At 59.9% G+C, this 40,415-nt stretch carries 36 protein-coding genes (1 of these 36 running past the window's edge); 20 read left to right on the top strand and 16 right to left on the bottom strand.

The window, feature by feature from the left end:
- Positions 1–132 precede the first annotated feature (132 nt).
- The 4 genes from AC07W4_RS07125 to AC07W4_RS07110 form a co-directional block, all read right to left on the bottom strand.
- On the bottom strand, positions 133–2,979 hold the full coding sequence (locus AC07W4_RS07125) for a valine--tRNA ligase (RefSeq protein WP_495031957.1): 2,847 nt from the start codon (positions 2,977–2,979) through the stop codon (positions 133–135).
- A 229-nt stretch (positions 2,980–3,208) separates the two neighbouring features.
- Complete coding sequence (locus AC07W4_RS07120; protein ID WP_495031956.1) at positions 3,209–4,525, bottom strand: MFS transporter; 1,317 nt, start codon at positions 4,523–4,525, stop codon at positions 3,209–3,211.
- Between the two features lie 241 nt (positions 4,526–4,766).
- A complete protein-coding gene (locus tag AC07W4_RS07115) occupies positions 4,767–6,008 on the bottom strand; it encodes a transporter associated domain-containing protein (RefSeq protein WP_495031955.1) in 1,242 nt (413 codons plus the stop codon).
- 12 nt (positions 6,009–6,020) lie between these two features.
- Entirely contained in the window at positions 6,021–6,833 is an 813-nt protein-coding gene (locus AC07W4_RS07110; protein ID WP_495031954.1) for a cytochrome C assembly family protein, read from the bottom strand.
- Between the two features lie 210 nt (positions 6,834–7,043).
- Between AC07W4_RS07110 and ffh the strand changes: the two genes are divergently transcribed.
- From ffh to AC07W4_RS07055, 11 genes are all read left to right on the top strand, one after another.
- Complete coding sequence (ffh, locus tag AC07W4_RS07105) at positions 7,044–8,420, top strand: signal recognition particle protein (RefSeq protein WP_008053498.1); 1,377 nt, start codon at positions 7,044–7,046, stop codon at positions 8,418–8,420.
- Positions 8,421–8,670: 250 nt separating this feature from the next.
- Positions 8,671–8,922, top strand: coding sequence for a 30S ribosomal protein S16 (gene rpsP, locus AC07W4_RS07100; protein WP_007972721.1), 252 nt, complete (start codon positions 8,671–8,673; stop codon positions 8,920–8,922).
- A 5-nt stretch (positions 8,923–8,927) separates the two neighbouring features.
- Positions 8,928–9,464 (top strand): ribosome maturation factor RimM, encoded by a 537-nt coding sequence (gene rimM, locus AC07W4_RS07095; RefSeq protein ID WP_008053499.1) that lies wholly within the window; start codon positions 8,928–8,930, stop codon positions 9,462–9,464.
- 2 nt (positions 9,465–9,466) lie between these two features.
- Positions 9,467–10,219, top strand: a complete 753-nt coding sequence (gene trmD, locus AC07W4_RS07090; RefSeq protein ID WP_007897583.1) for a tRNA (guanosine(37)-N1)-methyltransferase TrmD — start codon at positions 9,467–9,469, stop codon at positions 10,217–10,219.
- A gap of 45 nt (positions 10,220–10,264) precedes the next feature.
- Positions 10,265–10,615, top strand: coding sequence for a 50S ribosomal protein L19 (gene rplS, locus AC07W4_RS07085; protein WP_003175895.1), 351 nt, complete (start codon positions 10,265–10,267; stop codon positions 10,613–10,615).
- Between the two features lie 98 nt (positions 10,616–10,713).
- Positions 10,714–11,610: a site-specific tyrosine recombinase XerD gene (gene xerD, locus AC07W4_RS07080; protein ID WP_495031953.1), complete on the top strand. Its 897-nt coding sequence runs from the start codon at positions 10,714–10,716 to the stop codon at positions 11,608–11,610.
- A gap of 265 nt (positions 11,611–11,875) precedes the next feature.
- Positions 11,876–12,607: a bifunctional protein-disulfide isomerase/oxidoreductase DsbC gene (gene dsbC / locus AC07W4_RS07075; protein ID WP_008053501.1), complete on the top strand. Its 732-nt coding sequence runs from the start codon at positions 11,876–11,878 to the stop codon at positions 12,605–12,607.
- A gap of 132 nt (positions 12,608–12,739) precedes the next feature.
- Positions 12,740–14,044, top strand: a complete 1,305-nt coding sequence (locus tag AC07W4_RS07070; RefSeq protein WP_008053502.1) for a homoserine dehydrogenase — start codon at positions 12,740–12,742, stop codon at positions 14,042–14,044.
- 111 nt (positions 14,045–14,155) lie between these two features.
- The gene (thrC, locus tag AC07W4_RS07065) at positions 14,156–15,565 is read left to right on the top strand and encodes a threonine synthase (RefSeq protein ID WP_056726157.1); all 1,410 of its coding nucleotides are present in this window, start codon (positions 14,156–14,158) and stop codon (positions 15,563–15,565) included.
- A 119-nt stretch (positions 15,566–15,684) separates the two neighbouring features.
- A complete protein-coding gene (locus AC07W4_RS07060) occupies positions 15,685–17,040 on the top strand; it encodes a transporter substrate-binding domain-containing protein (RefSeq protein WP_495031952.1) in 1,356 nt (451 codons plus the stop codon).
- A gap of 161 nt (positions 17,041–17,201) precedes the next feature.
- Positions 17,202–17,489 (top strand): DUF3509 domain-containing protein, encoded by a 288-nt coding sequence (locus tag AC07W4_RS07055; protein ID WP_495031951.1) that lies wholly within the window; start codon positions 17,202–17,204, stop codon positions 17,487–17,489.
- Between the two features lie 169 nt (positions 17,490–17,658).
- Here the strand turns inward: AC07W4_RS07055 and AC07W4_RS07050 are convergent, their stop codons facing one another.
- Together AC07W4_RS07050 and AC07W4_RS07045 are read right to left on the bottom strand one after the other, a co-directional pair.
- Complete coding sequence (locus AC07W4_RS07050; protein ID WP_495031950.1) at positions 17,659–18,627, bottom strand: TIGR02285 family protein; 969 nt, start codon at positions 18,625–18,627, stop codon at positions 17,659–17,661.
- On the bottom strand, positions 18,581–19,780 hold the full coding sequence (locus AC07W4_RS07045; protein ID WP_495031949.1) for a CaiB/BaiF CoA transferase family protein: 1,200 nt from the start codon (positions 19,778–19,780) through the stop codon (positions 18,581–18,583). The genes AC07W4_RS07050 and AC07W4_RS07045 overlap by 47 nt, the downstream gene beginning before the upstream one ends.
- Before the next feature lie 148 nt (positions 19,781–19,928).
- Between AC07W4_RS07045 and AC07W4_RS07040 the strand changes: the two genes are divergently transcribed.
- From AC07W4_RS07040 to AC07W4_RS07030, 3 genes are all read left to right on the top strand, one after another.
- The gene (locus tag AC07W4_RS07040) at positions 19,929–20,471 is read left to right on the top strand and encodes a YaeQ family protein (protein ID WP_007971297.1); all 543 of its coding nucleotides are present in this window, start codon (positions 19,929–19,931) and stop codon (positions 20,469–20,471) included.
- A gap of 66 nt (positions 20,472–20,537) precedes the next feature.
- Positions 20,538–22,247, top strand: coding sequence for a single-stranded-DNA-specific exonuclease RecJ (recJ, locus tag AC07W4_RS07035; protein ID WP_495031948.1), 1,710 nt, complete (start codon positions 20,538–20,540; stop codon positions 22,245–22,247).
- Between the two features lie 275 nt (positions 22,248–22,522).
- On the top strand, positions 22,523–23,629 hold the full coding sequence (locus AC07W4_RS07030) for an NADH:flavin oxidoreductase/NADH oxidase (protein ID WP_008053510.1): 1,107 nt from the start codon (positions 22,523–22,525) through the stop codon (positions 23,627–23,629).
- 67 nt (positions 23,630–23,696) lie between these two features.
- Here the strand turns inward: AC07W4_RS07030 and glpD are convergent, their stop codons facing one another.
- The 4 genes from glpD to AC07W4_RS07010 form a co-directional block, all read right to left on the bottom strand.
- Positions 23,697–25,235, bottom strand: coding sequence for a glycerol-3-phosphate dehydrogenase (gene glpD / locus AC07W4_RS07025; protein ID WP_495031947.1), 1,539 nt, complete (start codon positions 25,233–25,235; stop codon positions 23,697–23,699).
- A 293-nt stretch (positions 25,236–25,528) separates the two neighbouring features.
- Positions 25,529–26,284, bottom strand: a complete 756-nt coding sequence (locus AC07W4_RS07020) for a DeoR/GlpR family transcriptional regulator (RefSeq protein WP_007971301.1) — start codon at positions 26,282–26,284, stop codon at positions 25,529–25,531.
- A gap of 95 nt (positions 26,285–26,379) precedes the next feature.
- Positions 26,380–27,885 (bottom strand): glycerol kinase GlpK, encoded by a 1,506-nt coding sequence (glpK, locus tag AC07W4_RS07015; RefSeq protein WP_008053512.1) that lies wholly within the window; start codon positions 27,883–27,885, stop codon positions 26,380–26,382.
- A 75-nt stretch (positions 27,886–27,960) separates the two neighbouring features.
- Positions 27,961–28,812, bottom strand: a complete 852-nt coding sequence (locus AC07W4_RS07010) for an MIP/aquaporin family protein (RefSeq protein WP_495031946.1) — start codon at positions 28,810–28,812, stop codon at positions 27,961–27,963.
- 348 nt (positions 28,813–29,160) lie between these two features.
- Here AC07W4_RS07010 and ybaK point away from each other — a divergent pair, with 348 nt between their 5' ends.
- Both ybaK and AC07W4_RS07000 read left to right on the top strand, forming a co-directional pair.
- Positions 29,161–29,631 carry a Cys-tRNA(Pro) deacylase gene (gene ybaK / locus AC07W4_RS07005; protein WP_007971306.1) on the top strand — a complete coding sequence of 157 codons (471 nt, stop codon included), beginning with the start codon at positions 29,161–29,163 and terminating at the stop codon, positions 29,629–29,631.
- Between the two features lie 101 nt (positions 29,632–29,732).
- The gene (locus tag AC07W4_RS07000) at positions 29,733–30,515 is read left to right on the top strand and encodes a PhzF family phenazine biosynthesis protein (protein ID WP_495031945.1); all 783 of its coding nucleotides are present in this window, start codon (positions 29,733–29,735) and stop codon (positions 30,513–30,515) included.
- A 117-nt stretch (positions 30,516–30,632) separates the two neighbouring features.
- Here AC07W4_RS07000 and AC07W4_RS06995 read toward each other — a convergent pair whose 3' ends face one another.
- A complete protein-coding gene (locus tag AC07W4_RS06995) occupies positions 30,633–31,742 on the bottom strand; it encodes an ABC transporter ATP-binding protein (RefSeq protein WP_007971311.1) in 1,110 nt (369 codons plus the stop codon).
- Positions 31,739–32,659, bottom strand: coding sequence for an ornithine carbamoyltransferase (gene argF, locus AC07W4_RS06990; protein WP_495031944.1), 921 nt, complete (start codon positions 32,657–32,659; stop codon positions 31,739–31,741). The genes AC07W4_RS06995 and argF overlap by 4 nt, the downstream gene beginning before the upstream one ends.
- 578 nt (positions 32,660–33,237) lie before the next feature.
- On the opposite strand from argF, the gene AC07W4_RS06985 reads away from it, so the two are divergent.
- Both AC07W4_RS06985 and grxD read left to right on the top strand, forming a co-directional pair.
- The gene (locus AC07W4_RS06985; RefSeq protein WP_495031943.1) at positions 33,238–35,346 is read left to right on the top strand and encodes a molybdopterin oxidoreductase family protein; all 2,109 of its coding nucleotides are present in this window, start codon (positions 33,238–33,240) and stop codon (positions 35,344–35,346) included.
- Positions 35,347–35,443: 97 nt separating this feature from the next.
- Positions 35,444–35,785 (top strand): Grx4 family monothiol glutaredoxin, encoded by a 342-nt coding sequence (gene grxD / locus AC07W4_RS06980; protein ID WP_007971318.1) that lies wholly within the window; start codon positions 35,444–35,446, stop codon positions 35,783–35,785.
- Positions 35,786–35,980: 195 nt separating this feature from the next.
- Here grxD and bfr read toward each other — a convergent pair whose 3' ends face one another.
- Together bfr and AC07W4_RS06970 are read right to left on the bottom strand one after the other, a co-directional pair.
- Positions 35,981–36,457, bottom strand: coding sequence for a bacterioferritin (gene bfr / locus AC07W4_RS06975; protein ID WP_008053519.1), 477 nt, complete (start codon positions 36,455–36,457; stop codon positions 35,981–35,983).
- A 198-nt stretch (positions 36,458–36,655) separates the two neighbouring features.
- On the bottom strand, positions 36,656–36,874 hold the full coding sequence (locus AC07W4_RS06970) for a bacterioferritin-associated ferredoxin (RefSeq protein WP_008053520.1): 219 nt from the start codon (positions 36,872–36,874) through the stop codon (positions 36,656–36,658).
- 310 nt (positions 36,875–37,184) lie between these two features.
- On the opposite strand from AC07W4_RS06970, the gene AC07W4_RS06965 reads away from it, so the two are divergent.
- Complete coding sequence (locus tag AC07W4_RS06965) at positions 37,185–37,787, top strand: peroxiredoxin (RefSeq protein ID WP_008053522.1); 603 nt, start codon at positions 37,185–37,187, stop codon at positions 37,785–37,787.
- Positions 37,788–37,998: 211 nt separating this feature from the next.
- Here AC07W4_RS06965 and rnt read toward each other — a convergent pair whose 3' ends face one another.
- On the bottom strand, positions 37,999–38,676 hold the full coding sequence (gene rnt, locus AC07W4_RS06960) for a ribonuclease T (protein ID WP_007997489.1): 678 nt from the start codon (positions 38,674–38,676) through the stop codon (positions 37,999–38,001).
- Complete coding sequence (gene pyrC / locus AC07W4_RS06955; RefSeq protein ID WP_495031942.1) at positions 38,673–39,719, bottom strand: dihydroorotase; 1,047 nt, start codon at positions 39,717–39,719, stop codon at positions 38,673–38,675. Before pyrC ends, rnt begins: the two co-directional genes overlap by 4 nt.
- A gap of 159 nt (positions 39,720–39,878) precedes the next feature.
- Here pyrC and AC07W4_RS06950 point away from each other — a divergent pair, with 159 nt between their 5' ends.
- A protein-coding gene (locus AC07W4_RS06950; RefSeq protein WP_495031941.1) for a flagellar protein MotY crosses the window boundary here: on the top strand, positions 39,879–40,415 show its 5' portion. The gene runs 369 nt beyond the window's last position; 537 of the gene's 906 nt are visible here — the first part of the coding sequence; its start codon is at positions 39,879–39,881; its stop codon lies beyond the right edge, outside the window.

Raw genomic sequence — 40,415 nt, 5'->3', positions numbered from 1 at the left:
TACGCCTTTTTGCTGATTCCATTACGTCCTCCTGAAAAACAGATCAGAAGGTGTAAACCTTATTCAGGACGGGACACAGGCATAAAAAAAGGGAGGCCATTGCCGGCCTCCCTCTTTTATTGCGAATGGCCGTTACAGGCTGGCAATTCGCGCATGCTGCTCGGCCAGCTTGCCCAGGGCCTGTTCGGCCTCGGCCAGTTTGGCGCGTTCTTTCTCGATGACTTCGGCTGGGGCCTTGTCAACGAAACCGGCGTTGGACAGCTTGCCGCCGACACGTTGCACTTCACCTTGCAGACGCTGGATTTCCTTGTCCAGGCGCGCCAGTTCCGCACCCTTGTCGATCAACCCGGCCATTGGCACCAGCACTTCCATCTCGCCGACCAGCGCGGTGGCGGACAGCGGTGCTTCTTCGCCAGCAGCCAGCACGGTGATCGATTCGAGGCGCGCCAGCTTCTTCAGCAGGGCTTCGTTCTCGGTCAGACGACGCTGATCCTCGGCGCTGACGTTCTTCAGGAACAGCGGCAGCGGTTTGCCCGGGCCGATGTTCATTTCGCCACGGATGTTACGGGTGCCGAGCATCAGGCCCTTGAGCCATTCGATGTCGTCTTCGGCCGCCTGATCGATGCGTGTTTCGTTGGCCACCGGCCAAGGTTGCAGCATGATCGTCTTGCCTTCGATGCCCGCCAGCGGCGCGATGCGCTGCCAGATTTCTTCGGTGATGAACGGCATGAACGGGTGCGCCAGGCGCAGGGCCACTTCCAGTACGCGCACCAGGGTGCGACGGGTGCCGCGCTGGCGTTCGACCGGTGCGTTTTCGTCCCACAGCACAGGCTTGGACAGTTCCAGGTACCAGTCGCAATACTGGTTCCAGATGAACTCGTACAGGGCTTGCGCGGCCAGGTCGAAACGGAACTGGTCGAGTTGGCGGGTCACTTCGGCTTCGGTGCGTTGCAGCTGCGAAATGATCCAGCGATCGGCCAGGGACAGTTCATAGGCTTCGCCGTTCTGGCCGCAGTCTTCGCCCTTGTCCAGCACGTAGCGCGCCGCGTTCCAGATCTTGTTGCAGAAGTTGCGATAGCCTTCGACGCGGCCCATGTCGAACTTGATGTCGCGACCGGTGGACGCCAGCGAGCAGAAGGTGAAGCGCAGGGCGTCGGTGCCGTAGCTGGCGATGCCTTCGGCGAACTCGTCGCGGGTCTGCTTCTCGATCTTCTTCGCCAGTTTCGGCTGCATCATGCCGGAGGTGCGTTTCTGCACCAGGGCTTCGAGCTCGATGCCGTCGATGATGTCCAGCGGGTCCAGGACGTTGCCCTTGGACTTGGACATCTTCTGGCCCTGGCCGTCACGCACCAGGCCGTGAACGTACACGGTCTTGAACGGAACCTGTGGCGTGCCGTCTTCGTTTTTCACCAAGTGCATGGTGAGCATGATCATCCGGGCAACCCAGAAGAAAATGATGTCGAAGCCAGTCACCAGGACGTCGGTGGAGTGGAATTTCTTCAGGAACTCGGTTTTTTCCGGCCAGCCGAGGGTGGAGAACGTCCACAGGCCCGAGCTGAACCAAGTGTCGAGAACGTCGTTGTCCTGTTGCAGCGCGACGTCCTGGCCAATGTTGTGCTTGGCACGCACTTCGGCTTCGTCGCGACCGACGTAGACCTTGCCCGACTCGTCGTACCAGGCCGGAATCCGGTGGCCCCACCACAGTTGACGGCTGATGCACCAGTCCTGGATGTCGCGCATCCACGAGAAGTACATGTTTTCGTACTGTTTCGGCACGAACTGGATGCGGCCGTCTTCAACGGCGGCAATCGCAGGCTCGGCCAATGGCTTGGTGGACACGTACCACTGGTCGGTCAGCCAAGGCTCAATGACGGTGCCGGAGCGGTCGCCTTTCGGCACTTTCAGGGCGTGATCGTCAACGCTGACCAGCAGGCCGGCAGCGTCGAACGCGGCCACGATCCGCTTGCGCGCTTCGAAGCGGTCGAGACCGGCGTATTCGGCCGGGATCTTGCCGTCGATGGTTTCGTTCAGCGTGCCGTCGAGGTTGAACACCTGGCAAGCCGGCAGGACTGCTGCGTTCTTGTCGAAGATGTTCAGCAGCGGCAGGTTGTGGCGCTTGCCGACTTCGTAGTCGTTGAAGTCGTGGGCCGGGGTGATTTTCACGCAGCCGGTGCCGAATTCAGGGTCGCAGTAATCGTCGGCGACGATCGGGATGCGGCGGCCAACCAGTGGCAGCTCGACAAATTTGCCGATCAGGGCTTTGTAGCGTTCATCGTTCGGGTTAACGGCCACGGCGGAGTCGCCGAGCATGGTTTCCGGGCGAGTGGTCGCGACGATCAGGAAATCGTTGCCTTCAGCGGTCTTGGCGCCGTCGGCCAGCGGGTACTTCAGGTTCCACAGGAAACCTTTCTCGTCGTGGTTCTCCACTTCGAGGTCGGAAATCGCCGTGTGCAGCTTGGTGTCCCAGTTGACCAGGCGCTTGCCGCGGTAGATCAGGCCGTCTTCGTGCAGGCGTACGAAAGCTTCTTTAACGGCTTCCGAGAGACCGTCGTCCATGGTGAAGCGCTCGCGGCTCCAATCTACGGACGAACCGAGGCGACGGATCTGACGGCTGATGTTGCCACCGGACTCGTCCTTCCACTCCCAGACTTTCTCAAGGAATTTCTCGCGGCCCAGGTCATGGCGGCTCTGGCCCTTGGCTTCGAGCTGACGCTCGACCAGCATCTGCGTGGCGATACCGGCGTGGTCGGTGCCCGGCTGCCACAGGGTGTTGCGACCTTGCATGCGGCGGAAACGGATCAGGGCGTCCATGATCGCGTTGTTGAAGCCGTGACCCATGTGCAGGCTGCCGGTGACGTTCGGCGGCGGGATCATGATGGTGTAGGACTCGCCCGCGCCTTGCGGGGCGAAGTAATTCTCTGACTCCCAGGTGTTGTACCAGGAAGTTTCAATGGCGTGCGGCTGGTAGGTCTTATCCATGCGCGGCGGGACCCTATTGGCATTTATTCAGGAAAAGCCGGGAAGTATAGCGGGGATGAGCCGATGCGCGTAGAGCGAGGTGACAATGGGTGGGGGAAAATTGTGGTTGGTGTTTTGTCTGTGAGGGACCCTTCGCGGGCAAGCCCGCTCCCACAGGTTATATGTCGTACAGCCATCTTGTGATCGACACCAACCCTGTGGGAGCGGGCTTGCCCGCGAAAGCAATCTGTCAGGCGACCTGATTCAGGTCGTTATGCCGCGTTTCCTTCAGGCACAGCACCGCAATCAAACTCAGCACCGCCGCCCCGGATACATAACCGCCGACATAGCTCAGACCACCCATGGCCACCAGCTTCTGGGCGAAGAACGGCGCTGCGGAAGCGCCGACGATACCGCCCAGGTTGTAGGCCGCCGAGGCGCCGGTGTAGCGCACGTGGGTGGGGAACAGCTCCGGCAACAGCGCACCCATCGGCGCAAACGTCACGCCCATCAGGAACAGTTCGATGCACAGGAACAACGCCACGCCCCAGGTCGAGCCTTGGGTCAGCAGCGGCTCCATGAGGAAGCCGGACAGGATCGCCAGCACGCCGCCGATGATCAGCACCGGTTTGCGCCCGTAACGGTCGCTGGCCCAGGCCGACAGTGGGGTGGCGGCAGCCATGAACAGCACCGCGAAGCACAGCAGGCCGAGGAAGGTTTCGCGGCTGTAGCCGAGCGTTGCCACGCCGTAGCTCAGGGAAAATACGGTGGAGATGTAAAACAGCGCGTAGCACACGACCATCGCGCCGGCGCCCAGCAATACGGGCACCCAGTATTGGCCGAACAGCTCGAACAGCGGGATCTTTACCCGTTCCTGGCGCGCCATTGCGTTGGCGAACACCGGGGTTTCATGCAGCTTGAGGCGCACATACAGGCCGACCATCACCAATGCGGCGCTGAGCAGGAACGGAATACGCCAGCCCCATGAGCGGAACTGTTCATCGTCCAGCACCATGGCCAGGGTCAGGAACAGGCCGTTGGCCGCCAGAAAGCCGATGGATGGACCCAGTTGCGGGAACATGCCGAACCACGCGCGCTTGCCTTTCGGCGCGTTCTCCGTGGCCAGCAATGCCGCGCCACCCCATTCACCGCCCAGCCCAAGGCCTTGGCCGAAGCGCAGGACGCAAAGCAGGATCGGTGCCCAGGCGCCAATGCTGTCGTAACCCGGCAGCACGCCGATCAACGTGGTGCACACGCCCATCAGCAGCAGCGAGGCGACCAGGGTCGACTTGCGGCCGATACGGTCGCCGAAGTGACCGAAAAGGGCCGAACCCAAGGGGCGTGCAAGGAAGGCAATGCCGAACGTGAGAAACGCCGAAAGCATCTGGGCAGTGCCGGATGTCTGCGGAAAGAACACCGGACCGATCACCAGCGCGGCGGCGGTGGCATAGACGTAGAAGTCGTAGAACTCGATGGCGGTACCAATGAAGCTCGCGGTAGCCACGCGGGTGGCGGAGTTCGTCGGTTGCGCAGGTGTGGAGTTGCTGTAAGTCGTGCTGGTCGTCATGCGGTTATCCCTGACAGTCATGTGCTCCAGTGGAGCGAATTATTATGGTAGAGAACCCAGGGATGTGGGCTTAACGCAGAGTGCGGGTGGCACAGGGTGTGGCGGGGCTTGGGTAAGCGATTCGATTATAGGAAGGTGGCTAACGATTCAACAAGCGCAAAAGATCGCAGCCTGCGGCAGCTCCTACAGGGGGAACGCATTCCAATGTAGGAGCTGCCGCAGGCTGCGATCTTTCAACAATCTAACGGGCGGGTAAAGCAGCGGGAGCCGGGCTGGTAGGCCAAATCAACACCCGCGTGACACGGTTATCCTCGGTGGCGAGAATTTCCAGTCGATAGCGGCCTATTTTCAGGCATACAGGGCAGTCCGGGATGGTTTCCAGCGCCTCTGTCACCAGGCCGTTCAGGGTTTTCGGGCCATCGCTGGGCAGATGCCAGCCGAGGCTCTTGTTCAGCTCGCGAATGGACGCGGCGCCGTCGATCACCAGGCGTCCGTCGGCTTGCGGATGAATGTGCGGATTGTCCAGGCTCTGCTGGCTTTCGAACTCGCCGACGATTTCTTCGAGAATGTCTTCCAGGGTGACGATGCCCAGCACTTCGCCGTATTCGTCGACCACCATGCCCAGGCGCCGCTGCTGCTTGTGGAAGTTGAGCAGTTGCAGCTGCAATGGGGTGCTTTCCGGCACGAAGTACGGCTCGTGGCTGGCCGCCAGCAACGCTTCCCTGGTCAGGCTTGCATCGGGCAGCAGGTGAAGGACGTGCCGGGTGTTGAGGACGGCTTCGACCTGGTTGATATCACTGTGGAACACCGGCAGGCGCGTGCGCCTGTTGTGGCGCAATTGTTCGATGATTTCCTCGATGGGGTCATCGAGATTGATACCGTCCACGTCGCTGCGCGGTACCAGGATGTCATTGACGGTGATGTTGTCCAGTGCGTGGATGCCCGGCAGCGGGTGAGGGCGGTTTACGGTTTCGGAGGGCTCATGCCGCTCCGTCAGCGTTTCGTCCTCACTCTGTTGCACCACTTTGGCTTTGCGGGCGAGTGGCCGCGTCAGCAACTGACTGATGCTATTGAGCAGCCATGCCGCGGGATAGATGATTTTCAGCGGCATCCGCAGCAGGTTGTTGCCCTGGGCCAGAATCGCATCCGGATAGCGTGCGGCGAGGGTGCGTGGCAAGTAGTCGGAAAACACCAGCAACATGGCGCCCGCCCCGAGGCAGGCGACCCACGGGCCGTTTTCGGCCCAGGTGAAAATGGCAAGCAAGGTGCTGATGACCACCACCAGTGCACGGCACAGGGTGTTGCAAAAAATCAGGCTGGCCAGGGGGAAGCTGAGTTTCGCCACCGGTTTGTCGCTGGAACGCGTTGCGGTGCGCTGGGCCAGTAAATGCTGGTGCGCCGCTTCGATGGCGGTAAACAGCCCCGACCATAAAACCAGCAGGGTCAGTACCGCGAGCATCGGCCCTATGGGCAAGTCGTCCATTAATGCCGCCCGTCAGATATGCAGGATGTATTCACGAACCAGCTTGCTGCCGAAATACGCCAGCATCAGCAGGCAAAAACCGGCCAGGGTCCAGCGAATGGCTTTGTGCCCGCGCCAGCCGAGGCGATTGCGTCCCCACAGCAGTACGCTGAAAACGACCCAGGCCAGGCAGGCCAGCAGGGTTTTGTGCACCAGATGCTGGGCGAACAGGTTCTCGACGAACAGCCAGCCGGAAATCAGCGACAGCGACAACAGCGTCCAGCCGGCCCAGAGGAACCCGAACAGCAGGCTTTCCATGGTTTGCAACGGCGGGAAGTTCTTGATCAGCCCGGATGGGTGCTTGTGCTTGAGCTGGTGGTCTTGAATCAGCAGCAGCAAGGACTGGAACACCGCGATGGTGAACATGCCGTAGGCCAGAATCGAAAGCAGGATGTGGGCGAGGATGCCCGGCTCCTCATCGATGACCTGTACCGTGCCGGCGGGGGCGAAATGCGCCAGCATCACGGTCAGGGCCCCAAGCGGGAACAGCAGGACCAGCAGGTTCTCCACCGGAATCCGCGAGCAGGCCAGCAGGGTCAGTGCGATGACCGCCACGGCAATCAGGCTGGCGGCACTGAAGAAGTCCAGGGCCAGGCCGGTCGGAGTCAGCAGGTGGGTGAGCAGGCTGACGCTGTGGGCCAATACGGCGAGCACGCCGAGTATGACCAGCAGGCGTTTGTTGACCTTGGCGCCGGACGCCAGGCGAGTGCCCTGGTAAATGGTCGCAGCGGCATACAAGCAGGCGGCGGCGAGGGTAGTTAGCAAGCTGGGTGACAAGGGGAGCATAAATCCTGTTAGGCAAGCCCGAAAGTCGCTGAGTTTGGCATAGAACCCCCGCCGCACGAAAGACCGCGCAACCCGACAGCGAGGTGTCCGCCGGCCACAGTCTTCGCTATAATCCGCGACCTGCCCACGCCGCAGGCTCGCCGAGCACACGTTTAGTCCGGTCCGGGCCGCCATTATCCCGGTCTACACAGGGCCTGAAAGGATCGCGCAATGTTTGAAAACTTAACCGACCGTCTCTCGCAGACGCTGCGCCATGTCACCGGCAAGGCCAAGCTGACTGAAGACAACATCAAAGACACCCTGCGTGAAGTGCGCATGGCATTGCTCGAAGCCGACGTCGCCCTGCCGGTGGTCAAGGACTTCGTCAATTCGGTCAAGGAGCGCGCCGTAGGCACCGAGGTGTCGCGCAGCCTGACGCCGGGCCAGGCCTTCGTGAAGATCGTCCAGGCCGAACTCGAAAGCCTGATGGGCGCGGCCAACGAAGATTTGAACCTGAGCGCCGTGCCGCCAGCGGTCATCCTCATGGCCGGTTTGCAGGGCGCGGGTAAAACCACCACCGCCGGCAAGCTCGCGCGCTTCCTTAAAGAGCGCAAGAAGAAGACCGTCATGGTCGTGTCCGCCGACGTTTATCGTCCAGCGGCGATCAAACAGCTGGAAATGCTCGCCGGTGAGGTCGGAGTTACCTTCTTCCCGTCCGACCTGAGCCAGAAGCCGGTCGAGATCGCGCAAGCGGCTATTAAGGAAGCGAAACTCAAATTCATCGACGTGGTCATTGTCGATACCGCCGGTCGCCTGCACATCGATGAAGAGATGATGGGCGAGATCAAGGCCCTGCACGCTGCGATCAACCCGGTCGAAACCCTGTTCGTGGTCGACGCCATGACCGGCCAGGACGCCGCCAATACGGCCAAGGCCTTCGGCGATGCATTGCCGCTGACCGGCGTGATCCTGACCAAGGTCGATGGCGACGCCCGTGGCGGTGCCGCGCTGTCGGTGCGCGCCATTACCGGCAAGCCGATCAAGTTCATCGGTATGGGCGAGAAGAGCGAAGCGCTCGATCCGTTCCACCCTGAGCGTATCGCCTCGCGCATCCTCGGCATGGGCGACGTGCTCAGCCTGATCGAGCAGGCGGAAGCGACCCTCGACAAGGACAAGGCCGATAAACTGGCCAAGAAGCTGAAAAAGGGCAAGGGCTTCGACCTCGAAGACTTCCGCGATCAGCTGCAACAGATGAAGAACATGGGCGGCCTCGGCGGGCTCATGGACAAGCTGCCGAACATGGGTGGCGTGAACCTGGCGCAGATGGGCAACGCCCAGGGCGCGGCAGAAAAGCAATTCAAGCAGATGGAAGCCATCATCAACTCCATGACCCCGGCCGAGCGCCGCGACCCTGAGATGATCAGCGGTTCGCGCAAGCGCCGGATCGCCATGGGTTCCGGCACCCAGGTGCAGGACATCGGCCGCTTGATCAAGCAGCACAAGCAGATGCAGAAGATGATGAAGAAGTTCTCCGCGAAAGGCGGAATGGCCAAGATGATGCGCGGCATGGGCGGTATGTTGCCCGGCGGCGGCATGCCAAAGCTCTAAAGAATCCGCGCCGGTCATCGCACCGGCGCAGACCCCGCAAGGAAGCGGGATCTCCAGCAAACCCGCACTTGGCGGGAGCTGACCGGCCGTTTTCAACGACGGCTCTATAGCAAATCTGCATGGCGGCCGATAGGCGCCGGAAAAAGTCATTTGCAAAAGTCCGGATATTCCTTAGAATATGCGGCCTTTCGGGCACCCATGCCCGCTGTGCATTTAGATTTGCAGCACCGACTACAGGAACGATGTTCACATGCTAACAATCCGTCTTGCCCTTGGCGGCTCCAAAAAGCGCCCGTTTTACCACTTGACCGTAACCGACAGCCGCAACCCGCGCGACGGTTCGCACAAGGAACAGGTTGGCTACTTCAACCCTGTTGCTCGTGGTCAGGAAGTTCGTCTGTCCGTGAACCAAGAGCGCGTAGCCTACTGGCTGAGCGTTGGTGCACAACCTTCTGAGCGCGTTGCTCAGTTGTTGAAGGAATCTGCTAAGGCTGCGGCCTGAGCAATATGAACGCGACGCCAGCCATTGCTGATGATTTGATCGTTATCGGCAAGATTTATTCTGTTCACGGCGTTCGCGGCGAAGTGAAGGTGTACTCCTTTACTGATCCGATTAAAAACCTGCTGGACTACAAAACCTGGACGCTCAAGCGTGACGGTAATGTAAAGCAGGTAGAGCTGGTCAGCGGACGCGGGAACGACAAGTTCCTGGTCGCAAAGCTCAAGGGTCTCGATGATCGCGAAGAAGCTCGTCTTCTGGCCGGTTATGAGATCTGCGTGCCGCGCAACCTGTTCCCTGAACTCACCGACGGCGAGTACTACTGGTACCAGCTGGAAGGTCTCAAGGTCATCGACACCCTCGGACAGCTGTTCGGGAAGATCGATCACCTGCTGGAGACCGGCTCGAACGATGTCATGGTGGTCAAGCCTTGCGCTGGCAGCCTGGATGATCGCGAACGCCTGTTGCCCTATACGGAGCAATGCGTGTTGGCCGTCGACCTGGCCGCGGGCGAGATGAAGGTGGATTGGGACGCGGATTTCTAAGCGTGGCTAACTTGCGCGTAGAAGTGATCAGTCTGTTTCCCGAGATGTTTTCCGCCATCAGTGAGTACGGCATCACCAGTCGGGCGGTGAAACAGGGGCTCTTGCAGCTCACCTGTTGGAATCCGCGAGACTACACGACGGATCGACATCACACTGTGGACGATCGCCCGTTTGGCGGTGGTCCGGGCATGGTGATGAAGATCAAGCCCCTGGAAGATGCTCTGGTTCAGGCCAAGGCAGCAGCCGGGGAGGCGGCGAAGGTAATTTACCTGTCCCCCCAAGGCCGTCAACTGACTCAGTCGGCGGTGCGCGAGTTGGCGAATCTGGATGCATTGATCCTGATTGCCGGCCGCTATGAAGGCATTGACGAGCGTTTTATTGATGCTCATGTCGATGAAGAGTGGTCGATTGGCGACTATGTACTGTCTGGCGGCGAGCTGCCGGCGATGGTCCTGATCGATGCGGTTACACGACTGCTGCCTGGAGCTTTAGGGCATGCGGACTCCGCCGAGGAAGATTCCTTTACGGATGGTTTGCTGGATTGCCCGCACTACACCCGACCGGAGGTGTATGCGGATCAGCGTGTTCCCGACGTATTGCTAAGTGGCAATCACGCGCACATCCGGCGTTGGCGTTTACAGCAGTCCCTTGGTCGGACCTTTGAACGACGCGCCGATCTTCTGGAAAGCCGCTCGCTTTCTGGAGAAGAGAAGAAGCTGCTCGAGGAATACATCCGCGAGCGGGACGATAGTTAACAACGTATCGATGGTAGATCCGACGATTTACCTTAGGAGCACAGCATGACTAACAAAATCATCCTTGCACTCGAAGCAGAGCAGATGACCAAAGAGATCCCTACCTTTGCCCCGGGCGACACCATTGTCGTTCAGGTGAAAGTGAAGGAAGGCGACCGTTCGCGTCTGCAAGCGTTCGAAGGTGTTGTTATCGCCAAGCGTAACCGCGGCGTAAACAGTGCATTCACCGTTCGTAAAATCTCCAACGGTGTTGGCGTAGAGCGTACTTTCCAGACCTACTCCCCGCAAATCGACAGCATGGCTGTCAAGCGTCGCGGTGACGTACGTAAAGCCAAGCTGTACTACCTGCGCGACCTGTCGGGTAAAGCAGCTCGCATCAAGGAAAAACTGGCTTAAGTCCAGCTTCCGATGCAAAAAAAGCAGCCTGCGGGCTGCTTTTTTGTTGCCTGCGATTTATCTTCGTTGACCGTGTTGCCGGTCTTGCATGAGCCTTTATGCCCGCCATTGATCATCCCTTGATAGACCAGTTCCTCGACGCCCTCTGGCTGGAGAAAGGACTTTCCGACAACACCCGCGATGCCTATCGCAGTGACCTGGCTCTGTTCAATGGCTGGCTGCAGGAAAAAGGCCTGGAGCTGATCAACGCCGGACGCGAATTGATCCTCGACCACCTGGCCTGGCGCCTGGAGCAAAACTATAAGCCCCGTTCAACGGCAAGGTTTCTCTCTGGCGTGCGTGGCTTCTATCGCTATCTGTTGCGGGAAAAGCTGATCGCCGTCGATCCGACCCTGCGCATCGATATGCCGCAACTGGGTAGGCCATTGCCCAAATCCTTGTCGGAAGCAGACGTTGACGCGCTGTTGGCTGCACCGGACCTCAGTGAAGCCATCGGCCAGCGTGACCGGGCGATGCTCGAAGTGCTTTATGCCTGTGGTCTGCGGGTGACGGAGCTGATCAGCCTGACCCTGGAGCAGGTCAACCTGCGCCAGGGGGTGCTGCGCGTGATGGGCAAGGGCAGCAAGGAGCGACTGGTGCCGATGGGCGAGGAGGCGATTGTCTGGGTCGAGCGCTACATGCGTGACGCCCGTAGCGAACTGCTTGGTGGGCGTCCCAGCGATGTGTTGTTTCCGAGCCAGCGTGGCGAACAGATGACCCGCCAGACCTTCTGGCACCGGATCAAGCACCAGGCCAAGGTGGCCGGGATCGGCAAGTCGCTGTCGCCGCACACCTTGCGCCATGCCTTTGCCACGCACCTGCTCAACCACGGTGCAGACCTGCGGGTGGTGCAGATGCTGCTGGGGCACAGCGATTTGTCGACGACACAGATCTACACCCATGTTGCCCGGGCGCGGTTGCAGGACCTGCATGCTAAGCATCATCCACGCGGGTGAACTTCCCGAGATCCGCTTTTCTGTGGGAGCGGGCTTGCCCGCGAAGAGGCCGGCACATACAACATTGATGTCGCCTGACACGACGCTTTCGCGGGCAAGCCCGCTCCCACAGGGGTTGTGGTGATCACAATGTCTTGCATCAGGTGCATTCGGCCATGCGGACCTTATGTGATAGGCTGGGCCGGTTTGCACGATGGGCGGTTATGACCCGGTGTTTCGGCACGGGCGTTCTGATCGTCCCATATGTTCGCCTTCAGGAGTTCTCATGCGTCTGACCCAGATTTTCGCCGCCGCAGCCATTGCGTTGGTCAGCACCTTTGCCGTCGCCGATGACGCGGCCGACAAAGCCATTCGTAAAAGCCTGGAAAACCTCCAGCTCGAAGTGCCGGTAGAGACCATCACCGCCAGCCCGTTGCCAGGCCTGTACGAAGTCAAGCTCAAGGGCAGTCGTGTGCTCTACGCCAGCGCCGACGGCCAGTACGTGGTCCAGGGCTACCTGTTCGATCTCAAGGATGGCAAGCCGGTCAACCTGACCGAGAAGACCGAGCGCCTGGGCATCTCCAAGCTGATCAACGCCATTCCGGTTGCCGAAACCGTGGTCTACCCGGCCATTGGCGAAACCAAGTCGCACATCACCGTATTTACCGATACCACTTGCCCGTATTGCCACAAGCTGCACGCCGAAGTGCCTGAGCTGAACAAGCGCGGCATCGAAGTGCGTTACGTCGCGTTCCCGCGCCAGGGCCTGGGCTCGCCGGGTGACGAGCAACTGCAAGCGGTGTGGTGCTCGAAAGACAAGAAAGCGGCCATGGACAAAATGGTCGACGGCAAGGAAATCAAGGCCGCCAAGTGCGATAACCCGGTTTCCAAACAGTTCGCGCTCGGCCAGTCGATCGGCGTGAACGGCACGCCGGCCATCGTTTTGGCCGACGGTCAGGTCATTCCGGGCTACCAGCCTGCGCCACAAGTCGCCAAACTGGCGCTGGGCGCAAAGTAAATTCGCATCGTTACGGCAAGCCTTGACGATCATGGTCCGGTAGCGACATCGCCGGGCCATTAATAGAGAGCCGCGAGTATGCGGTTGTTTTCACGGCCGGCCTCGAGTCGGCCGTTTTATGGGGAGTTCACAGTGAAACCGGTCAAAGTAGGCATCTGTGGGTTAGGAACCGTCGGTGGCGGTACCTTCAACGTACTTCAGCGCAACGCCGAGGAAATTGCTCGTCGTGCCGGGCGTGGGATCGAAGTGGCACAAATTGCCATTCGCACGCCAAAGCCTCAGTTCCAAACGACCGGTATTGCGATTACCAACGATGTCTTCGAAGTGGCCACGAACCCTGAGATCGACATCGTTATAGAGCTGATGGGCGGCTACACCGTTGCCCGCGAGCTGGTACTCAAGGCCATCGAGAATGGCAAGCATGTGGTCACCGCGAACAAGGCGCTTATCGCCGTTCACGGTAATGAAATTTTCGCCAAGGCCCGCGAGAAGGGCGTGATCGTTGCGTTCGAAGCGGCGGTGGCCGGTGGCATTCCGGTGATCAAGGCGATCCGCGAAGGCCTGTCCGCCAACCGCATCAACTGGGTGGCCGGCATCATCAACGGCACCGGCAACTTCATCCTGACGGAAATGCGCGAGAAGGGTCGCACCTTCGAAGACGTATTGGCCGAAGCCCAGGCCCTGGGTTACGCCGAAGCCGATCCGACCTTCGACGTCGAGGGTATCGATGCCGCTCACAAACTGACGATCCTGGCGTCCATCGCGTTCGGTATTCCGTTGCAGTTCGACAAGGCCTACACCGAAGGCATCACCAAGCTGACCACCGCCGACGTGAACTACGCCGAAGCGCTGGGCTACCGCATCAAGCACCTGGGCGTGGCGCGCAGCACCGCGGCCGGTATCGAACTGCGCGTGCACCCGACGCTGATCCCGGCCGATCGTCTGATCGCCAACGTCAACGGCGTGATGAACGCGGTGATGGTCAACGGCGATGCTGCCGGTTCGACCCTGTTCTACGGCGCTGGCGCCGGCATGGAGCCAACGGCTTCGTCGGTGATCGCCGACCTGGTGGACGTGGTTCGCGCCATGACTTCCGACCCGGAAAACCGCGTACCGCACCTGGCGTTCCAGCCGGATTCGCTGTCGGCTCACCCGATCCTGCCGATCGAAGCCTGCGAAAGCGCCTACTACCTGCGTATTCAGGCCAAGGACCATCCGGGCGTGTTGGCTCAGGTCGCGAGCATCCTCTCGGAGCGGGGCATCAACATCGAGTCGATCATGCAGAAGGAAGCCGAGGAACACGACGGCCTGGTGCCGATGATCCTGCTGACCCACCGCGTGCTGGAACAGCACATCAACGATGCCATCGCTGCTTTGGAAGCCTTGGCGGGTGTGGTCGGTCCGGTTGTACGGATCCGCGTCGAGCACCTTAACTAATTGAGAAGCAGCTGCAAGCCGACAGCTGCAAGCTGCAAGCTAAAAGCCCCGGTGCTTTGAACTTGCAGCTTGAAGCTTGAAGCTTGAAGCCCAAACCGAAGGTTTGCCCCTATGCGCTACATCAGTACCCGCGGCCAGGCACCGGCCCTGAATTTCGAAGACGTCCTGCTGGCAGGCCTTGCCACCGACGGCGGTCTGTACGTCCCGGAAAACCTGCCACGTTTCACCCAGGAAGAAATCGCTTCCTGGGCCGGCCTGCCGTATCACGAACTGGCTTTTCGCGTCATGCGCCCGTTCGTCACCGGCAGCATCCCGGACGCCGATTTCAAAAAGATCCTCGAAGAAACCTACGGTGTGTTCGCCCACAGCGCCGTTGCGCCGCTGCGTCAGCTGAACGGCAACGAATGGGTGCTGGAACTGTTCCACGGCCCGACCCTGGCGTTCAAGGACTTCGCCCTGCAACTGCTGGGTCGTTTGCTCGACTACGTGCTGGAAAAGCGCGGCGAGCGCGTGGTGATCGTCGGCGCCACCTCCGGTGACACCGGCTCGGCCGCCATCGAAGGCTGCAAGCACTGCGAAAACGTCGACATCTTCATCCTGCATCCGCACAACCGGGTGTCCGAAGTGCAGCGTCGGCAGATGACCACCATCTTCGGTGAGAACATCCACAACATCGCCATCGAAGGCAACTTCGATGACTGCCAGGAAATGGTCAAGGCGAGCTTCGCCGACCAGGGCTTCCTCAAGGGTACTCGCCTGGTTGCCGTGAACTCGATCAACTGGGCGCGGATCATGGCCCAGATCGTTTACTACTTCCACGCAGCCCTGCAACTGGGTGGCCCGGCGCGTTCGGTGTCGTTCTCGGTGCCGACCGGCAACTTCGGCGACATCTTCGCCGGTTACCTGGCGCGCAACATGGGCCTGCCGATCAACCAGTTGATCGTCGCCACCAACCGTAACGACATCCTGCACCGCTTCATGAGCGGCAACCAGTACGTCAAGGAAACCCTGCACGCCACGCTGTCGCCGTCCATGGACATCATGGTGTCGTCGAACTTCGAACGCCTGCTGTTCGACCTGCACGGTCGCAACGGCGCGGCCATCGCCGGGCTGATGGATTCGTTCAAGCAGGGTGGCGGTTTCAGCGTCGAGCAAGAGCGCTGGACCGAAGCCCGCAAGTTGTTCGACTCGCTGGCTGTGGATGACGCGCAAACCTGCGAAACCATCGCCGAAGTCTACGAGCAGACTGGCGAAGTGCTGGATCCACACACGGCCATCGGCGTGAAAGCTGCGCGGGAATGCCGCCGCAGCCTGGACATTCCAATGGTGATCCTGGGTACCGCCCACCCGGTCAAATTCCCGGACGCCGTGGAAAAAGCCGGTGTAGGAAAAGCTCTCGAACTGCCGGTACATCTTTCTGATTTGTTTGAGCGAGACGAACGTTGCACCGTATTGCCAAATGACCTGAAGGCCGTGCAGGCCTTTGTCAGCAAGCATGGCAACCGCGGCAAGCCGCTCTAAGCGGTCAGCGCTGTTACATTTTGAAGCCCGTCTCCTGACGGGCTTTTTCATTTCTGCATGCACACTTGTCGTGTTATCGCCGCGAAAGGACAGGCGAATGGATCACCAAGGACGTGGGAATGCTGTTTACAAGTGTGTTCAAGCCGGTTGCGTGCTGGCTGTTTTTATTCGGCATGCTGGGAATCGCCGAATGGGGAGGGGCGAACCCTGCATCGATTCCGGCCCCCGGGAAGTCTGTCGCGCGTTCAATGGTCGTACTGGATGACCAGGAGTTGCAATGGATGGAGAGCCATCCACGGGTCGTGGTCACGGCACTGGAATACCCGTTGTACCTGTTCAAGGATGAACATGGCCAATGGACGGGCTTGAACAGTGATCTGCTCAAGCGCATCAGTGACATGACGGGGTTGCGGTTCGTTTACCAGGAGTCTTTTTCCACAGATCAGATGCTGGCCCATCTGGAAAGTGGCACCGCGGATTTGAGTACGACCCTGGCGATGAATGACGAACGCAAGGCGTTTCTGGATTTCAGCCATGCGTACGGCGGTGCCGGATGGGTTTTTGTCGGGCGGGCCGGGGCACCTCCGGTGCAGTCGCTGGAGGATATGGCGAAGCGGGTACTGGTGCTGCCGACCCGGCATGCACTGGAAGCGATGGTCCGTCGCAATTATCCGTCCATCGAATTGCGCTCGGTTAAAACCTACGCCGAAGCCCGTGCCTGGGTGGAAAGCGGCGAAGCCTACGCCACCATCGAAAGCGAAATCGGCGCCCAGCTTATTCCGTCGGGCCGGCTGCAGATCGGCGCCGTGGTGCCGGGCAAATGGGACGCGGATTATCTGGCGGTGCGCAAAGGCCAGCCGCAGCTGCTGAGTATCCTCAACAAGGCGCTAGAGGCGTTTCCTGAACAGGAGTTGCGCGACCTTCGCCTGAAGTGGTTCGGCGGCGCTACCGTGCCACAGGCGCCTGGCCTCTGGCAGCGGATCGACCAGTGGGTTTGCTGGGGCGTGTTGGTGGTCAGCCTGTTCGGCCTGTTGTCCCTGCTCTGGAATCGGCGATTGGCGGTGGTGGTCAGGCAGCGGGGCGAGGCCCAAAGCAGTCTGCGCGATCAGCTCGCCTTCCAGCATGCCCTGATGGATGCCATGCCTGACCCGATGTTTGTCCGTGATCTGCAAGGGCGCTTGATCATGTGCAACAAAAGTTACGAGGACGCCTTGTCGATGCGTTTTGACCGGATGCAGGGGCGGCAGTTGATCGAGGTCGACGCCATGCCCAGGCACACCGCGGAACTGCTGCATGCCGAGTACATGGCGCAATTGAGTACGCGCAGGACGCGCTTTTTCGAGCGTCAATTGATGTTCAAGGACAGTGTCAGGGATATCTACCAGTGGACAGTGCCGTTTTATACGGCCGATGGCCAGCTACGAGGATTATTGGGGGGCTGGGCTGACATCGCCCGGCGCACCCGACAGACGTGATGGTGGCGTTTTTTCTCTGTCATGTTCGCCGTGCATGCTCACTTGACTGGGTTGCAGGTTCGCCTGCGGTCAGTATCCAGAACTTTCTTCTCGGGCCAGCGGTCATTTGTTGTAGGCATGCCCCAGGCACGTTGTTTTCGGACTATTGAGTGGTGATCGGGATGGAAAGTATCAGTCTGTTGCTCGGTGAGGCGCTGAGCCCGTATCAGGTTACGTTGACCCCCTCGAGCATTCGTGGCGAGTGCCGGGTGACCCTGAAGAATGCTATCGGCGTGACCGTGGTCGAGCGCGAGTTCAATCAGGCCCAGTTGAATGACAAACGCCTGCTGACGGATGTGGTCGACGGTTTGCATCGCGACGTGCTGATCGCTGAAGGACGCCTTGAGCCTTGTGTCATAGCGGCATTGCGTAATGCGGCGCAGGACAGGCTGCTGGCCAGCCGCAATTGAACGGATTTTTGTGGGAACCTTCCCGCGCCCAGGTCAGTCAGACTTTGTAACAGCAGGATCAGGCATTGTGCTCCGGTGCTTGTAGCTTGCTGCTACTGGTCTCCAGGCAGACCACGTTTAACCCCGAGTCGTCTCCCCACTTCTCGGGGTTTCTTTTGCCCGGGATTTGTCAGGGTTGCGCCAGATTGTCGAAAAACGCCTTGGTGTCTTTCAGGTAATCGCTGCGGCTTTGGGGATCCAGCCAGGCGGCGTAGGCCTCGTCAAGGCGTTCGCGGGGAAGGGTGCGTAGCACCTGGTTGATCTCGGCAATGGCCTGCCGGCCCTTGGGCGTGTCGGTGCAGCCGATGTAACCGGACAGGTATTTGCCTGTGCCACGGATCGGATAGAACTGCAACTCATCCTCGGCAATGCCTTGCAGCGAGGCCTGGTAGCGAATTTCCGGGCGATAACCCAGCAGCAGGCGCAAGCGTCCCAGGCGCTGCATCTGCAGCAGGCTGCCCAAGGCATCATTGCCGTAATGAGCGGTCAGCACGTCGGCTGGCGCTTGCTTGAGCAGTCCGTCGAGGTATTCGCCATAATTGCGCTCGGCAATGATCCCCAGTTTTTCGCTGCCGCTGGCGAGCAGCGCTGCCAGGTCCACTTCGCCGTCCTTGATAAAGGGCGCCAGCACTTTCTGGTCGACGCGCCGCACGGCCAGGCCATTGCTCATCGCACGAAAGACTGGAATGGAAAAGGCGATCCACTGTTCCCGTTCCTTGCTCCAGTTCAGCGCCGCGTCGCAGACAAGGGACGGCTCGTGGAGCATTTGCAATCCACGGGCGCGATTGACCCTCATCACGCTGTGCTGGTATTGCGGCATGCCGGCAATCAGCAGTGGAAGCAGTTGATCGATAACGCCCTGGCCCTTTTTCGGCCCGTCGAAGATCGTCAGCGGCGGCAGGTCGCGTTTGAGCCAGATCAGGGTTTCCCTGGTTTGCGCCAGGGCTGAGGGGGCCGGTTCAAGGAGCAGGAGTGAAATCGCCAGCACGCACAGCAGCCACCCACCGCGTGGCGGGCCGTGTCCAATGGGCCATGCAGGCAGGCCTCTCAGTTCAGATGGCTCCGTCTTTGCGCAACTGTGCGATCTGCGTCGCGTCATAGCCAAGTTCCTGGAGTACCTGCGCGTTGTGCTCACCCAGTTGTGGCCCGACCCATTCACATTCCCCGGGTGTCTCTGAGAGTTTCGGCACAATGCCCGGCATCTTGAAGTCTTTGCCGTCCGGCAGCTTGGCTTGCAGGAACATTTCCCGCGCCAGGTACTGTGGGTCATTGAACATGTCTTCGGCGCTGAAGATCCGGCTGACCGGCACCTCTGCCTGATTGAGCTGCGCCAGCACCTTGTCCAGTGGCAACGAATTGACCCAGCGATCGATGACGCCATAAATCTCGTCGCGTCGGGCATCGCGGCCATCGTTGCTGGCAAGCAGGGGGTCGTTGGCCAGGTCTTCCCGGCCAATGATCAGCATGAAGCGTTTGAAAATCGCGTCGCCATTGGCGCCGATCTGCACGTGCTTGCCATCGGCGCTGGTGTGGATCGAGGACGGGGTGATGCCCGGCATGATATTGCCCGTGCGTTCGCGGATGAAGCCGAACACGTCGAACTCCGGGACCATGCTTTCCATCATCGCGAAGATGGCTTCATACAGCGCCACGTCCACCACTTGCCCCTGGCCGCCGTTGACTTCGCGATGACGCAGGGCCATCAACGCGCCAATTACGCCCCAGAGGGCGGCAATCGAGTCGCCGATGGAAATGCCGGTGCGCACCGGTGGCCGGTCTTCGAAGCCGGTGATGTAGCGCAGGCCTCCCATGGATTCACCGACCGCGCCAAAGCCGGGCTGGTCTTTCATCGGGCCGGTCTGGCCGAAACCCGACAGCCGCACCATGACCAGTTTCGGGTTCAGGGCGTGCAGGACGTCCCAGCCCAGGCCGAGTTTTTCCAGGACGCCGGGGCGAAAGTTTTCGATCAGGATGTCTGCCTCACCCAGCAGCTGTTTCAGGATCGCCTGACCGTCGGGGTGCTTGAGGTTGAGGGTCAGGGATTTTTTGTTGCGGGCCTGGACGAACCACCACAACGAAGTGCCTTCATACAATTTGCGCCATTTGCGCAATGGATCACCGCCGTCCGGAGATTCTATCTTGATCACGTCGGCGCCAAATTCTGCGCAAATGCGCGAGGCAAACGGGCCGGCAATCAAGGTGCCCAATTCGATGACTTTCAGACCGGAAAGCGGTTTGGCGGTGAACGGCATGCTGGATCCTGTAGGGGCAAAGGTTGGGCGGATACAGGGTTTTAACATAGCCGACTGTCAGACGCTCCAGCTTGATTGTGTTCAATTCGTGGATTGCCCGTCGCATCGGTTAGACTTGCCGCCTTTCCTCGTATCAAGAAGCCCGTTCATGGCCCAGCCGTCCACGACCTACAAGTTTGAACTGAACCTCACCGACCTCGACCGCAGCGTCTATGAGAGCGTGAAGCAGACCATTGCCCGTCACCCTTCGGAAACCGAAGAGCGCATGACCGTGCGCCTGCTGGCTTACGCTCTCTGGTACAACGAGCAGCTGTCTTTTGGTCGTGGTCTGTCGGAAGTGGATGAACCTGCCTTGTGGGAAAAAAGCCTGGATGACCGCGTCCTGCACTGGATCGAAGTCGGCCAGCCGGACGCCGAGCGCCTGACCTGGTGCTCGCGCCGCACTGAGCGCACCAGCCTGCTGGCCTACGGCAGCCTGCGCGTGTGGGAAGGCAAAGTGGTGCCGGCGGTGAAGAACCTGAAGAACGTCAACATCGCTGCCGTGCCTCAGGAAGTCCTGGAGACCCTGGCCAAGGACATGCCTCGCGTCATCAAGTGGGACGTGATGATCAGCGAAGGGACGATCTTCGTCACCGACGACCGTGGTCAGCACGAAGTCCAGTTGCAGTGGCTGGCCGGTGAGCGCGGCTGATTTTTTGCCGCTGCCCCGCGTCACCCGGTTTTATCCTACGTATTGAAGAGAAGCATCTTTCACCCCATGCGCATCGAACCTCGCCTGCTGCCCGACACCCTGCCATTCCTCGGTGATATTCCACCGCTGTTGACCCGCCTGTATGCGGCTCGTGGCGTGCAGTCCGAGGCGGAACTGGACAAGAGCCTGGCGCGGTTGATTCCGTTCCAGCAACTCAAGGGCATCGATGCCGCCGTGGATCTGCTGGTGACTGCGCTCGAACAGCGCCAGCGCATCCTGATCGTCGGCGACTTCGATGCCGACGGCGCGACGGCCAGCACTGTCGGCACGCTGGGCCTGCGTTTGCTGGGGGCGGCACATGTCGATTACCTGGTGCCCAACCGATTCGACTACGGCTACGGCCTGACACCGGAAATCGTCGCGGTGGCGCTCGAGCGTCAGCCGCATTTGCTGATCACCGTCGACAACGGCATCTCCAGCGTCGAAGGCGTGGCAGCGGCGAAAAAGGCCGGGCTCAAGGTGCTCGTCACCGACCACCACTTGCCCGGTGACGAGCTGCCTTTGGCCGATGCCATCGTCAATCCGAACCAGCCCGGTTGCGAGTTTCCGAGCAAGGCGTTGGCCGGTGTCGGGGTGATTTTTTATGTGCTGATGGCCCTGCGTGCGCGGTTGCGCGAGCTGGGTTGGTACACAAGCAAGCCTCAGCCGAATATCGGCGAACTGCTCGATCTGGTGGCTCTGGGCAGCGTGGCCGACGTGGTGCCGCTGGATGCCAACAACCGGATTCTGGTGCATCAGGGCCTGGAACGGATTCGCGCCGGGCGTGCCCGGCCGGGGATCAAGGCGATCCTCGAAGTGGCCAAGCGCGATCATGCGCGCATCACCTCCACCGATCTGGGCTTCATTGTCGGCCCGCGCCTGAACGCTGCAGGGCGTCTGGATGACATGAGCCTGGGCATCGAATGCCTGCTGACCGAAGACGCAGGTCTGGCCCGTGAGATGGCTGTTCAACTGGACGGCATGAACCAGGATCGCAAATCCATCGAGCAGGGCATGCAGCGCGAAGCACTGGCGCAGCTCAAGGATCTGCCAGTGGAGTCGATGCCATTCGGCTTGTGCCTGTTCGATCCCGAGTGGCATCAGGGCGTCATCGGTATCCTCGCGTCACGGATGAAAGAGCGCTATTTCCGCCCGACCATTGCCTTTGCCGATGCCGGGGTTGGCCTGCTCAAGGGCTCGGGGCGTTCGGTCCAGGGCTTTCACATCCGCGATGCCTTGAGTGTGGTGGCGGCGCAGCATCCGAATCTGATCACCAAGTACGGTGGCCACGCGATGGCGGCCGGCCTGACGCTGCCGGAAGCGAATTTTCCCTTGTTCGCCGAAGCCTTTGACGCTGAAGTGCGCCGGCAACTGCGCGAAGAAGACTTGACTGGCCGCCTGTTGTCGGACGGTACCCTGGCGGTGGAGGAGTTCCATCTGGAACTGGCCCGTGCCCTGCGGCATGCCGGTCCTTGGGGGCAGCACTTCCCGGAACCCTTGTTTCACGGGGTGTTCCAGCTGGTCGAGCAGCGCGTCGTTGGCGAGCGGCACCTTAAAGTCGTGCTCAAAAGTGAATGTGGTTCGGTGAAACTCGATGGCATTGCCTTCGGGATCGACCGCGACATCTGGTCGAATCCGACCATCAAGTGGGTGGAACTGGCCTACAAGCTTGACCTCAACGAGTTTCGCGGCAACGAGACGGTTCAACTGATGATTGCCCACATCGAACCGCGTTGACCCCCTGTAGGAGCGAGCTTGCTCGCGATGGACGTGAACGATGGCGCTGGGGACCTGATACCCCGCGGTGTCCTGTCGTCCATCGCGAGCGAGCTCGCTCCTGCAAGGGGCAACATCCCCCGATGTCGACTAGGCTCTAAACACTGCTTGATTTTGGCCTTGTGACGTCTTGTCGAATTTTTTGCCCGCGGGGGCGGGTGTTGTACCTTTTTCCTGTCACTCGTCGACTATTCAAACAGAACCTGGAGCCTGCCCACTGATTCGAGAGGTGCCCCATGAGTCTGCTGCTTGAACCCTTTACCCTTCGCCAATTGACCCTGCCCAACCGCATCGCGGTATCGCCGATGTGCCAGTACTCCAGTGCCGATGGCCTGGCCAATGACTGGCACCTGGTCCACCTCGGCAGCCGCGCCGTCGGCGGGGCCGGGCTGGTGTTTACCGAAGCCACGGCGGTCACCGCCGATGGGCGTATCACGGCCGAGGACCTCGGTCTGTGGAATGACGGACAGATTGAACCCCTACAACGCATCACCCGCTTCATCACCGCCCAGGGCGCCGTTGCCGGCATTCAGCTGGCCCATGCCGGGCGCAAGGCCAGTACCTATCGGCCATGGCTTGGCAAACACGGCAGCGTCAAACCCGACGAGGGCGGCTGGGTGCCGGTCGGACCTTCACCGATTGCATTCGATCCCCAACACACCCAACCCAGGCAACTCGATGACGGCGAGATCGCCAAGGTCATCCAGGCCTTTGTCGATGCGGCAAAGCGCTCGCTGACGGCCGGTTTCAAGGTGGTCGAAGTGCATGCCGCCCATGGCTATCTGCTGCATCAGTTCCTGTCGCCGTTGAGTAATCAGCGTCGCGATCAATATGGCGGTTCGTTCGAAAATCGCATTCGGCTGGTGCTGCAGGTCACCGAAGCGGTACGTGCGGTGTGGCCTGAGGAGTTGCCGGTGTTTGTCAGGGTGTCGGCCACCGACTGGGTAGAAGACGGCTGGAACCCCGATGAAACCGTGGAGCTGGCGCGCCGCCTCAAAGCCCTGGGAGTCGACCTGATCGATGTCTCGTCGGGCGGGACGGCGGTGAATGCGGAGATTCCCACAGGGCCGGGTTACCAGACCCGCTTCGCCGAGCGGGTGCGTAAGGAGTCGGGCATGGCCACCGGCACAGTCGGCATGATCACCGAGCCGGCCCAGGCCGAGCACATCCTGCGCACCTGTCAGGCGGACATCATCTTCCTCGCTCGTGAGTTGTTGCGCGATCCGTATTGGGCGCTGCACGCCGACGACGACCTGGGCGGGCACAAGGCCGTGTGGCCGGCGCAGTATCAGCGGGCGACCCACCGTGAGCAGCCCATTCATGAATCGGATTTGCGCGACTGAAATTCATCGATACGAAAAAGCCCCTGAATCGTGAGATCCAGGGGCTTTTGTTTATACCGGTGACCGATCAGGCGGCTTCGATCTTGCTGCGGTTCTGTTCGACCTTGTTCAGGTAATCCTTGAGTTTTTCCTGCTCGGTCACCGTGGTGAACAAGCCGAGCTTGCTGCGACGCCAGAGGATGTCGTGGGCGCTGGTGGCCCATTCTTCGCTGCACAGATAGTCGACTTCGCGGGTGTAGAGACCGCCACCGATGTGCTCGCCCATATCGCTGAGGTCTTGCACGCCTTCGAGCATGCGCCAGGTGCGGCTGCCGTAGGTGGTAGCCCAGCGGCGAGCGATCTCGCTCGGTACCCAGTCGAATTTGTCGCGAATGCGCGAGCTCAAGGCTTGCGGGGTGGTCATGTCTTCACCGCCCGGCAGCGTGGCGCTGGCGGTCCAGCTCGGCTGGATGTGCTTGAAGTAGGGTGCCAGTTGCGCCAGCGCCGACTCGGCCAGTTTGCGATAGGTGGTGAGCTTGCCGCCGAACACCGACAGCAACGGAGCCTCTTCGCCAGTGCCAGACAGCGCCAGGGTGTAATCGCGGGTCACGGCCGACGGGTTGTCGGATTCGTCGTTGCACAGCGGGCGCACACCGGAATAGCTGTGCAGGATGTCGTCACGGCCGATTTGCTTTTTGAAATGGGCGTTGACCACGTTCAACAGGTAATCGGTTTCGCCATCGGTAATTGCCACTTTCGCCGGATCGCCGGTGTACTCGCGGTCGGTGGTGCCGATCAGGGTGAAATGATTCAGGTACGGAATGGTGAACACGATGCGCTGATCTTCGTTTTGCAGGATGTGCGCGTGTTCGCCTTCGTACAGTTTCGGCACGATCAGGTGGCTGCCCTGGATCAGGCGGATGCCGTATGGCGACTCCATCTTCAAGTCATCGCGAATGAACCTGGCGACCCATGGCCCGGCCGCATTGACCAATGCCTTGGCGCGGATCGAAAACAGGCTGCCATCGGCGCGTTCCAGGTGCAGGTGCCACAAGCCCTTGGCGCGGCGTGCGCTGACGCAGCGGGTCTGGGTGTGAACGTGGGCGCCTTTTTCCCGGGCGGCCATGGCGTTCAACACCACCAGGCGTGCGTCGTCGACCCAGCAATCGGAGTATTCGAAGCCCTTGGTGATTTCGCTTTTGAGCGCGCTGTCGTGGCCGAACTTCAGGCTTTTCGAACCTTGCAATTGCTCGCGCTTGCCCAGGTTGTCATAGAGGAACAGGCCGGCGCGAATCATCCACGCCGGGCGCAGGTGCGGGCGGTGCGGCAACACGAAACGCATTTGCTTGACGATGTGCGGAGCCTTGGCCAACAGCACTTCGCGTTCGGCCAGGGCTTCACGCACCAAGCGGAATTCGTAATGTTCGAGGTAGCGCAGGCCACCGTGAATCAGCTTGCTGCTGGCCGACGAGGTATGGCTGGCCAGGTCGTCCTTTTCACAAAGGAACACCGAGAGACCACGGCCGGCGGCGTCCGCTGCGATCCCCACGCCATTGATCCCTCCACCGATGACGGCGATATCGTAAACCTCGGCGAGAGGGGGCGTAGGCAAGGTGGAAGTGGGCATCGGCACGGCCTCGGAATTCTTTGATGTTCTGTATTTGAATTCGAACATTAATGTTCATTTGCGAAAATACTAGCCCATAAAGACGCCCGCAGCCAGTCAGCTACGATTGAAAATACTCATCGAAGGGCCGTTAAAGGAAAATTTACGAACATTTTGATGCGCGTTATGGCGCAAGAGGGATGCTGTATGTGCGATCGTCTTCGCGGGCAAGCCCGCTCCCACAAGGATCACACGGGCCTGTGGGAGCGGGCTTGCCCGCGATAGCGCCAGTGTAGGCACTGGAGATGGTGGGGTTAAACGACTTCCAGCCGAACCTTGTGCTGATTCAACAGCTGCGCCAGCGCTGGAGAAGGCTGCTGGTCAGTGACCAGGCAATCGACGAGGCTGATCGGACCCAGGCGAATCATGGCGTTGCGCCCGAACTTGCTGGAGTCGGCCGCGAGTATCACTTGCCGGGCATTGGCGATGATCGCCTGGGATACCCGCACTTCCTGATAGTCGAAGTCCAGCAGGCTGCCGTCTTCATCGATGCCGCTGATGCCGACCAGGGCGAAGTCGACCTTGAACTGATTGATAAAATCGACACTGGCCTGGCCCACCACGCCACCATCGCGCCGCACATTGCCGCCGGTCAGCAGGACATCGAAATCGTCCTTGGCGCTGAGCATGGAGGCGACGTGCAGGTTGTTGGTGATGATTTTCAGGTGACTGTGGTTGAGCAATGCCCGGGCAATGGATTCGGTGGTCGTACCGATATTGATGAACAATGAAGCATGGTCGGGAATCTGCGCGGCAATGGCTTCGCCGATACGCTGTTTCTCATCGCGCATCTGATCGGCGCGCATGGCGTAGGCGGTGTTTTCAACGCTGGAGTCGTAAGCTGCGCCGCCGTGGTAGCGACGCAACAAATTGGCTTCCGCAAGCTGATTGATGTCGCGGCGAATGGTCTGCGGGGTAACTACGAACAGAGTGGCCATTTCCTCGATGCTGACATAGCCGCGTTCGCGGACCAGTTCGAGGATTTGCTGCTGACGGGGAGGCAGATTCATGGGGCGTCCTTTGGGCTGCCGTGCAAAATTTGCCCATGATGCCGCAGGAATCCGCTCCCTACCAGTTACATACAGATACGGGGACTGGAGTTCGCTTATTCAGCCTCGTCTTCAACTGCCCAATCGCGGGTGCGGCTGACCGCTTTTTTCCACCCTGCGTAGAGTTTTTCCTTCGCCGTTTCATCCAGAGTCGGCTCGAACTGGCGTTCGATCACGGCCTTGCCGCGCAACTCTTCCAGGCTGCCCCAGAAGCCACAGGCCAGGCCTGCCAGGTAAGCCGCACCCAGTGCCGTGGTTTCGCGCATTTGCGGGCGCTCGACCTGTGTGCCGAGGATGTCGGCCTGGAACTGCATGAGGAAATTGTTGGCCACCGCGCCGCCGTCCACGCGCAGGGCCTTGAGGCGTTCGCCGGAGTCCTGCTGCATGGCGTCGAGCACGTCGCGGGTCTGGTAGGCAATCGACTCCAGCGCGGCACGAATGATGTGATCTACGCGTACACCGCGGGTCAGGCCAAACAGTGCGCCACGGGCGTACGGGTCCCAGTAGGGCGCGCCAAGACCGGTGAAGGCCGGCACCAGGTACACGCCGTTGCTGTCCTTGACCTTGTTGGCGAAGTATTCGGTGTCGTGGGCGTCGTTGATGATTTTCAGTTCGTCACGCAGCCACTGCACGGTAGAGCCGCCGTTGAATACTGCGCCCTCCAGCGCGTAGGCCACTTCGCCACGTGGGCCGCAAGCGATGGTGGTGAGCATGCCGTGTCGGGATTTCACGGCTTTGTCGCCGGTGTTCATCAACAGGAAGCAGCCAGTGCCGTAGGTGTTTTTCGCCTGGCCTGGCTCGACGCACATCTGGCCGAACAGGGCAGCTTGCTGGTCGCCAGCGATGCCGCCGATGGCGATGCCGCTTTTGGTGCGGCCATAAATTTCCGAGGACGATTTAACTTCCGGCAGCATTTCGCGCGGAATATCCAGCACCTCCAGCATCTTCGCGTCCCACTCCAGGGTGTGGATGTTGAAGAGCATGGTGCGCGAAGCGTTGGTGTAGTCGGTGACATGCACCTTGCCGCCGGTAAATTTCCAGATCAGCCAGCTGTCGACGGTGCCGAACAACAGTTCACCGTTGCGTGCGCGCTCGCGGCTGCCTTCGACGTTATCGAGGATCCACTTGAGCTTGGTGCCGGAGAAATACGGGTCGGTGACCAGGCCGGTGGTGTCGCTGATGTATTGCTCGTGGCCATCGCGCTTGAGTTGCTGGCAGATCTCGGTGCTGCGTCGGCACTGCCAGACGATCGCGTTGTAGATCGGCCGGCCGGTGTTCTTGTCCCACACCACGGTGGTTTCGCGCTGGTTGGTGATGCCGATGGCCGCCACCTGGTCGTGGTGCAGGCCGGCTTGCGCCAGGGCCTCGACCATCACGGCGCTCTGGGTGGCGAAGATTTCCATCGGATCGTGTTCGACCCAGCCGGCTTGCGGGTAATGCTGCGCGAACTCCCGTTGGGCGGTGCAGACCACGTTCGCGTCGCGGTCGAAAATGATCGCGCGGGAGCTGGTCGTACCCTGATCGAGGGCAATGATGTAGTTCTTATTCTGTGTGTCGGTCATGTCGATTGCCTTGGACGAAATAAGGGAGTGAGGTTTGGCGCGCGATCAAAGGGCAGGGGGCGCGCGCCAACGGTATCAAGAAGTTCTGGGTTTGCCGTCAATGGCAGCTGTTGCATCCTTTGTAGCAGGTACGGCGCTGGGCAGATGGCGGGCAATCAACCCACGATAGGCTGCAGCACCGAGGCAGGCACCGACAATCGGTGCAAAAACAGGAATCAGGAAATACGGGATATTGCGCCCGCCAGTGAAGGAAATTTCACCCCAGCCAGCGAAGAAAGTCATCAGTTTAGGGCCGAAGTCCCGCGCAGGGTTCATGGCAAAACCGGTCAGCGGCCCCATCGAACTGCCGATCACCGCAATCAGCAGGCCGATCAGCAGCGGTGCCAACGGGCCTTTTGGCAGGCCATTATTGTCATCGGTCAGGGACATGATCACGCCCATCAGGATGGCCGTGATGATCACCTCGACCAGAAATGCCTGGGCGGTGGTCAGCACAGGATTCGGGAAGGTGGAGAACACGGAGGCCAACTCAAGGCTGGCTTGAGTGCCGCGAACCATATGGTGTGATTGTTCGAATTCGAAGAATAGATTGCTGTAGAGGGTGTAGACCAATAGCGCTCCACAGAAGGCACCCGCCACTTGGGCGAGTATGTAGAAAGGCAATTTGCGCTTATCGAAGTCCGCGAAAATGCTCAGGGCAATGCTGACGGCAGGGTTCAGATGAGCCCCGGAAACCCCGGCGGTAAGGTAGATCGCCATGCTGACGCCGACGCCCCAGATAATGCTGATTTCCCACAAGCCAAAACTGGCACCCGCGACCTTGAGCGCGGCAACGCAACCTGTACCAAAAAAGATCAGCAGCGCCGTACCCAGAAACTCGGCCATGCATTGGCTCGAGAGCGACGGTTGTTGTAAAGCAGTTGTCATTGAAACCTCATTTTTTTTGTTGTCTGGCGCTTTTTTCCATCATGGTCGGAGCGCGTTTTTCGCCGAGGCAGGATCCCCATCCTGGTCGCGGTTTACTGCTGGGTGCAACGGTAGGACGTTTCGTACAGTTTCAGAAACGAAAAAATATAGACAAGAAACGCTGCTGTCAAAGGTCGAAAGTGAACCGCCGGTCATAAAGAAACTATTCGCTGTATGAATGAGCGAGTCAGTGGGGAATGGGGTGGTCAGGCAATGGCGTCACGGATGCGCCGCCGTAGAGCCTTTTAACGATCAATGTCCTAGAATCGGGCGCAGTATTTTTCTTCTGTCGCCCAGTCTGGAGCTGTCATGACCCCCGCATTGGATTTGTTGAAAAAGGTTCGGGCCGAACATCGCGTACACAGTTACGAACATGACCCCAAGGCCGCTTCCTACGGGCTGGAAGCGGCGGAAAAACTCGGGCTCGATCCGGCGCAGGTGTTCAAGACCTTGCTGGCGGCCAGCGAGAAGGGCGAGTTGCTGGTGGCCGTAGTGCCGGTTGTCGGCAGTCTGGACTTGAAAGGGCTGGCCCACGCCGCGGGCGTGAAAAAGGTCGAAATGGCCGACCCGGCGGCAGCGCAGCGCTCTACTGGCTATCTGTTGGGCGGGATCAGTCCGCTGGGGCAGAAAAAGCGTTTGCGTACCTTCATTGATAATTCGGCCCAGCCCTTCGCCAGCATTTTTGTCAGTGCGGGCCGACGTGGACTGGAAGTCGAACTGGCACCGGCGGTGCTGGCCGAACACACCCAGGCGAAGTTTGCCGATATCGGCCGCGCTTGAAGACCAAGTGCAGCACTGTATGGTGAAAATCAGCCTGCTCTGTCACTGGTGCCGGCTGGGCCAGCGCGGCATGCTCGGCGGTCTGACAAAGGGAGAAGGTTATGCAGCTTGAGTTTCATCAGGTCGACGCGTTCAGCAATCAGCCATTCAGTGGCAATCCGGCGATGGTCTATCGGCTCGATACATGGCTCGCCGATGAGTTGATGCAAAAGATTGCCGCCGAACACAATCTTGCCGAAACAGCGTTTGTGGTGCGTGAAGGGCAGGGCTGGCACATCCGTTGGTTTACGCCGACCACCGAGGTGCCATTGTGCGGTCACGCGACGCTGGCCAGCGCCCATGTGTTGTTTGAGGTCTATAAAGAGCCGGTCGAGCGACTGGACTTTATCTGCAAATCCGGCCCGTTGAGCGTGACCCGTGAAGGTGGACGATTGTGGCTGGATTTCCCGTCGATCACTGCGGCGCCGGTGAGCGTGATCTCGGACATCGAGCGTGCACTGGGTGTGAAGGCTGTCGAGGTACTGGCTTCGAATGAGCTGTTCGTGGTGCTGGAGTCGGAGCAAGCCGTGCTCGACTGCAAGCCGGACATGGTGGCCCTGGCAAAACTGCCGTGGTTGGGCGCTATCGTGACGGCGCGGGGCGAGCAGCACGATTTTGTTTCCCGTTACTTCGCCCCGGCAATCGGCATCAATGAGGACCCGGTGACCGGATCGACCCATTGCCTTCTGATTCCGTATTGGTCGAAGCGTTTGGGCAAGTCGAGCCTGACGGCCTATCAGCGTTCGACGCGGGGCGGGGAGTTGTTCTGCCGGCTGGAAGGCGAGCGGGTGATGATCGGCGGGGATGCAACGCTCGTAGCAAGCGGAACGCTTTTGCTGGGTTAGCTCCAATCCAATTGTGGGAGCGGGCTTGCTCGCGAAGGCGGTGAATCAGTCGACATCAGCTTTGACTGGCACACCGCCTTCGCGAGCAAGCCCGCTCCCACAATTGTTTCGTGTGTATCAGTTGGCTGTGCTGTAGCGCCGGACGCCCGATTCAACAGCAGGAATCTGCGCCGCCGTGCTGCCGGACGCCTGGAACAGCACCAGGTGTTCAGCCGCGACACGAATACCCACATCCGCCCCGACCTGACGGTCGACATGGCTCGGGAAGATCGATTCCAGCTGTGCGCCTGTCGGCAGTTGCAAGCGATACAGGGTCGATGCACCCAGGAACGTCTTGCCGGCAATTCGTGCCTTCAGTGCGCTGTCCGGCGCATAGACGATATCGTCCGGGCGCAGCAGCACGTCCACGGCGCCGCCTACCGGCCAGGTGTAGGCCCGATTGCCGCGCAACTCACCCAGCTCGGTTTGCACCGATTCGGGGCTGCTCAACTGACCGCGAATGAAATAGCCCTGACCGATGAAACTCGCCACGAAGGGTGTCAGGGGTTCGTGATACAGGTTGTAGGGCGTATCCCACTGCTCCAGACGACCTTCCTTGAACACGCCAACGTGGTCGCTGACCGCGAAGGCCTCCTCCTGATCGTGAGTCACCAGAATCGCACTGGTGCCACGGGCCTTGAGGATGTCGCGTACTTCATGGCTGAGCTTGCGGCGCAATTCGCCATCGAGGTTGGAGAACGGTTCATCGAGCAACAGCAGTTGCGGTTCCGGCGCCAAGGCGCGGGCCAGGGCGACACGTTGCTGCTGGCCACCTGAAAGCTCGTGGGGGAAGCGCTTGCCGAGGTTCTTCAGGTTGACCAGTTCCAGCAACTCTTCGGTCACGCGATCCTTTTGCGGATGCTTGCGAATGCCGAAGGCGATGTTGTCGGCCACGCTCAAATGCGGAAACAGTGCGTAGTCCTGGAACACCATGCCAATGCGACGTTTCTCCGGGGCAAGGGTGAAACCGGCGCTGGAGATCGTCTCGCCAGCCAACTGGATTTCACCTTCATGCACCGGCTCGAAACCGGCAATCGCCCGCAGCGTTGTGGTCTTGCCGCAACCCGAGGAGCCCAGCAGGCAACCGATGTCGCCTGCGTTGAGGTGCAGGTTGAGGTTCTGCACCACGCGCTGGTCTTGATAGCCGCAGGCGAGGTTGCGCAGGTTAAGCAGTAATGGCTGGCTCATGCGTGGTGGTACGAAGGCGGAACGAGGAATTCGAGCAAGGCCTTTTGCGCATGCAGACGATTTTCGGCTTGATCCCAGGCCACGGAGCGCGGGTCGTCGAGCAGGTCGACGCTGATTTCTTCGCCACGGTGCGCCGGCAGGCAGTGCATGAACAGCACGTCTTCAGCGGCCAGGTCGAGCAGGGCGCGGTTGACCTGGTACGGTGCGAACAGTTGCAGACGCTTGGCGGTTTCCTCTTCCTGGCCCATGGAGGTCCAGACGTCGGTGCTCACCAGATGCGCACCACGCACGGCCTCCTTCGGGTCGCGAACGATAGTGACCCGATCGCCGGCCTTGGCCAGGAACACCGGGTTGGGCTCGTAGCCTTCCGGGCAGGCAACGCGCAACTGGAAGTCGAACTGGATCGCCGCTTCTATATAGCTGTTGCACATGTTGTTGCCGTCGCCGATCCAGGCCACGATCTTGCCCTGGATGGAGCCGCGGTGTTCGAGGAAGGTCTGCATGTCGGCAAGCAACTGGCACGGGTGCAGGTCATCGGACAGGCCGTTGATCAGCGGGACGCGCGAATTGGCGGCGAATTCGGTCAGGGTGCTGTGGGAAAACGTGCGGATCATCACCGCATCGAGCATGCTCGACATGACAATGGCGGCGTCGCCGATCGGCTCGCCACGGCCCAGTTGGGTGTCACGGGGCGACAGGAAGATCGCCTGGCCACCGAGCTGGATCATGCCGGCCTCGAAGGAGATCCGGGTACGGGTCGAGGATTTCTCGAAAATCATCCCGAGCACGCGGTTTTTCAGAGGCTCGAACAGTACGCCGCGGTTACGCAGGTCCTTGAGCTCAACGCCTCGACGGATCACGCTGACCAGCTCTTCGGGCGTGCAATCCATCAGGGAGAGAAAGTGCCTTGCGCTCATCATTGACTACCTTTTGCTACAAACCGCAGATGCTCAAAGCCTTGTTTAACGGAACAACGGGCGAGACCTGCGGCGTAAGCCGCACGGGGGCGACGAAATAGGGGGAGGCGCGATCTTATAATTAAATGTCGCGTCTTACCAATAGGGCTACAGTTTTTAGGGAGTTTCAGAGGTGCTACGGGTTCACCGAGGTAGCGCTTTTGAAGCCTGTTTCCTGATAGCAGCGGTTCATTTGTACACCGGCCCCTCGGGACTTGGCAATCAGGCGGGGCGGCAATGGTGCGCTGACAGTCGGTTTCTGACCTGTCATTCATCGGCGCCGGGCTCGACGAACACTGGCGCCTGATCGGCGAACTGACCGGTGTGCATGGCCCCCCACGGGCCGATTGAAGCCCTGCAGCAAATCCAGTTGCAGGCGCCCCGCCCAGGCTGCCTTCGAACTGAACCCGGGCAGCCATCGGCTGGCCTGATACCCCTCGATTCACAAGACGAACGTCGCTGGCATGGCGACGGCTCTGGCGCCATAGTTTTGTTTCCGCGGCCAACGCTGCCCGCCCAAAACAAGACAGAGACTGGCCATGACCAAGACTCTCCATCACCGTGCGTGCCATTTGTGCGAAGCCATCTGTGGCCTGACCATCGAAACCACCGAGGTCGAAGGCGGTAGCGTCCAGATCACATCGATCAAGGGCGACTCTGAGGACACGTTCAGCCGTGGGCACATCTGTCCCAAGGCCGTGGCCCTGCAAGACATTCAGAACGATCCGGATCGCCTGCATCAGCCGATGCAGCGGGTGGGCAATGAGTGGCAGCCCATCGAGTGGGAAGCGGCATTCAATCTGGTCGCCGAACGCCTCGCCGCCATTCAGGAGCATCACGGGCAAAACGCCGTGGCGGTCTATCAGGGCAACCCGAGCGTGCACAATTACGGGCTGATGACCCACAGCAATTACTTCCTCGGCCTGTTGAAAACCCGCAATCGGTTTTCCGCCACCTCGGTCGATCAATTGCCCCATCACCTGACCAGTCATTTGATGTACGGCCACGGTCTGTTGCTGCCAATTCCGGACATCGATCACACCGATTTCATGTTGATCCTGGGCGGCAACCCGCTGGCGTCGAACGGCAGCATCATGACCGTGCCGGATGTGGAAAAACGTTTGAAGGCGATACAGGCCCGGGGTGGCAAGGTGGTGGTGGTCGATCCGCGTCGTAGTGAGACGGCGGCGATTGCCGACCAACATCTGTTCGTGCGCCCGGGCGGTGATGCCGCGCTGTTGTTCGGCATGCTCAATACCCTGTTCGCTGAAGGTCTGACACGTGACAGCCATCTGCCGGTGGACGGCCTGGAGGATGTACACAAGGCCGTTGCGCCGTTCACTGCCGAGGCCATGAGTCCGTTGTGCGCCGTGCCGGCCGAACAGATCCGCCAGTTGGCGCGGGACTTCGCCGCGGCACCGAGTGCGGTCTGTTATGGCCGCATGGGCGTTTCGACCCAGGTCTTCGGTACGCTGTGCCACTGGGTGGTGCAGTTGATCAATCTGGTCACCGGCAATCTCGATCGCGTGGGTGGTGCCTTGTGCACCGAGCCAGCAGTGGACCTGGTGGCGACGACTTCGGGCGGGCATTTCAATCTGTGGCAGAGCCGGGTTTCCGGGCGCCCGGAGTACGCAGGAGAACTACCTGTCTCGGCGCTGGCCGAGGAGATGCTCACCGAAGGGGAAGGTCAAGTCCGGGCGCTGATCACCGTGGCGGGCAATCCGGTGCTGTCCACACCCAATGGCCGACAACTCGAACAGGCGCTGGACGGGTTGGAGTTCATGGTCAGCATCGACCTGTACATCAATGAAACCACGCGTTACGCCGACCTGATCCTGCCGTCTACATCGGCGCTGGAAAACGACCATTACGACACCACCTTCAATCTGTTTGCGGTGCGCAACGTCAGCCGCTTCAACCGCGCCATCCTCGCCAAACCCAAAGGTGCATTGCACGACTGGGAGATCTTCGTCGGCCTGGCCAAGGCATTTGCCGCCAGGACCGGTAAAGAACTGAAGCCCACCATCGCCCCTGCGCAAATGATCGATCGCGGCCTGCGCATGGGGATGTACGGCGACAATTCAGAGCACAAGCTGTCGCTGGCGACTTTGTTCGATTATCCCCATGGCGTCGATCTGGGCGCGCTCAAGCCTAACCTGACGCCCCGCCTGAAGACTGCCAATCAACGCATCCAGGCCGCGCCGGCCGCGATTCTCGCTGACCTGGCGCGCTTCGCAGCCTTGCAGGCGCCGGCCGCCGACGAGTTGTTGATGATTGGCCGACGGCATGTGCGCAGCAATAACTCATGGATGCATAACTATCATCGGTTGGTGAAAGGCAAGCCGCGTCACCAGTTGCTGATGCATCCGGACGATCTGGCCAGCCGCGGGCTCAGCGATGGGCAGCGCGTCCGGGTCAGTTCGCGGGTGGGGGTGATTGAAGTCGAAGTGCTTGGCAGCCTGGACATGATGAAAGGCGTGGTCAGCCTGCCGCACGGCTGGGGTCACGCGCGGCCGGGCGTGCAAATGACGATTGCCAGCAGCCAGCCGGGTTCAAGCGCCAACGACCTGACCGACGACTGCCAGCTTGACGAGTTGTCGGGAAATGCTGCACTCAATGGTGTGCCGGTGACCGTGGCGGCGGCTTGAATCAGTCTGACGGAGAGACCGAGCAGGGCGCTCGGCTTTCCGTTACAATGCGCCACCGTGCCGACCCATGAGTCGGAAAGTTCAGCCGAGGTGCTCCATGGATATCATCGAAACGATTAAAGAGCAGATTGCCAACAACACCATTCTGCTTTACATGAAAGGCTCGCCGAATGCCCCGCAGTGCGGCTTCTCCGCGAAAGCCGCGCAGGCCGTGATGGCGTGTGGCGAAAAGTTTGCGTACGTGGACATCCTGCAGAACCCGGAAATCCGCGCCAACCTGCCAAAATACGCCAACTGGCCAACCTTCCCGCAACTGTGGGTTGCCGGTGAGCTGGTCGGCGGTAGCGACATCATGACTGAAATGGCTGCTGACGGTTCGCTGCAGAGCCTGATCAAGGACGCCGCCGCCAAGGCTGCTGCTCCAAAGACCGAAGCCTGATTCGCCGTGTGTGGGAGCGGGCTTGCTCGCGAAGAACGATAACGCGGTTTTCAGATAAATCGTGTCGCCTGCTTCGCGAGCAAGCCCGCTCCCACATCAGGATTTCAGGGTAAACCTGAATTCCGGGTAACAAAAAGCCCCGCCACTCGTAAGAGGGCGGGGCTTTTTATTGCATCGAGATTAATGGCGTAGAACTTACTCGTCTTCGCCCATCTGCGATTGCAGGTAGTTCTCAAGACCCACTTTATCGATCAGGCCCAATTGGGTTTCCAGCCAGTCGATATGTTCTTCTTCGGACTCGAGGATATCTTCAAGCAGTTCACGGCTACCGAAATCGCCAACTGTTTCGCAATGTGCGATGGCTACTTTCAAATCGGCATGGCCGGTTTTCTCGATACGCAGATCGCACTCCAGCATTTCCTTGGTGTGCTCGCCGATGTGCAGCTTGCCCAGGTCCTGGACGTTCGGCAGGCCTTCAAGGAACAGGATGCGCTTGATCAGCTTGTCCGCGTGCTTCATCTCGTCGATGGATTCGTGGTACTCGTGCTTGCCTAGCTTGTTCAGGCCCCAATCTTCGTACATGCGTGCATGCAGGAAATATTGATTGATCGCGACCAGCTCATTGGCAAGGATCTTGTTGAGATGCTGGATGACTGTAACGTCGCCTTTCATGATGGGGTCCTGCCCTGTATTAGCTGTCAATACAACAGAGTTTGAGCCGCGTATTAACTAGTGTCAAACCTAAGTTATTGAAACTTAAGTGAAAATTAATCGGAATAAGAATGTTTGTGTTCCGCGTCTAGAGCATAACTAGTTGATTTTGAGACATAAAAAAACCGGACATATGTCCGGTTCTTTGGAATTCGATATTCAAGCGGCTGTAAATTCTGCTGGAAAAGGAATTGCAGCCTGGGCCGTTTGCAGTTTGGTCAGGGTCTCACGGACCACTTCCTTGGCGAGGCAGGCACATTTGCCGCATTGACTGGCGACGCCGGTAGCCACACGGACTTCCTTGTAGCTGCAGCATCCTTCATAGATCGCATCGCGGATTTGACCGTCGGTGACGCCAGTGCAGAGGCAAACATACATAAGGAAGACCGTCGCTGATTGTGACTCAATTGCGATGGATCTTAATGTTAACGAGAATGATTGTCAAAGTGGTTTCAGAGTACTTTTCGTCATAAGCGGGGATGGCTGACGAACGGTCTATATGGCAAACCGGTGATACAAAACCGTCGGGGATTTCATCGTACCGGGAAAAAACAGCTAAGCCAGCTCAAACACGCGGTGTATGATGGCCGGTCTTTTGCGACCGGGGTTCGTGTCACAGGGCTGTCGCCTCAGGGTGGCAGGCTGATGCGAACCCTGTTTCTCACGCTATTACACCAGGAGATATCCAATGAGCGTACTCGTAGGCAAACAAGCCCCTGACTTCACCGTACCGGCCGTACTCGGCAATGGCGAGATCGTTGACAGCTTCACCCTGTCTTCGGCGATCAAAGGCAAATACGGCCTGGTGTTCTTCTACCCGCTGGACTTCACCTTCGTTTGCCCGTCCGAGCTGATCGCTCTGGACAACCGCATGTCCGAGTTCAAGGCACGTAACGTTGAAGTGGTCGCTGTGTCGATCGACTCGCACTTCACCCACAACGCCTGGCGCAACACCCCGGTCAACAACGGCGGCATCGGCGAAGTTCGCTACACCATGGCTGCCGACATCAAGCAGGACATCATGAAGGCCTACGACGTTCAGTCCGCTGACGGCGTTGCGTTCCGTGGCGCGTTCCTGATCGACGACAAAGGCGTTGTCCGTTCGCAGATCATCAACGACCTGCCGCTGGGCCGTAACATGGAAGAGCTGCTGCGTCTGGTCGACGCTCTGCAATTCCACGAAGAGCACGGCGAAGTCTGCCCTGCCAACTGGAAAAAAGGCGACAAAGGCATGAACGCTTCGCCAGAAGGCGTTGCGGCTTACCTGACCGAGCACGCTGCCGCTCTGTAAGGCGCACGCTCCAGCTATAAAAAGCAGGTACAAAAAAACCGGCCATCGAGGCCGGTTTTTTTATGGGCGGGAATAAATCTGCGACTGAAATCCCTGTAGGAGCGAGCTTGCTCGCGATGGACTCAAGAACACCGCGGGGAACCAGAACGCCCGCGTTATCGTTAACGACCATCGCGAGCAAGCTCGCTCCCACATTGATTCGTGAGTGCCATCAATCGTTGAAGTCTTCCCAGCCACCCATTTGTTTCCAGCGATTGACGATGCCGCAGAACAGCTCTGCCGTCTTCTCGGTGTCATAGCGAGCCGAGTGAGCCTCGCGACCGTCGAAGTCGATGTCCGCTGCCTGGCAAGCCTTGGCCAGTACGGTCTGACCGTAAGCGAGGCCGGCGAGCGTCGCGGTATCGAAACTGGAGAACGGATGGAACGGATTGCGCTTCATGTCCAGCCGCGCAACCGCCGCATTGAGGAAGCCCAGGTCGAAGCTGCTGTTATGCCCGACCAGGATCGCCCGTTTGCAGCCATTGGCCTTGAGGGCCTTGCGTACGCCGCGGAAGATATCGTTCAGGGCAGACTCTTCGCTCACGGCCATGCGCAGTGGGTGATCGAGCTTGATCCCCGTGAACTCAAGGGCCGCCGCTTCGATGTTCGCGCCTTCGAACGGCTCGACACGGAAGAAGTAGGTGTGATCCGGGTAAACAAAACCCTTTTCATCCATGGCGATGGTGGTCGCGGCGATCTCCAGCAGAGCGTCGGTGGCCGAGTTGAAGCCACCGGTCTCTACGTCGACGACAACCGGCAGGTAACCACGGAACCTGGCCGCCATTGGATGACGCGGGCCGCCTCCGCCGCCATTGCCTTCCAGTTCGTCGTCGAAATGGTCTTCACTCACGCGTGTTCCTCCAGCAGGCGCCAGCGCAGTTTTTCACCGGCGCGCAGCGGGATAACGGTCAGCTCGCCAAATGGCAGGCTGGTCGGGGCGGTCCATTCTTCTCGGACCAGGGTGATGCGATCGGTGTTGGCCGGCAGACCATAGAACCGCGGGCCGTTGACGCTGGCGAAGGCTTCGAGCTTGTCCAGCGCATTACGCTGTTCGAAGGCTTCGGCGTACATCTCGATGGCCGCATAGGCGGTGTAGCAACCGGCGCAACCGCAGGCCGCTTCCTTGGCGTGCTGGGCATGGGGAGCCGAGTCGGTACCAAGGAAGAACTTCTCGCTGCCGCTGGTGGCGGCGTCGAGCAGGGCTTCCTGGTGGGTATTGCGCTTGAGGATCGGCAGGCAATAGAAGTGCGGCCGAATCCCGCCCACCAGCATGTGGTTGCGGTTGTACAGCAGGTGGTGCGCGGTGATGGTCGCGCCCACGTTGGCCGAAGCCGAGTTGACGAACTGCACGGCGTCCGCGGTGGTGATGTGTTCGAAGACCACTTTGAGGGTCGGGAAACGCTCGACCACACGACGCATGTGCTCGTCGATGAAGATTTTTTCGCGGTCGAACACGTCGACATCGCCTCGGGTGACTTCACCGTGGATCAACAACGGCATCCCGACTTCGGCCATGGCCTCGAGTGCAGGGAAGATCTTGTCGATGCTGGTGACGCCAGAATCCGAGTTGGTGGTCGCGCCGGCCGGGTACAGCTTGGCGGCGTGAATGAATCCGCTGGCCTTGGCCTCGCGAATTTCTTCAGGCTGGGTGCGGTCGGTCAGGTACAGGACCATCAGTGGCTCGAACAGGCTGCCGGCCGGGCGGGCAGCGAGAATCCGCTGGCGATAGCCGTCGGCTTCGGCCGCGGTGCGCACCGGAGGAACCAGGTTGGGCATGATGATGGCGCGACCAAAGGTGCGCGCGACATCCGCGACGGTATTGGTCAACACGGCACCATCGCGAAGATGAATATGCCAGTCGTCGGGACGCAGCAGGGTCAGGCGGTCGGACATGAGGGGATTCCAGGCGGGTCAAACTCAAGGGAATGCTACCGGAAAAGACTCTTGCAGGCACTCGCTATCAAGTTTTGCAGGAAGCTCCCGATATCCAACAGGTATGCAGTAAACATGTGTGTGTCGGTCTTTTTGTTGTAGAAGCCAGTGGAGCCTCCCGTGCGCCAGCGTTATTTAGCCTTGCTCAGTGTGTTTGCCAGCCTTCCGGCGATGGCGCTCACTTTCCAGACCCGTCTGGAGAACATTGAGTGGACGGTAGAAGGCGACAAGTTCGAATGCCGCCTGACTCAGCCGATCACCGATTTCGGTTCGGGCGAGTTCGTGCGTCGTGCCGGCGAGCAGGCGACGTTTCGTCTGAAAGCCTACAACCCGATGATGGGCGGTGGCTCGGCGACGCTGCTGGCCGCTGCGGCGCCGTGGCAACCGGGCCGTGACGATATCAACCTGGGCACGGTGAGAATCGGCAGTGGCAACGTATTGTTCAATAGCTCGCAGGTTCAGGCCGGGCGTCTGATCAGTGGCCTGATGGACGGTCGCGGCCCGGTCGTTCGACATTCCTCGGGGGATGGGCGGGTGTCGGAAGTACGCTTGTTGCCGGTCAGGTTCGCCAAAGCGTTTGCCGACTATCAGGGGTGTGTAGCGAAACTGTTGCCACAGAATTTCGAACAGGTGAAGCAATCCGAAATCGGTTTCCCC

Source organism: Pseudomonas sp. GW821-FHT02A08 (assembly GCF_059422045.1).
Note: the sequence above shows the minus strand (reverse complement) of the source record. Positions and strands in the feature narration are given on the sequence as shown.

Excerpts from the sequence above, each read along its gene's own strand:
- AC07W4_RS07125 (WP_495031957.1), bottom strand. The coding sequence starts at position 2,979 with ATGGATAAGACCTACCAGCCGCACGCCATTGAAACTTCCTGGTACAAC.
- AC07W4_RS07120 (WP_495031956.1), bottom strand. The coding sequence starts at position 4,525 with ATGACGACCAGCACGACTTACAGCAACTCCACACCTGCGCAACCGACG.
- AC07W4_RS07115 (WP_495031955.1), bottom strand. The coding sequence starts at position 6,008 with ATGGACGACTTGCCCATAGGGCCGATGCTCGCGGTACTGACCCTGCTG.
- AC07W4_RS07110 (WP_495031954.1), bottom strand. The coding sequence starts at position 6,833 with ATGCTCCCCTTGTCACCCAGCTTGCTAACTACCCTCGCCGCCGCCTGC.
- ffh (WP_008053498.1), top strand. The coding sequence starts at position 7,044 with ATGTTTGAAAACTTAACCGACCGTCTCTCGCAGACGCTGCGCCATGTC.
- rpsP (WP_007972721.1), top strand. The coding sequence starts at position 8,671 with ATGCTAACAATCCGTCTTGCCCTTGGCGGCTCCAAAAAGCGCCCGTTT.
- rimM (WP_008053499.1), top strand. The coding sequence starts at position 8,928 with ATGAACGCGACGCCAGCCATTGCTGATGATTTGATCGTTATCGGCAAG.
- rplS (WP_003175895.1), top strand. The coding sequence starts at position 10,265 with ATGACTAACAAAATCATCCTTGCACTCGAAGCAGAGCAGATGACCAAA.
- xerD (WP_495031953.1), top strand. The coding sequence starts at position 10,714 with ATGCCCGCCATTGATCATCCCTTGATAGACCAGTTCCTCGACGCCCTC.
- dsbC (WP_008053501.1), top strand. The coding sequence starts at position 11,876 with ATGCGTCTGACCCAGATTTTCGCCGCCGCAGCCATTGCGTTGGTCAGC.
- thrC (WP_056726157.1), top strand. The coding sequence starts at position 14,156 with ATGCGCTACATCAGTACCCGCGGCCAGGCACCGGCCCTGAATTTCGAA.
- AC07W4_RS07060 (WP_495031952.1), top strand. The coding sequence starts at position 15,685 with ATGCTGTTTACAAGTGTGTTCAAGCCGGTTGCGTGCTGGCTGTTTTTA.
- AC07W4_RS07055 (WP_495031951.1), top strand. The coding sequence starts at position 17,202 with ATGGAAAGTATCAGTCTGTTGCTCGGTGAGGCGCTGAGCCCGTATCAG.
- AC07W4_RS07050 (WP_495031950.1), bottom strand. The coding sequence starts at position 18,627 with ATGACGCGACGCAGATCGCACAGTTGCGCAAAGACGGAGCCATCTGAA.
- AC07W4_RS07045 (WP_495031949.1), bottom strand. The coding sequence starts at position 19,780 with ATGCCGTTCACCGCCAAACCGCTTTCCGGTCTGAAAGTCATCGAATTG.
- AC07W4_RS07040 (WP_007971297.1), top strand. The coding sequence starts at position 19,929 with ATGGCCCAGCCGTCCACGACCTACAAGTTTGAACTGAACCTCACCGAC.
- recJ (WP_495031948.1), top strand. The coding sequence starts at position 20,538 with ATGCGCATCGAACCTCGCCTGCTGCCCGACACCCTGCCATTCCTCGGT.
- AC07W4_RS07030 (WP_008053510.1), top strand. The coding sequence starts at position 22,523 with ATGAGTCTGCTGCTTGAACCCTTTACCCTTCGCCAATTGACCCTGCCC.
- glpD (WP_495031947.1), bottom strand. The coding sequence starts at position 25,235 with ATGCCCACTTCCACCTTGCCTACGCCCCCTCTCGCCGAGGTTTACGAT.
- AC07W4_RS07020 (WP_007971301.1), bottom strand. The coding sequence starts at position 26,284 with ATGAATCTGCCTCCCCGTCAGCAGCAAATCCTCGAACTGGTCCGCGAA.
- glpK (WP_008053512.1), bottom strand. The coding sequence starts at position 27,885 with ATGACCGACACACAGAATAAGAACTACATCATTGCCCTCGATCAGGGT.
- AC07W4_RS07010 (WP_495031946.1), bottom strand. The coding sequence starts at position 28,812 with ATGACAACTGCTTTACAACAACCGTCGCTCTCGAGCCAATGCATGGCC.
- ybaK (WP_007971306.1), top strand. The coding sequence starts at position 29,161 with ATGACCCCCGCATTGGATTTGTTGAAAAAGGTTCGGGCCGAACATCGC.
- AC07W4_RS07000 (WP_495031945.1), top strand. The coding sequence starts at position 29,733 with ATGCAGCTTGAGTTTCATCAGGTCGACGCGTTCAGCAATCAGCCATTC.
- AC07W4_RS06995 (WP_007971311.1), bottom strand. The coding sequence starts at position 31,742 with ATGAGCCAGCCATTACTGCTTAACCTGCGCAACCTCGCCTGCGGCTAT.
- argF (WP_495031944.1), bottom strand. The coding sequence starts at position 32,659 with ATGAGCGCAAGGCACTTTCTCTCCCTGATGGATTGCACGCCCGAAGAG.
- AC07W4_RS06985 (WP_495031943.1), top strand. The coding sequence starts at position 33,238 with ATGACCAAGACTCTCCATCACCGTGCGTGCCATTTGTGCGAAGCCATC.
- grxD (WP_007971318.1), top strand. The coding sequence starts at position 35,444 with ATGGATATCATCGAAACGATTAAAGAGCAGATTGCCAACAACACCATT.
- bfr (WP_008053519.1), bottom strand. The coding sequence starts at position 36,457 with ATGAAAGGCGACGTTACAGTCATCCAGCATCTCAACAAGATCCTTGCC.
- AC07W4_RS06970 (WP_008053520.1), bottom strand. The coding sequence starts at position 36,874 with ATGTATGTTTGCCTCTGCACTGGCGTCACCGACGGTCAAATCCGCGAT.
- AC07W4_RS06965 (WP_008053522.1), top strand. The coding sequence starts at position 37,185 with ATGAGCGTACTCGTAGGCAAACAAGCCCCTGACTTCACCGTACCGGCC.
- pyrC (WP_495031942.1), bottom strand. The coding sequence starts at position 39,719 with ATGTCCGACCGCCTGACCCTGCTGCGTCCCGACGACTGGCATATTCAT.